Origin of the sequence: Nocardioides marinisabuli (genome assembly GCF_013466785.1) — a bacterium.
GTDB lineage: Bacteria > Actinomycetota > Actinomycetes > Propionibacteriales > Nocardioidaceae > Nocardioides > Nocardioides marinisabuli.
Window position 1 is genome coordinate 2090997 of the sequence record NZ_CP059163.1, and the last position, 53843, is coordinate 2144839.

The 53843-nt window shown below is 72.1% G+C and carries 60 protein-coding genes, 1 tRNA gene and 1 pseudogene (1 of these 62 only partly in view); 37 read left to right on the forward strand and 25 right to left on the reverse strand.

The window, feature by feature from the left end:
• From panC to H0S66_RS09980, 8 genes and pseudogenes are all read left to right on the forward strand, one after another.
• A protein-coding gene (gene panC / locus H0S66_RS09950) for a pantoate--beta-alanine ligase (RefSeq protein WP_258016852.1) crosses the window boundary here: on the forward strand, positions 1-75 show its 3' portion. It extends 747 nt beyond the left edge of the window; only the last 75 of its 822 coding nucleotides appear in the window; its start codon lies off the left edge, out of view; it ends in the stop codon at positions 73-75.
• A gap of 5 nt (positions 76-80) precedes the next feature.
• Positions 81-500, forward strand: coding sequence for an aspartate 1-decarboxylase (gene panD, locus H0S66_RS09955; protein ID WP_179615245.1), 420 nt, complete (start codon positions 81-83; stop codon positions 498-500).
• Positions 501-550: 50 nt separating this feature from the next.
• Positions 551-922: pseudogene (locus tag H0S66_RS20825) on the forward strand (FAD-dependent oxidoreductase); the annotation flags it as partial.
• Between the two features lie 109 nt (positions 923-1031).
• A complete protein-coding gene (locus H0S66_RS20830; RefSeq protein ID WP_338037251.1) occupies positions 1032-2273 on the forward strand; it encodes an FAD-binding protein in 1242 nt (413 codons plus the stop codon).
• Positions 2270-3175 carry a carboxylating nicotinate-nucleotide diphosphorylase gene (gene nadC, locus H0S66_RS09965; RefSeq protein WP_179615247.1) on the forward strand — a complete coding sequence of 302 codons (906 nt, stop codon included), beginning with the start codon at positions 2270-2272 and terminating at the stop codon, positions 3173-3175. Before H0S66_RS20830 ends, nadC begins: the two co-directional genes overlap by 4 nt.
• A 3-nt stretch (positions 3176-3178) precedes the next feature.
• Positions 3179-3970 (forward strand): type III pantothenate kinase, encoded by a 792-nt coding sequence (locus H0S66_RS09970; protein WP_338037200.1) that lies wholly within the window; start codon positions 3179-3181, stop codon positions 3968-3970.
• 329 nt (positions 3971-4299) lie between these two features.
• Positions 4300-4644 carry a histone-like nucleoid-structuring protein Lsr2 gene (locus H0S66_RS09975; protein WP_179615248.1) on the forward strand — a complete coding sequence of 115 codons (345 nt, stop codon included), beginning with the start codon at positions 4300-4302 and terminating at the stop codon, positions 4642-4644.
• 158 nt (positions 4645-4802) lie between these two features.
• Positions 4803-7370 (forward strand): ATP-dependent Clp protease ATP-binding subunit, encoded by a 2568-nt coding sequence (locus tag H0S66_RS09980; RefSeq protein WP_179615249.1) that lies wholly within the window; start codon positions 4803-4805, stop codon positions 7368-7370.
• 123 nt (positions 7371-7493) lie between these two features.
• Here H0S66_RS09980 and H0S66_RS09985 read toward each other — a convergent pair whose 3' ends face one another.
• A complete protein-coding gene (locus H0S66_RS09985; RefSeq protein ID WP_179615250.1) occupies positions 7494-8366 on the reverse strand; it encodes an A/G-specific adenine glycosylase in 873 nt (290 codons plus the stop codon).
• Between the two features lie 72 nt (positions 8367-8438).
• On the opposite strand from H0S66_RS09985, the gene H0S66_RS09990 reads away from it, so the two are divergent.
• Positions 8439-9230, forward strand: coding sequence for a hypothetical protein (locus tag H0S66_RS09990; RefSeq protein WP_179615251.1), 792 nt, complete (start codon positions 8439-8441; stop codon positions 9228-9230).
• Here the strand turns inward: H0S66_RS09990 and H0S66_RS09995 are convergent.
• The gene (locus H0S66_RS09995; protein ID WP_179615252.1) at positions 9227-9922 is read right to left on the reverse strand and encodes an HAD family hydrolase; all 696 of its coding nucleotides are present in this window, start codon (positions 9920-9922) and stop codon (positions 9227-9229) included. The genes H0S66_RS09990 and H0S66_RS09995 overlap by 4 nt on opposite strands.
• A 126-nt stretch (positions 9923-10048) precedes the next feature.
• Here H0S66_RS09995 and H0S66_RS10000 point away from each other — a divergent pair, with 126 nt between their 5' ends.
• Together H0S66_RS10000 and H0S66_RS10005 are read left to right on the forward strand one after the other, a co-directional pair.
• Complete coding sequence (locus H0S66_RS10000; protein WP_179615253.1) at positions 10049-10333, forward strand: DUF7218 family protein; 285 nt, start codon at positions 10049-10051, stop codon at positions 10331-10333.
• A 12-nt stretch (positions 10334-10345) separates the two neighbouring features.
• Positions 10346-10567, forward strand: a complete 222-nt coding sequence (locus tag H0S66_RS10005) for a hypothetical protein (RefSeq protein ID WP_179615254.1) — start codon at positions 10346-10348, stop codon at positions 10565-10567.
• Here H0S66_RS10005 and H0S66_RS10010 read toward each other — a convergent pair.
• Entirely contained in the window at positions 10564-11547 is a 984-nt protein-coding gene (locus H0S66_RS10010; RefSeq protein ID WP_179615255.1) for a TIGR03557 family F420-dependent LLM class oxidoreductase, read from the reverse strand. The genes H0S66_RS10005 and H0S66_RS10010 overlap by 4 nt on opposite strands.
• Positions 11548-12389: 842 nt before the next feature.
• On the opposite strand from H0S66_RS10010, the gene H0S66_RS10015 reads away from it, so the two are divergent.
• On the forward strand, positions 12390-12560 hold the full coding sequence (locus H0S66_RS10015; protein ID WP_258017217.1) for a response regulator transcription factor: 171 nt from the start codon (positions 12390-12392) through the stop codon (positions 12558-12560).
• Positions 12561-12815: 255 nt separating this feature from the next.
• Here the strand turns inward: H0S66_RS10015 and H0S66_RS10020 are convergent.
• Positions 12816-12888: transfer RNA gene (locus H0S66_RS10020), tRNA-Lys, on the reverse strand.
• A 189-nt stretch (positions 12889-13077) separates the two neighbouring features.
• Here H0S66_RS10020 and H0S66_RS10025 point away from each other — a divergent pair.
• Positions 13078-13878, forward strand: coding sequence for a hypothetical protein (locus H0S66_RS10025; RefSeq protein ID WP_180923556.1), 801 nt, complete (start codon positions 13078-13080; stop codon positions 13876-13878).
• Here the strand turns inward: H0S66_RS10025 and H0S66_RS10030 are convergent, their stop codons facing one another.
• On the reverse strand, positions 13879-15189 hold the full coding sequence (locus tag H0S66_RS10030; protein WP_179615258.1) for a DUF2254 domain-containing protein: 1311 nt from the start codon (positions 15187-15189) through the stop codon (positions 13879-13881). It abuts the gene before it with no gap.
• 140 nt (positions 15190-15329) lie between these two features.
• Here H0S66_RS10030 and H0S66_RS10035 point away from each other — a divergent pair, with 140 nt between their 5' ends.
• On the forward strand, positions 15330-16148 hold the full coding sequence (locus H0S66_RS10035) for a crotonase/enoyl-CoA hydratase family protein (RefSeq protein ID WP_179615259.1): 819 nt from the start codon (positions 15330-15332) through the stop codon (positions 16146-16148).
• Between the two features lie 10 nt (positions 16149-16158).
• On the opposite strand, the gene H0S66_RS10040 is transcribed toward H0S66_RS10035, so the two are convergent.
• Complete coding sequence (locus H0S66_RS10040) at positions 16159-16332, reverse strand: hypothetical protein (protein ID WP_180923558.1); 174 nt, start codon at positions 16330-16332, stop codon at positions 16159-16161.
• A gap of 239 nt (positions 16333-16571) precedes the next feature.
• Between H0S66_RS10040 and H0S66_RS10045 the strand changes: the two genes are divergently transcribed.
• The 6 genes from H0S66_RS10045 (at position 16572) to H0S66_RS10070 (ending at position 21510) form a co-directional block, all read left to right on the forward strand.
• On the forward strand, positions 16572-17828 hold the full coding sequence (locus H0S66_RS10045) for an alpha/beta hydrolase (protein ID WP_258017218.1): 1257 nt from the start codon (positions 16572-16574) through the stop codon (positions 17826-17828).
• A 234-nt stretch (positions 17829-18062) separates the two neighbouring features.
• Positions 18063-18266 carry a cold-shock protein gene (locus H0S66_RS10050; RefSeq protein WP_056863399.1) on the forward strand — a complete coding sequence of 68 codons (204 nt, stop codon included), beginning with the start codon at positions 18063-18065 and terminating at the stop codon, positions 18264-18266.
• Between the two features lie 190 nt (positions 18267-18456).
• Positions 18457-18648 (forward strand): hypothetical protein, encoded by a 192-nt coding sequence (locus H0S66_RS10055; RefSeq protein ID WP_179613740.1) that lies wholly within the window; start codon positions 18457-18459, stop codon positions 18646-18648.
• 78 nt (positions 18649-18726) lie between these two features.
• The gene (locus tag H0S66_RS10060) at positions 18727-19026 is read left to right on the forward strand and encodes a metal-sensitive transcriptional regulator (RefSeq protein ID WP_420846872.1); all 300 of its coding nucleotides are present in this window, start codon (positions 18727-18729) and stop codon (positions 19024-19026) included.
• 10 nt (positions 19027-19036) lie between these two features.
• Entirely contained in the window at positions 19037-19249 is a 213-nt protein-coding gene (locus H0S66_RS10065; protein WP_179615262.1) for a heavy-metal-associated domain-containing protein, read from the forward strand.
• Positions 19246-21510 carry a heavy metal translocating P-type ATPase gene (locus H0S66_RS10070; RefSeq protein WP_179615263.1) on the forward strand — a complete coding sequence of 755 codons (2265 nt, stop codon included), beginning with the start codon at positions 19246-19248 and terminating at the stop codon, positions 21508-21510. Before H0S66_RS10065 ends, H0S66_RS10070 begins: the two co-directional genes overlap by 4 nt.
• 596 nt (positions 21511-22106) lie before the next feature.
• Here H0S66_RS10070 and H0S66_RS10075 read toward each other — a convergent pair.
• Positions 22107-23270 carry a hypothetical protein gene (locus H0S66_RS10075; RefSeq protein ID WP_179615264.1) on the reverse strand — a complete coding sequence of 388 codons (1164 nt, stop codon included), beginning with the start codon at positions 23268-23270 and terminating at the stop codon, positions 22107-22109.
• A gap of 46 nt (positions 23271-23316) precedes the next feature.
• Here H0S66_RS10075 and H0S66_RS10080 point away from each other — a divergent pair, with 46 nt between their 5' ends.
• The 6 genes from H0S66_RS10080 (at position 23317) to H0S66_RS10105 (ending at position 29408) form a co-directional block, all read left to right on the forward strand.
• Positions 23317-24201: an NUDIX hydrolase gene (locus H0S66_RS10080; protein WP_179615265.1), complete on the forward strand. Its 885-nt coding sequence runs from the start codon at positions 23317-23319 to the stop codon at positions 24199-24201.
• 208 nt (positions 24202-24409) lie between these two features.
• Positions 24410-25372 (forward strand): PstS family phosphate ABC transporter substrate-binding protein, encoded by a 963-nt coding sequence (locus H0S66_RS10085; RefSeq protein ID WP_179615266.1) that lies wholly within the window; start codon positions 24410-24412, stop codon positions 25370-25372.
• An 81-nt stretch (positions 25373-25453) separates the two neighbouring features.
• Positions 25454-26389: a phosphate ABC transporter permease subunit PstC gene (gene pstC / locus H0S66_RS10090; RefSeq protein ID WP_179615267.1), complete on the forward strand. Its 936-nt coding sequence runs from the start codon at positions 25454-25456 to the stop codon at positions 26387-26389.
• A 29-nt stretch (positions 26390-26418) separates the two neighbouring features.
• The gene (gene pstA, locus H0S66_RS10095; protein ID WP_218876283.1) at positions 26419-27300 is read left to right on the forward strand and encodes a phosphate ABC transporter permease PstA; all 882 of its coding nucleotides are present in this window, start codon (positions 26419-26421) and stop codon (positions 27298-27300) included.
• Positions 27301-27352: 52 nt separating this feature from the next.
• On the forward strand, positions 27353-28213 hold the full coding sequence (gene pstB, locus H0S66_RS10100) for a phosphate ABC transporter ATP-binding protein PstB (RefSeq protein WP_370463655.1): 861 nt from the start codon (positions 27353-27355) through the stop codon (positions 28211-28213).
• 151 nt (positions 28214-28364) lie between these two features.
• The gene (locus H0S66_RS10105; protein WP_179615270.1) at positions 28365-29408 is read left to right on the forward strand and encodes a hypothetical protein; all 1044 of its coding nucleotides are present in this window, start codon (positions 28365-28367) and stop codon (positions 29406-29408) included.
• Between the two features lie 91 nt (positions 29409-29499).
• Here the strand turns inward: H0S66_RS10105 and H0S66_RS10110 are convergent, their stop codons facing one another.
• The 3 genes from H0S66_RS10110 to H0S66_RS10120 all read right to left on the reverse strand — a co-directional run bounded on the left by H0S66_RS10110 (position 29500) and on the right by H0S66_RS10120 (position 33413).
• On the reverse strand, positions 29500-30501 hold the full coding sequence (locus H0S66_RS10110) for an inorganic phosphate transporter (RefSeq protein ID WP_179615271.1): 1002 nt from the start codon (positions 30499-30501) through the stop codon (positions 29500-29502).
• A 1-nt stretch (position 30502) separates the two neighbouring features.
• Positions 30503-31120 (reverse strand): DUF47 domain-containing protein, encoded by a 618-nt coding sequence (locus H0S66_RS10115; protein WP_179615272.1) that lies wholly within the window; start codon positions 31118-31120, stop codon positions 30503-30505.
• Between the two features lie 70 nt (positions 31121-31190).
• On the reverse strand, positions 31191-33413 hold the full coding sequence (locus H0S66_RS10120) for an RNA degradosome polyphosphate kinase (RefSeq protein WP_179615273.1): 2223 nt from the start codon (positions 33411-33413) through the stop codon (positions 31191-31193).
• A gap of 54 nt (positions 33414-33467) precedes the next feature.
• Here H0S66_RS10120 and H0S66_RS10125 point away from each other — a divergent pair, with 54 nt between their 5' ends.
• Positions 33468-34520 carry an alpha/beta hydrolase gene (locus tag H0S66_RS10125; protein WP_179615274.1) on the forward strand — a complete coding sequence of 351 codons (1053 nt, stop codon included), beginning with the start codon at positions 33468-33470 and terminating at the stop codon, positions 34518-34520.
• Between the two features lie 24 nt (positions 34521-34544).
• On the opposite strand, the gene H0S66_RS10130 is transcribed toward H0S66_RS10125, so the two are convergent.
• Positions 34545-37016: a hypothetical protein gene (locus H0S66_RS10130; protein WP_179615275.1), complete on the reverse strand. Its 2472-nt coding sequence runs from the start codon at positions 37014-37016 to the stop codon at positions 34545-34547.
• Positions 37017-37021: 5 nt separating this feature from the next.
• Positions 37022-37381 carry a DsrE family protein gene (locus H0S66_RS10135; RefSeq protein WP_179615276.1) on the reverse strand — a complete coding sequence of 120 codons (360 nt, stop codon included), beginning with the start codon at positions 37379-37381 and terminating at the stop codon, positions 37022-37024.
• 51 nt (positions 37382-37432) lie between these two features.
• Here H0S66_RS10135 and H0S66_RS10140 point away from each other — a divergent pair, with 51 nt between their 5' ends.
• From H0S66_RS10140 to H0S66_RS10155, 4 genes are all read left to right on the forward strand, one after another.
• Entirely contained in the window at positions 37433-37927 is a 495-nt protein-coding gene (locus tag H0S66_RS10140) for a heme-binding beta-barrel domain-containing protein (protein WP_179615277.1), read from the forward strand.
• Positions 37928-37952: 25 nt separating this feature from the next.
• Positions 37953-38378, forward strand: coding sequence for a Fur family transcriptional regulator (locus tag H0S66_RS10145; protein WP_179615278.1), 426 nt, complete (start codon positions 37953-37955; stop codon positions 38376-38378).
• Complete coding sequence (gene ygfZ, locus H0S66_RS10150; RefSeq protein WP_179615279.1) at positions 38375-39337, forward strand: CAF17-like 4Fe-4S cluster assembly/insertion protein YgfZ; 963 nt, start codon at positions 38375-38377, stop codon at positions 39335-39337. The genes H0S66_RS10145 and ygfZ overlap by 4 nt, the downstream gene beginning before the upstream one ends.
• A gap of 405 nt (positions 39338-39742) precedes the next feature.
• Entirely contained in the window at positions 39743-40480 is a 738-nt protein-coding gene (locus H0S66_RS10155; protein WP_179615280.1) for an alpha/beta fold hydrolase, read from the forward strand.
• Here the strand turns inward: H0S66_RS10155 and mshD are convergent.
• Together mshD and H0S66_RS10165 are read right to left on the reverse strand one after the other, a co-directional pair.
• Positions 40411-41262, reverse strand: coding sequence for a mycothiol synthase (gene mshD / locus H0S66_RS10160; RefSeq protein ID WP_179615281.1), 852 nt, complete (start codon positions 41260-41262; stop codon positions 40411-40413). The genes H0S66_RS10155 and mshD overlap by 70 nt on opposite strands.
• A 10-nt stretch (positions 41263-41272) precedes the next feature.
• Positions 41273-42022, reverse strand: coding sequence for a winged helix-turn-helix transcriptional regulator (locus H0S66_RS10165; RefSeq protein ID WP_179615282.1), 750 nt, complete (start codon positions 42020-42022; stop codon positions 41273-41275).
• Positions 42023-42129: 107 nt separating this feature from the next.
• Between H0S66_RS10165 and H0S66_RS10170 the strand changes: the two genes are divergently transcribed.
• Entirely contained in the window at positions 42130-42405 is a 276-nt protein-coding gene (locus H0S66_RS10170; RefSeq protein WP_179615283.1) for a MoaD/ThiS family protein, read from the forward strand.
• Positions 42406-42412: 7 nt separating this feature from the next.
• On the opposite strand, the gene H0S66_RS10175 is transcribed toward H0S66_RS10170, so the two are convergent.
• From H0S66_RS10175 to H0S66_RS10185, 3 genes are all read right to left on the reverse strand, one after another.
• A complete protein-coding gene (locus tag H0S66_RS10175) occupies positions 42413-43861 on the reverse strand; it encodes an HNH endonuclease signature motif containing protein (RefSeq protein WP_179615284.1) in 1449 nt (482 codons plus the stop codon).
• A 75-nt stretch (positions 43862-43936) separates the two neighbouring features.
• Positions 43937-44656 (reverse strand): mechanosensitive ion channel family protein, encoded by a 720-nt coding sequence (locus tag H0S66_RS10180; protein ID WP_179615285.1) that lies wholly within the window; start codon positions 44654-44656, stop codon positions 43937-43939.
• A 145-nt stretch (positions 44657-44801) separates the two neighbouring features.
• On the reverse strand, positions 44802-45233 hold the full coding sequence (locus H0S66_RS10185; protein ID WP_179615286.1) for an Hsp20/alpha crystallin family protein: 432 nt from the start codon (positions 45231-45233) through the stop codon (positions 44802-44804).
• Between the two features lie 191 nt (positions 45234-45424).
• Here H0S66_RS10185 and H0S66_RS10190 point away from each other — a divergent pair, with 191 nt between their 5' ends.
• Together H0S66_RS10190 and H0S66_RS10195 are read left to right on the forward strand one after the other, a co-directional pair.
• Positions 45425-45679: a MerR family transcriptional regulator gene (locus H0S66_RS10190; protein ID WP_258016853.1), complete on the forward strand. Its 255-nt coding sequence runs from the start codon at positions 45425-45427 to the stop codon at positions 45677-45679.
• A 114-nt stretch (positions 45680-45793) separates the two neighbouring features.
• Complete coding sequence (locus H0S66_RS10195; protein ID WP_068114604.1) at positions 45794-46069, forward strand: HU family DNA-binding protein; 276 nt, start codon at positions 45794-45796, stop codon at positions 46067-46069.
• Between the two features lie 87 nt (positions 46070-46156).
• Here H0S66_RS10195 and H0S66_RS10200 read toward each other — a convergent pair whose 3' ends face one another.
• Entirely contained in the window at positions 46157-46321 is a 165-nt protein-coding gene (locus H0S66_RS10200; RefSeq protein WP_179615287.1) for a hypothetical protein, read from the reverse strand.
• 118 nt (positions 46322-46439) lie between these two features.
• Positions 46440-46640, reverse strand: coding sequence for a hypothetical protein (locus tag H0S66_RS10205; protein ID WP_179615288.1), 201 nt, complete (start codon positions 46638-46640; stop codon positions 46440-46442).
• A 294-nt stretch (positions 46641-46934) separates the two neighbouring features.
• Between H0S66_RS10205 and H0S66_RS10210 the strand changes: the two genes are divergently transcribed.
• Positions 46935-47315 (forward strand): TlpA family protein disulfide reductase, encoded by a 381-nt coding sequence (locus H0S66_RS10210; protein ID WP_258016854.1) that lies wholly within the window; start codon positions 46935-46937, stop codon positions 47313-47315.
• Between the two features lie 166 nt (positions 47316-47481).
• On the opposite strand, the gene H0S66_RS10215 is transcribed toward H0S66_RS10210, so the two are convergent.
• Together H0S66_RS10215 and H0S66_RS10220 are read right to left on the reverse strand one after the other, a co-directional pair.
• Positions 47482-47940, reverse strand: a complete 459-nt coding sequence (locus H0S66_RS10215) for a hypothetical protein (protein ID WP_179615290.1) — start codon at positions 47938-47940, stop codon at positions 47482-47484.
• A gap of 389 nt (positions 47941-48329) precedes the next feature.
• Positions 48330-48845 carry a DUF6318 family protein gene (locus H0S66_RS10220; RefSeq protein ID WP_179615291.1) on the reverse strand — a complete coding sequence of 172 codons (516 nt, stop codon included), beginning with the start codon at positions 48843-48845 and terminating at the stop codon, positions 48330-48332.
• 236 nt (positions 48846-49081) lie between these two features.
• Between H0S66_RS10220 and H0S66_RS10225 the strand changes: the two genes are divergently transcribed.
• A complete protein-coding gene (locus tag H0S66_RS10225) occupies positions 49082-50680 on the forward strand; it encodes a sulfatase family protein (RefSeq protein ID WP_179615292.1) in 1599 nt (532 codons plus the stop codon).
• A gap of 24 nt (positions 50681-50704) precedes the next feature.
• On the opposite strand, the gene H0S66_RS10230 is transcribed toward H0S66_RS10225, so the two are convergent.
• The 3 genes from H0S66_RS10230 to H0S66_RS10240 all read right to left on the reverse strand — a co-directional run bounded on the left by H0S66_RS10230 (position 50705) and on the right by H0S66_RS10240 (position 53268).
• Positions 50705-51550: a hypothetical protein gene (locus tag H0S66_RS10230; protein ID WP_179615293.1), complete on the reverse strand. Its 846-nt coding sequence runs from the start codon at positions 51548-51550 to the stop codon at positions 50705-50707.
• The gene (locus tag H0S66_RS10235) at positions 51547-52098 is read right to left on the reverse strand and encodes a DUF6318 family protein (RefSeq protein ID WP_179615294.1); all 552 of its coding nucleotides are present in this window, start codon (positions 52096-52098) and stop codon (positions 51547-51549) included. The genes H0S66_RS10230 and H0S66_RS10235 overlap by 4 nt, the downstream gene beginning before the upstream one ends.
• 117 nt (positions 52099-52215) lie before the next feature.
• Positions 52216-53268: a GDP-mannose 4,6-dehydratase gene (locus tag H0S66_RS10240; protein WP_179615295.1), complete on the reverse strand. Its 1053-nt coding sequence runs from the start codon at positions 53266-53268 to the stop codon at positions 52216-52218.
• A gap of 102 nt (positions 53269-53370) precedes the next feature.
• On the opposite strand from H0S66_RS10240, the gene H0S66_RS10245 reads away from it, so the two are divergent.
• Positions 53371-53652: a hypothetical protein gene (locus H0S66_RS10245; protein WP_179615296.1), complete on the forward strand. Its 282-nt coding sequence runs from the start codon at positions 53371-53373 to the stop codon at positions 53650-53652.
• A 4-nt stretch (positions 53653-53656) separates the two neighbouring features.
• Here the strand turns inward: H0S66_RS10245 and H0S66_RS10250 are convergent, their stop codons facing one another.
• On the reverse strand, positions 53657-53806 hold the full coding sequence (locus tag H0S66_RS10250) for a hypothetical protein (RefSeq protein WP_180923562.1): 150 nt from the start codon (positions 53804-53806) through the stop codon (positions 53657-53659).
• Positions 53807-53843 lie beyond the last annotated feature (37 nt).

Genomic DNA, 53843 nt, shown 5'->3' on the forward strand with positions numbered 1-53843 from the left:
CTGCCCCTCGTCCTCGGTCGCCCCCAGCCGTCCGCCGACCAGCCCTCCCCCGACCAGCCCCACCACCAGGAGTGATCCGCATGCTGCGCACGATGATGAAGAGCAAGATCCACCGCGCGACGGTGACCCAGGCCGACCTGCACTACGTCGGCTCGGTGACCGTCGACGAGGACCTGCTCGACGCCGCCGACCTTCTGGCCGGCGAGCTGGTGCACATCGTCGACATCACCAACGGCGCCCGGCTCGAGACGTACACGATCGCCGGCGAGCGCGGCTCGGGCGTGATCGGCATCAACGGGGCCGCCGCCCGCCTGGTGCACCCCGGCGACCTGGTCATCCTGATCGCCTACGCCCAGATGGAGACCGCGGAGGCCAAGGAGCTGCAGCCGCACGTGGTCTTCGTCGACGGCGACAACAAGATCATGGCCACCGGCTTCGACCCGGCCGAGACCTTCGACGGCCCCGGCCTGGTGCGCGGCGACGTCACCGCCGACCGCTGAGCCGCGGCGCCCGCCCCGGCCGACGACGCGCCTGCGACTAGCCTGACCCGATGCCCACCACCCGCCCCGTACGCCGCGTGCCCGGCCGCCTCACCGCGCCCGAGCCCGGCTGGACGACCTCGGCCGACGTCGTGGTCATCGGCTCCGGCATCGCCGGCCTGACCGCGGCCCTGCGCCTCAAGGACGCGCTGGCACCCGGCGAGAAGGTCCTGGTCGTCACCAAGGACGTGCTCTCGGCGGGCTCGACCCGCTGGGCGCAGGGCGGCATCGCGGCGGCCCTGGGCCCCGAGGACACCCCCGAGCAGCACGAGCACGACACCCTGGTGGCCGGGGCCGGCGGCTGCGACCTCGAGGCGGTGCGGGCGCTGGTGACCGAGGGCCCCGAGGCGGTGCACGAGCTGATCGCGCTCGGCGCGCAGTTCGACCTCGACCCCCACGGCGAGCTGTCGCTGACCCGCGAGGGCGGCCACCACCGCGACCGCATCGCCCACGCGCGGCGGCGACGCCACGGGCGCGGAGATCCAGCGCGCCCTGGTCGCGGCGGTCGAGCGGGCCCCCGAGATCGAGGTCGTCCAGCACGCGCTGGCCGTCGACCTGCTGCTGGCCGCCGACGGCGGCGTCGCCGGGCTGACCCTGCACGTGATGGGGGAGGGCCAGCGCGACGGCGTCGGCGCGGTGCTGTGCCGCTCGGTGGTGCTGGCCAGCGGCGGCCTGGGCCAGGTCTTCTCGCAGACCACCAACCCCGCGGTCTCGACCGGCGACGGCATGGCCCTGGGCCTGCGGGCCGGGGCGACCCTGCGCGACCTGGAGTTCGTGCAGTTCCACCCGACCGTGATGTACCTGGGCCCCGACTCCGTGGGCCAGCAGCCGCTGATCTCCGAGGCGGTGCGCGGCGAGGGCGCGGTGCTGGTGGGCCCCGACGGCGAGCGCTTCATGCAGGGCGTCCACCCGCTGGCCGACCTCGCGCCCCGCGACGTGGTCGCGAAGACGATCATGCGCCGGATGCTCGAGACCGGGCTGCCGCACATGTGGCTCGACGCGACCGGCATCGGCGGCGACGAGGGCGCGGCCGCGTTCTGGGAGCGCCGGTTCCCGACGATCCTCGCGGTCTGCCGCAGCCACGGCGTCGACCCGGTCACCGACCTGATCCCCGTCGCCCCCGCCTGCCACTACGCCTCGGGCGGGGTGCGCACCGACGTGTGGGGCCGCTCCGACGTGCCGGGTCTCTACGCGACCGGCGAGGCGGCCTGCTCGGGCGTGCACGGCGCCAACCGGCTGGCCTCCAACTCGCTGCTCGAGGGGCTGGTCTTCTCGCGCCGCATCGCCACGGTGCTGCCCGGCGAGCTGCGGCCCTGGGCCGACCCCGCGCCCGACGGTCGCACCGCGGGCCTCGTCGCCGCCGGCGTACGCCGTCGCGTGCAGGAGGTGATGAGCTCGCGGGTGGGCGTGCTGCGCACGGCCGCGGGTCTCGACGAGGCCACCGCCGAGCTGGACGCGCTGGCCGGCACCCCCGCCGACACCGTCGACGTCGCCGCCTGGGAGGCCACCAACCTGCTCACCATCAGCGCCGCGCTGGCCGACGCCGCGACCCGCCGCGAGGAGACCCGCGGCTCGCACTGGCGCGAGGACCACCCCGAGCGCGACGACGCCGACTGGGCCGGCCACCTCGACGTGGTGATGCGTGACGGCGTCGGCACCGTCGAGTTCGACCCCGCCCCCGCCAGCGACGCCCTCGTCGCGGCCGGCGCCGGCGCCACCGAGGAGACCGCATGATCGCCCGTACCGCCCTGCACGACCTGCCGCGCGGCCTGGTCGAGGAGCTCGCCGAGGCGGGCCTCGACCCCCGTGCCGTGCACGCCCACGTCGCCGACGCCTTCGAGGAGGACCTCCCCGGCGGCGCCGCCGACGTCACCAGCGCGGCGATGCCGCCGATGGGCCACGCGGTCGCCGACGTGGCCTCCCGCGAGGACGGCGTCGTGGCCGGGCTCGGCGTCGCCGAGCTGGCCTTCCGCTACGGCCTGGGCGACGACCTCGAGGTGCTGCACCGGGTGCCCGACGGCACCCGGGTCCGCCCCGGCGACGTGGTGATGACCGTCGCCGGACCGGTGGCGGCGGTGCTGACCGCCGAGCGCACCGCCCTGAACTTCGCCTCCCACCTCTCCGGCGTCGCGACCGCGACCGCCGCCTGGGTCGCCGCCCTCGAGGGCACCTCGGCCCGGGTGCTCGACACCCGCAAGACCCTGCCGGGCTGGCGCTCGCTGCAGAAGTACGCCGTGCGCTGCGGCGGCGGGCTCAACCACCGCATGAGCCTGGTCGACCGGGCGATGGTCAAGGACAACCACGTCGTCGCCGCCGGGGGCGTCGTCGAGGCCTACCGCGCGGTGCGCGCCGCCAGCCCCGAGGTCCGCGTCGAGGTCGAGGTCACCGACCTCGACCAGCTGCGCGCGGTGCTCGAGGCCGGCTGCACCGAGGTGCTGCTCGACAACATGGACGACGCCACCATGGCCGAGGCGGTGCGCCTGACCGCCGGCCGCGCCACCCTCGAGGCCTCCGGCGGGCTGACCCTCGAGCGCGCCGGCGCGGTCGCAGCCACCGGCGTCGACTACATCTCCGTGGGCGCGCTGACCCACTCCGTGCGCGTCTTCGACCTCGGCCTCGACTTCCGCGAGGGCTGAGCCGTGGTGCTGCTCGCCGCCGACATCGGCAACGCCCACACCGTCCTGGGGCTCCTCGAGCCGGCGGTCGACGGGCCCGGGCACGACGTGCTGGCGCACTGGCGGGTCGGCACCGACGAGCGGCGTACGGCCGACGAGTGGGCGGTCCTGCTGCGCGGCCTGCTGGGGCGCCACACCTCCGAGATCGAGGGGCTGGCGGTCTGCTCGACGGTCCCGTCGGTGCTGCACGAGTGGCGCGACATGCTCGCCTCGCACTTCGACGACGTACCGCGGGTGGTCGTCGAGCCGGGGGTGCGCACCGGCATCCCGGTGCTGATGGACAACCCCCGCGAGGTCGGCAGCGACCGCATCATCAACGCGCTGGCCGTCGCGACCCTGCACTCCGGCCCCGCGGTGGTCGTCGACTTCGGCGGCACCGCCACCACCTTCGACGTGGTCAGCGAGAAGGGCCAGTACGTCGGCGGCGCGATCGCCCCCGGCATCGAGATCAGCCTCGAGGCGCTGGGCCGTCGCGGCGCGCAGCTGCGCAAGGTCGAGCTGGCCCGCCCCCGCTCGGTGATCGCCAAGAACACCGTCGAGGCGCTGCAGTCGGGCATGGTCTTCGGCGCCGCCGCCCAGGTCGAGGGCCTCGTGCGCCGCATGGTCGGCGAGCTCGGGGTGGACGCCGCCGACGTCACCGTGGTCGCCACCGGCCACCTCGCCCCGCTGGTGCTGGAGGAGTGCTCGGTCTTCACCGTGCACGACCCCTGGCTGACCCTGCGCGGCCTCGGCCTGGTCTTCGACCGCAACCGCTGACCTCCCCGCGCAGCTCTCCCGGGTCGTGGTCCGGGTCGTGGGTCGTGGACGCGCCCTGGCGCGTCCGTGGGCACACGAATAGGGCCACGACCGAAACCACGACCCAAACCACGACCCGGTTTATCGGATAGCCGCGGAGGCTTTTTCCTCGGCAAGGAACATCGGATTCCGGGGCGATTCCCGCATTGCCGGTTAAGAAACTCACGACAATTGTTTGCGCGTTGACGGCAATGGCATGATGACGAGAGTTCCGGCGCTTTCCCGAGGTATTCCACCGGTGGGCGGTGCCGAATTGACATCCCGTTCCACCGACAGCAAGGAATGAACAAATGGCGCAGAAGGTCCAGATCATCCTCGAGGACGACCTCGACGGCACCGAGGCCTCCGAGACCGTCTCCTTCGCCCTCGACGGCACCTCCTACGAGATCGACCTGACCGAGGAGCACGCCGCCGAGATGCGCGACGCGTTCGCCCGCTACGTCGGCCACGCCCGCAAGGTCTCCTCCTCGCGCCGCGGCTCGGGGCGTCGTACGTCGTCGTCGGGCTCCCCGGCCAACGGTTCCGGCCCGAGCACCAAGGACATCCGCGACTGGGCGCGCGAGCAGGGCATGGAGGTCTCCGAGCGGGGCCGGGTGAGCAGCGAGGTGCGCGAGGCGTACGACGCCGCGCACTGACCGGCTCGACCCGCACCACCCGGAGGCCCGTTCGCTGTCAGCGGACGGGTCTTCGGTCGTGAGGGGGAACGCGTAGGCTGTTCGTGGGGTTGGAACAAGTGTCTCCACCGCTCGAGCATCGGGCGGGGAACCCCCACACAGCTTGAGGAGCGATGCCCATGTTCGAGCGGTTTACCGACCGAGCCCGCAGGGTGGTCGTGCTGGCCCAGGAAGAGGCCCGCATGCTCTCCCACAACTACATCGGCACCGAGCACATCCTGCTGGGCCTGATCCACGAGGGCGAGGGCGTGGCCGCGAAGGCGCTGGAGAGCCTCGACATCTCGCTCGAGGCCGTGCGCGCCCAGGTCGAGGAGATCATCGGCCAGGGCCAGCAGGCGCCCAGCGGCCACATCCCCTTCACCCCGCGCGCCAAGAAGGTGCTCGAGCTCTCGCTGCGCGAGGCGCTCCAGCTCGGCCACTCCTACATCGGCACCGAGCACATCCTGCTCGGGCTGATCCGCGAGGGCGAGGGCGTGGCCGCGCAGGTGCTGCAGAAGCTCGGCGCCGACCTCAACCGCGTGCGCCAGCAGGTCATCCAGCTGCTCTCCGGCTTCCAGGGCAAGGAGTCCACGGCCTCGGCCGCGGCCGCGACCTCCGGTGCCGGCGAGGCGCCGTCGTCGTCGCTGGTGCTCGACCAGTTCGGGCGCAACCTGACCCAGGACGCCCGCGAGGGCAAGCTCGACCCCGTCATCGGGCGCGACCAGGAGATCGAGCGGGTCATGCAGATCCTCTCGCGGCGCACGAAGAACAACCCGGTGCTGATCGGCGAGCCGGGCGTCGGCAAGACGACCGTCGTCGAGGGCCTGGCGGCCGACATCGTCAAGGGCAACGTGCCCGAGACGCTGAAGGACAAGCAGATCTACACCCTCGACCTCGGCGCCCTGGTCGCCGGTTCCCGCTACCGTGGTGACTTCGAGGAGCGCCTGAAGAAGGTGCTGAAAGAGATCCGCACCCGCGGCGACATCGTGCTGTTCATCGACGAGATCCACACCCTCGTCGGCGCCGGCGCGGCCGAGGGTGCGATCGACGCCGCCAGCATCCTCAAGCCGATGCTGGCCCGCGGCGAGCTGCAGACCATCGGTGCGACCACGCTCGACGAGTACCGCAAGCACCTCGAGAAGGACGCCGCGCTCGAGCGCCGCTTCCAGCCGATCCAGGTCGCCGAGCCGTCGATCGCGCACACCATCGAGATGCTCAAGGGCCTGCGCGACCGCTACGAGGCGCACCACCGGGTCACCATCACCGACGAGGCGCTGGTCTCGGCCGCCACCCTGGCCGACCGCTACATCTCCGACCGGTTCCTGCCCGACAAGGCCATCGACCTCATCGACGAGGCCGGCTCGCGCCTGCGCATCCGCCGGATGACCGCGCCCGCCGACCTGCGCGAGTACGACGACAAGATCGACGAGGTGCGCCAGCGCAAGGAGGGCGCGATCGACGGTCAGGACTTCGAGGCCGCCGCCCGCCTGCGCGACGAGGAGAAGCAGCTCATCCTCAAGAAGGCCGAGCGCGAGAAGCAGTGGCGCGCCGGTGACATGGACGAGGTCGCCGAGGTCGACGAGGAGCTGATCGCCGAGGTGCTCGCCGTGGCGACCGGCATCCCGATCGTGAAGCTCTCGGAGGAGGAGTCCTCGCGGCTGCTCAAGATGGAGGACGAGCTGCACAAGCGCGTCATCGGCCAGGACGAGGCCGTCAAGGCCCTCTCCCGCGCCATCCGACGCACCCGTGCCGGCCTCAAGGACCCCAAGCGTCCCGGTGGTTCCTTCATCTTCGCCGGCCCCTCGGGTGTCGGTAAGACCTGGCTGTCCAAGACGCTCGCGGAATTCCTCTTCGGTGACGAGGACTCGCTGATCCAGCTCGACATGAGCGAGTTCTCCGAGAAGCACACCGTGAGCCGTCTGTTCGGTTCTCCTCCGGGTTACGTCGGTTACGAAGAGGGTGGCCAGCTCACCGAGAAGGTGCGGCGCAAGCCGTTCTCGGTGGTGCTGTTCGACGAGGTCGAGAAGGCGCACCCCGATATCTTCAACAGCCTCCTGCAGATCCTCGAGGAAGGCCGTCTGACCGATTCCCAGGGTCGCGTGGTCGACTTCAAGAACACCGTCATCATCATGACCACGAACCTCGGTACCCGCGACATCGCCAAGTCGGTGCACCTGGGCTTCAACCAGGGCGGCGACGCGGCCGGCTCCTACGAGCTGATGAAGAACAAGGTCCGCGACGAGCTCAAGCAGCACTTCCGGCCCGAGTTCCTCAACCGTGTCGACGAGACCATCGTCTTCCCGCCGCTCTCGCGCGAGCAGATCATCCACATGGTCGACAACATGGTCGCCTCGGTGGAGCTGCGCCTGCGCGACCGCGACATGGGTCTCGAGCTGACCCAGGCCGCGAAGAACCTGCTCGCCGAGCGGGGCTTCGACCCGGTCCTGGGTGCGCGACCGCTGCGCCGCACGGTGCAGCGCGAGATCGAGGACACGATGGCCGAGAAGATGCTCTTCGGCGAGGTCGGCCCCGGTCAGATCGTGCTGGTCGACGTGGAGGGCGAGGGTGCTGCGGCGACCTTCACCTTCACCGGCCAGAAGGTCGCGGCGCTGCCCGACGTCCCGCCGCTCGAGGTGGCGGGTGCCGTCGAGGGCTCCGAGGACGAGGGCCCGACCGACGTGCCCAAGGGTGGCCCCGCTCCCGAGTGAGGCGCCTGAGCACAGGCTCGTGACGAGTGCCCCGGACCGGTCGGTCCGGGGCACTCGTGCGTCTCAGGGCCGCCCAGGGCTGCTCAGGGCTGCTCAGGGCTGCTCAGGGCGGGTCAGGGCCGCTCAGGGCAGTGCGTACACGTCGGCTGCGACCTGCGCGACGAGACCGTCGGCGACCAGCCCGGCCAGGCAGCGGGTGCGCTGCTCCTCGTCGGGCCACACGGCGTCGAGCGCCGAGCGGTGCACCGGGGCGTGGCTCTCGCGCAGCACGACCATCAGCCGCCCCCGGCACTGGCGGTCGGTGCCCTCCCAGGCCTGCGCGCGCCGCGGCGGACCGTCGTACGCCGGGTGGCCGGCCAGGCGCCAGGCGCACCGGTCGGCGACGGGGCAGGCCGCGCAGCGCGGGCCGGTGGCGGTGCAGACGAGCGCGCCGAGCTCCATCACCGCGACCGCCCAGGTCGCGGCCGTGGCGTCGTCGGCGGGCAGCAGCAGAGCGGCCGCGTCGCGCTCGGCACGGGTCACCGACCGCGCGGGCCACTCGACGCCGCCGACGGCGCGGGCCAGCACCCGGCGCACGTTGGTGTCGAGCACGACGTGGCGGCGCCCGAAGGCGAAGCTGGCCACGGCGGCGGCGGTGTAGTCGCCCACCCCGGGCAGCGCGATGAGGTCGTCGTAGTCGGCCGGCACCTCGCCGTCGTGGTCGGCGACGATCGCGGTCGCGGCGGCGTGCAGGCGCAGGGCGCGGCGGGGGTAGCCGAGGCGGCCCCAGGCCCGCACCGCCTCCCCGGTCGGTTCGGCCGCCAGGTCGGCCGGCGTGGGCCAGCGCTCGAGCCACGCCTCGTGCACCGGCAGCACCCGCTTGACGGGGGTCTGCTGCAGCATCAGCTCGGAGACCAGGACCGACCAGGGCGAGGCCTCCGGCCGACGCCAGGGCAGGTCGCGCTGGTGCTCGTCGTACCAGTCCAGGACCGGGGTGTGCAGCTCGCTGGTGGCCATCGGGGACATTCTCGCCGCCGCCGCGGAGCGCCTCGCCGAGACCCCCGTCGACGCTGGCTAGATTGACGCCCCATGAGCACCATGACCCGGGGACCCCTCGCGCCCGCGGTCTACTGGCGTCGCCGCCTGGTGGTGATGCTGGTGGCCCTGCTGATCCTCTTCGGTGGAGCCCGTCTCCTCGGCCTGGGTGGCGGCGACGAGGCCGCCGACGAGCAGCTCGTCCAGAGCTCCGCCGAGACCGAGGTCGGCGACGAGGGCGAGAGCCAACCCTCCTCGACGCTGCCGACCAGCGACGCGGCCGCGACCAGCGGCGACGGCGCCGGCACCACCGGGGGCAAGGGCGGCGCCAAGGCGAAGAAGGCGAAGAAGGCGAAGGCGACGGCGCTGCCGGAGCCGGTGGGCACCTGCCTGCCCAGCGACGTGAAGGTGCAGCCGGTGATCGACTCGGCCGTCGCCGGTCGCGAGGTCGCGATCACCCTCGAGCTGAGCACCCGCGATGCGGTGGCGTGCACCTGGGAGGTCTCCCCGGGCGACCTGACCATGAAGATCACCTCGGGCCCCGACGAGATCTGGACCAGCCGCCAGTGCCCGAAGGCGGTGCCGACCCAGGAGGTCGTGCTGCGCAGCTCGGGCACCACGACCGTCGAGGTCGCCTGGAGCTCGCGCCGCTCCGACGACTCCTGCAGCAAGCTGACCGACTGGGCGCTCCCGGGCTTCTACCACGTCACCGCCGCCGCGCTGGCCGGTGAGCCGCGCGACGTGCAGTTCGAGCTGGTGGCCCCGGTGGCGCCCACGATCACCGCCTCGCCCGAGCCCCAGCCCGACGCCGACGAGAAGAAGAAGGACAAGAAGGACCGGGACTAGCCCTGCGAGCGCCCCAGCAGCGTCTCGTCGAGGTGCTCGAGCAGGTCGCGCGGGGTGTCGTGGACGCTCGCGGCCCCGGCCTCGAGGAGCTCGGCGGTGCTGATGCCGCCGGTGTGCATCCCGAGGCAGGCCACCCCGGCGCGCCCCGCCGACTCCACGTCCCACACGGTGTCGCCGAGCATCACCGCGCGCTGCGGGTCGACGGAGCCCAGCGCCACCTCGACCAGGTCGGGGGCGGGCTTCGACTCGTCGGCGTCGCCGCCGGCGACCCGGTCGTGCAGCAGGGACGCGCCGCCCTCCACGAGGTCGAGCAGCCGCTCGCTGAGCTCCTTGTCGGCCGAGCTGGCCAGCACCAGCGTGAAGCCGCGGGTGCGCAGCTCCTCGAGCAGCTCGGCGGCGCCGTCGGTGGCCACGATCTCGTGGAAGCGCTCGTCGAGGCGCTCCTTGTGGCGCGCGCGCACCTCGTCGCCGACGGCGTTCTCGACGCTCTCCCCGGCCACGGCCGCGACCAGGCGGTCCCCGCCCATGCCGATGGAGCGGTGGATGCGGTGCGAGGCGACGTCGACGCCGACGTCGCGGAACGCGGCGCGCCAGGCGGTGGTGTGCTGGTAGACCGAGTCGACCAGGGTGCCGTCGAGGTCGAGCAGGACGGTGTCGATGCGGGAGTCGCTGCCGGCGTCATTCGAGGTCATGCGTGCCACCGTCGCACGCCGTCGGGGGAGTGCCTTCACCCCGAGGGGCGTGGGTGCGGCCGGTGGCGGCTCCTAGCGTCGTGGACGTCCACTACTGTCGAGCGACACCGCACCGAGGAGGACCCGATGCCCACCAACAGCAACGGCAACGACGAGCCCGGCCCGAGCGTCAAGGACGACGAGCTCTACGAGAAGCTGCGCGACGAGGGGAACAGCAAGGAGAAGTCGGCGCGGATCGCCAACGCCGCCGCCTCCTCCTCGCGCTCCGAGGTCGGCAGCCGCGGCGGGTCGTCGCCGGCGTACGAGGACTGGACCGTCGAGGAGCTGCGCGAGCGCGCCTCCGAGCTGGAGGTCGAGGGCCGGTCGTCGATGACCAAGGACGAGCTGATCGACGCCCTGCGAGAGCACTGAGGAGCCCCACCCGTGACGAACCGCTCTGCCGAGCCCTCCACCGACCTCGAGCCCGCCGACGTCCTCTGGTTCGTCGTCGCGGTCGGCTTCTACGCGCTGGCCGCGCTCCCCGCGGCGTGGGCCCTCAACGCCATCCTCGACGACGGGCGCGCCGACTACCTGCCGGTCCTGGTGCTCGTGGTCGTGACCGCGGTCGTGGCCCGGGTCAGCCCCTTCGCGCTGCGCGACCGCTAGCCGAGCCGGGCCCGGAGCTTCTCCAGCAGCGGCCCGGCGGCCTCGTCGAGGAAGCGCTGCTGGCCCTCGTCGCCGACCTGGACGAGCGCCACGTCGGTGAAGCCGGCGTCGGCGAAGGCCGAGACCGAGTCGACGATCTTGTCGAGGTCGGGGCCGCAGGGGATGTTCTCGGCGACGTCTTCGGGGCGCACGAACTGGGTGGCGCCGGCGAAGCCGGCCGTGGTGGGCAGGTCGGCGTTGACCTTCCAGCCGCCGGCGAACCAGCGGAACTGCGCGTGCGCCCGCTCACGGGCGGCCGCCTCGTCGGGGTCCCAGCAGATCGGGATCTGCCCGATGGCCCGGGCGCCGGCGCCGATGCGCGGGGCGCCCTCGACGCCGTTCCACGAGGAGACCAGGTCGGGGTCGGGCTCGACGGCGATCAGGTCGTCGGCCAGCGGCGCGAAGCGCTCGACACCCTTGTCGCCGGCCACCGCCAGCGCGAGGCGCACCGGCTCGTCGGGCAGGTCCCAGACCCGCGAGGAGTCGACGTCGAAGTGCTCGCCGCGGTAGGTCACCAGGTCGCCGGCGTGCAGGGCCCGGATGATCTCGACGGCCTCGACCAGCATCTCCTGGCGGGTGTCGACCGCCGGCCAGCCGTGCCCCACGGTGTGCTCGTTGAGGTTCTCGCCGCTGCCCAGGCCCAGGGTGAAGCGGCCCTCGCTCAGCAGCGCCATGGTCGCCGCCTTCTGGGCCACCACGGCCGGGTGGTACCTCATCGTCGGGCAGGTGATGTAGGTCATCAGCTCGACCCGCTCGGTCACCTGGCTGACCGCGCCCAGCACCGACCAGGCGTACGGCGCGTGGCCCTGCTCGGTGAGCCAGGGGCTGAAGTGGTCGCTGGAGACCTCGAAGTCGAAGCCGACCCGCTCCGCCGCGGCGGCGTACCGCACGAGGTCGCGGGGGCCGCTCTGCTCGGTCATCAAGGTGTACCCGAATCGCATGGCACCGACGCTAGGAAGCGCTGGCCCCGCCCCTGCTCACCCGGTCGGGTTCGTCCTGAGGGGTGGAACTGAGGGGTCGAGGGGGTGCATCTGCCCGTTTCACCCGCGAGGATGACCGCAGCGGCCCATCATGGCTGTTGTCTGAGCCCTGGGACACCGACCGGTGGTCCGCGGGGCGGGACTCACGCAGTCCGTGCGGGGGGCGCAGCAGCACCCGCGACCACCGGTCGTGGCACGACCGGCTCTCGCGAGTCTGCACAAGCATTGGACAGATCGACGCCGCGCGGGACAAACCTCACCTGCGGGGGTGAAAGTCGCGCTCCGGGCCTCGGGGTCGGGGCCGAACACGAGTACGTTCGAGGGGTGTCTACCTCTCGTCCCGTCCGTGTGGCCCTCATCGACAACTACGAGGTGTCCGTCGCGGGTCTGCGGGCGCTCCTGGCTCCCTTCTCCGGACGGGTGCACCTCCTGGAGCTCCGCTCGGCGATGAACAAGCCGTCCGCGGTCGACGTGATCCTCTACGAGCCCGTGCGGCAGTCCCCGACCACGCAGGGGATGCTGCGCGACCTGGTCCGCGCCTCGCAGAAGCAGGCGATCGTCTACTCCTGGCGCGACCAGGAGGGGCGAGCTGCGCGGGTCGTTCGCAGGTCACCTGTCCAAGGCCCTCCCGGTCGCCGAGCTGGTCTCGGCGCTCGAGGGGATGGCCGACGGCAGCGACATGACCGTGCGCCGCCGGATGCCGGCCGACCCGGGCCCGCTCAGCATCGTGGCCCGCTCCTCGGTGGCCGAACTACGAGCTGACCCCGCGCGAGGCCGAGATCCTCGCCCTGGTCACCCAGGGCCTGACGAACTCCGAGATCGGCGGGCAGCTCTACCTGAGCATCAACTCGGTCAAGACCTACATCCGCGCGGCCTACCGCAAGATAGAGGTGACCCGTCGCGCGCAGGCCGTGGCCTGGGGCATGGAGCACGGTCTGGCCCCGTTGAGCGAGCGCCAGCCGGTCGGCGTCTGAGACGATCTCCCTTTGGGCACCGAGAAAGCCCGAAAGGTTTGTTAGTCTCCTCCGCGAACGTACGAGGTTCACTCCTCGACCGGGTGAAGCATCACCAGCGCCGGGTGATTTCGATACGTCTGCGTGTGGCCTCGAGCCGCACCCCACACGGTGGGCCCCGACGCTAGCGGGGCCCACCGTCGTGGTTCTCAGGCACTCAGATGCCTTGTTCCCCCGCCCGGACGGTCCCAAACCTGGGAGACGTGGTCACGTCGGTGGGCCCCGTGGGACTCGAACCCACAACCAAGAGATTAAAAGTCTCCTGCTCTGCCAATTGAGCTAGAGGCCCGCGCACGCCGGATGCTACCGAGGTGTCGCGCGGGCCGAGAAGTCAGGCGCAGCCGGTGGGCGACGTGGTCGTACGGCCGCAGTCCGCACAACCCCGAACAGCCCGGAGACCGTGAACGTCTGCGCGGTGGGCCCGCGGTCGCGACGATGACGTCGTCGCACGAGCGGCCGGGACCCGAGGAGATCACCCATGCGCATGACGAGCACCCGAGGCGCCGTGGTGGCCCTGGCCGTGGCGCTGGCCGCCTCGCCCCTGGGCTCGGCCACGGCCACCGAGGAGCCTGCGACCGCTCCCGTCCACGGGAGCCTCCTGGGCGTGGCCACGGGCGTCGGTGGGCTCTGCGCGACCACGTGCACCCGCCCCAAGGACGTCGACCACAGGATCCGCGTCGACTTCGGGACCGGTCGTTTCGCGACCGACGACCCCGTGCCCCCGGGCAGCTACACGCTCTGGATGTCCGACGGCTGGGCCACCCACGAGAGCTGCACCGACATCGACTGCGGCAACCACCTGGCCAAGGGCTTCTACCTGCAGGAGCTGCCGAGCGGTCTCTACACGGGCACCGCGGTCGAGGAGGAGGCCACCCGCTTCGTCGTGCCGGTCCAGACCGAGACCGACGCGCAGCCGACCGACCTCGGCACGCTCGACACGTTCTCGGGGTCGGCGGGCCTGACGGGTCCGACCTACTACTACAGCTCCTCGGCCAAGGGCTCGCCCACGACCGGCATCAGGCGCTCGGTCGGCCACATCGACGTGCCCCGGGGGTCCAGGACGATCATCGAGACCACCGGGTGCGGCGGGAGGAAGTACCGCTGGAGCGACGTCTCGAGGGGACCGGGCGGCGGCACGTGGGAGTGGCGGGACGACGCAGCCTCGCAGCGCTACGGGAGGACCATGAGGGTCCAGGTGTTCCTTCGGGACGAGGGCGAGCCGAGACGGGCGATCTCCAGGGCCTACAAGGTCGGCCTGGCGTGGGACGAGACGTGCTGATCAGGCGTTGTGCCACGCCAGGTAGGCGTCGCGGACCCGTTGGCGGTCGCGCTCGGGCACGTCGGCGTCCTCGACCATGCTGCGCACCAGCTCGGCCTGCGTGCGCAGGGCGGCGACCGCCTCGGGGCGGTGCAGGTGGTCGATCGACTGCTCGACCTGGTGGATGACGTCGAGCAGGTAGATCAGCACGGCCGGGTCCTCGGCGGAGACGAGGCGAACCTCGTCGAAGGCCAGGCCCACGAGCATCGCGTACGTCGTGGCGTGCGGCACGAGCAGCACCTGGCCCCGCTCGCCCGCCAGGTGCTGGGCCGGGGGGACGCGGCACAGCAGGTCCGCCAGCACGGTGCCGGTGTGCGAGATCGCGTCGTGCGCCGTCGTGGGGTCGTTGACACCCGGTGACATCGCCTTGAGCGCCACGTCGGCCAGCTGGCGCACGCCGTAGGCGACGTCCTGCTGCATCGTGCGGGTCTCACCGACCATGACCGCGGCGCGGATCGAGTCGTGGACCGTCTCGTCGTCCACCGGCGGCCAGACCCGGCACACGGGGGTGTTCTGGATGGCGTAGCGCCCGGCGAACGTCTCCAGCCGCGCACGCGAGCCCGGAGGCAGCACCTGCAGCAACCGGTCGAAGTCGACGTTCTCCACCCAGCCGTACGAGGTGAAGCGCACCACCGTGGCGTCCTCGGGCAGGTCGCCGTCCCCGCCCCCCAGCTGGCGGTCCGAGTCGGGGTCCGGGTCGGGGTCCGGGTCGGGCCAGCCGCTGCTGGCCTGCTGCAGCGCCTCCTGGGTGACCCGGTGCAGGATCTTGGAGACGTCCATCGAGTGCGCACCGTGGTTGATGAACGCGATGATCGCGAGCACGGAGGCGATGCCCAGCAGCACCGCCAGCAGGATGGAGACGCTCGGGACGATCGGCTCCTCGGTGCCCTCCAGCGAGCTGCGCACGGCGCGCAGGACCACCAGGCAGTAGGTGAACGTCCCGATGACCAGGCCCATCACCCGCTTGTTGAACGGGTCGCGGAACATGCCGTGCACCACGCGCGGCGAGTACTGGCTCGAGGCCAGCGAGATCAGCAGCAGGCTCACCGAGAAGGCGATGCCGGCGAAGCTCAGGGTCGCGCCCGCGACGGTGGTCAGGACGGTCCGTGCGCTGTCGACCGTCGCGGTCAGGCGGGGGTCGATGCCGGTGACCTGGGCGTCGACCGCCAGCATCGCCTGGCCCAGCACCGCACCGCCCAGCACGCAGAGCATCGGCACGAAGAAGAGGCTGCTGCGGACGCGGGACCCCAGGGCTGTGATGCGGCTCACCATGCACGGCAGGCTAGCGAAGGGAGGCCTCACCCTGCCTGCGCGAAGGGGTGGCGCCGGTCCCGACGCTGCCCGCGCGCGGCGGCTTCCTGCCCGCCTGAGCACCGGTGCACGACGTCCGCCCCTCGCACTAGGGTGCGGCCATGACCAGTCCCGGACCCGAGGCCACCACCACCCACGACGGGCCGCTGCGCGTCGAGCGCGACGGCCACGTGGAGACGTGGACGATCGACCTGCCCGAGCAGCGCAACCCGATCTCGGGGCCCGACGTGGTCGCGGCCTTCGTCGAGCACACCGCGCGTGTCGACCGTGACCAGGAGGTGCGCGCGGTGATCCTGACCGGGGCCGGCTCCGCCTTCTCCGCCGGCGGCAACGTGCACGAGATGGCCGAGCGGCGCGGGATGTTCTCCGGGGCGCCGTACGAGCAGCGCAACGGCTACCGCCACGGCATCCAGCAGATCCCGCTCGCGCTGCGTCGCTGCGAGGTCCCGCTGATCGCCGCCGTCAACGGTCCCGCGGTCGGTGCGGGCTGCGACCTGGCGATGATGTGCGACCTGCGCATCGCCTCGACCAAGGCGTTCTTCGCCGAGTCCTTCGTGCAGCTCGGCATCATCCCCGGCGACGGCGGGGCCTGGTTCCTGACCCGGGCGATCGGCCCGGCCCGCGCCGCCGAGATGGCCCTGACCGGGGACCGGGTCGACGCCGCCACCGCGCTGGAGTGGGGTCTGGTCTCGCAGGTCGTCGAGCCGGAGGCGCTCCTCGACACCGCCCGCGACCTCGCCGCGCGGGTCGCCAAGAACCCGCCGCACGCCACCCGGATGGCCAAGAAGCTGATCCAGGAGTCGCAGCAGCGCGACCTCGAGGGCGTCCTCGAGCTGAGCGCGGCGATGCAGGCGATCTCGCACCACACCCAGGCCCACACCGACGCGGTGCAGGCGTTCGTGGAGCGCACGCGCCGCTAGTCACCCATACTCACCGGGTGAAGACGTTCGTTCCCCGCCGCGCCGCCTCCCTGGTGGCGGCGCTCGCGGTCTCGGTCCCCCTGCTCGCTGCGCTGACCACGGCGCCCACCTCGTCCGCGGCGGCCGTGCCTGCTGCGGCTCCCGCGGCGAGCACGTCGGCCGCGGCGAGGGAGGTGCCGACCATCCGGTGGCGCTCGTGCCGCGGCTTCGACTGCGGTCGCGTCGACGTGCCGCTCGACCACGACCGCCCCGACGGCGCCACCCTCACGCTCGCGCTGCGGCGGGTGCCGGCCCGCAAGCCGGCCCGGCGCCTGGGGGCCGTCTTCGTCAACCCGGGCGGCCCGGGCGGCTCGCCGCCGGTTCGCGCCCTGGGCGGCCGACCTGCTGGGACGCCGGGTCACCAACCGGCTCGACGTCATCGGCATCGACCCCCGCGGCGTCGGGGGGAGCAGCCACCTCACGTGCCGGGGGCGCAGCGACACGGCGTACCCGAGCGTCGGCTTCCCCGACACCCGGCGCCAGGTCCGCGACTGGCTGGCCTTCGACACCACCGTGCAGCGGCTGTGCGACCGGCGCATCGCCGACCACATGAGCACCGCCGACACCGCGCGCGACATGGACCTGGTGCGCCAGGCGCTCGGTGACGAGCAGGCCAGCTTCTTCGGGGCGTCGTACGGCTCGGTGCTGGGCGCGACCTGGGTGTCGATGTTCCCCGGCACGGTGCGCGCCGCGGTCGTCGACAGCGTGCTCGACCCGGTGGCCTGGACCACCGGTCGCGACCTGCCCGACGGCACCCCCGGCTCGAGCCTGCCGATCAGCGCCCGCCTCGGCAGCGAGGTCGGGTCGCGCGACGCCCTCGAGGCCGGGCTCGCCGAGTGCGACGAGGCCGGCCGTCGCGCCTGCCGGCTCGCCGGCGACGCCCTGGGCCGCTGGGACGCGGTCGCGGCGCGGCTGCGCTCCGACCGGGCCGCCGCCCGTCGGGTGGGGCTGTCCTACTCCGACTTCGTCGGCACCACGCTGGGCATGCTCTACGGCGGCGACCTCTGGTACATCGCCGAGTTCGCCTTCCAGGCCGAGAAGCAGCTCTCACGCCTGGCGGGCCGACCGACCTCCGACGAGCCGGCGGCCCCTGACGGGACGCTGGGACGCACCGTGCGCGAGGTGCGCGCGGAGCTGGCGCGCTCGCCGTACCCGGGCCCGTACGCCGCGGTGGCCGGTCGCAGCCGGCAGCAGCGGCTCTGGTTCGACGGCAGCACCCACGGGGTGATGTGCTCCGACTCGCTCAACCCGACCGGCACCGCGGCCTGGAGCGAGGCCGCGGAGCGCACCCGGGCCGCCGGCGGCGCCGACTTCGGCCCGTCCTGGACCTGGCTGTCCTCGGCCTGCTCGGCCTGGCCGGGGTCGGGCGAGGACGCCTACCGCGGGCCGTTCACGATGCCCGACGCCGAGCGGCTGCTGATCGTCAGCAACCGCCACGACCCGGCCACCCCGCTCAGCGGCGCGCTGGCCCTGCAGCAGCTGATGCCGGGCTCGCGGCTGGTGACGACCGGCGACACCGGGCACGTCGCGACCGGCGCCAACCGGTGCGCCACCGAGGTCGTGCGCGACGTGCTGCGCACCGCGGAGAGCCCCGCCGAGGACGTCGTCTGCACCCGCGAGCGGGAGCCGTTCACACGCTGATCCACAAAAAGACGCCCTCGATTGGTTTGCACACGGGGTGGGCGCGGTAGTGTTAGCCCCAGCAACAGATGCAAGTTCCAGCAGGTCGACGCCAGCGGAGTTTGTGATCCAACGGCGTTTCAGCTTGTACGGGTCCTGCCAAGGTCAAAGCAAGTCGGAGCGACGTGTCACCGCATCAAGTTTGCCGGGCCGTCGAAGTGACGGTCCTCGCTTTGACTAAGGAGTACCAAGCACATGGCACAGGGCACCGTTAAGTGGTTCAACGCCGAGAAGGGTTTCGGCTTCATTGCGCAGGAGGACGGCGGCGACGACGTCTTCGTGCACTACTCGGCGATCCAGACCCAGGGCTACAAGTCCCTGGACGAGAACCAGAAGGTCGAGTTCGACGTCACGCAGGGCCCCAAGGGCCCGCAGGCGGAGAACGTTCGCCCCGTCTGATTCAGGACGTCACCGGCAGCTAGCCGGTAGCACCACGACGAGGCCCCACCCGGCGACGGGTGGGGCCTTCGTCCATTTCGCGCCACCGCTCGTCACGGTTGGGTACGCCGGTGAGCGGGTTGCTGAGTTTTGGCCCAGAATCTGGCCGGTGGGGGTTTGCTTGGCACACCGGTCGGGCACTCTGGTCCCGATGGACATCCACGAGCTGAGCGGAGGAAGGGTGCACGACCAGTTCGACGTGTCGCTCGAGGACTCCGACCTGCTCGGGGAGGTCGAGCTGACCACCAACCTCATCATCGCCGCCTCGGAGTCCGAGGACCACCTGAGCCAGGTCGAGATCGACGAGATCCTCGGGGTCGCACTCCAGCGCGACGCCTCCTGAGCGTCGTACCGTCCGGCACCTGCTCCCATCGGGGAGCAGGTTCTTCGTGCTTGCATTCATACCGTAGGGGGGTACCCTATGAGCATGGTTGAGCACCAGCACGGGTACCTGCATCGCAAGGACGACTACCTCGCACGGCTGCGCCGCATCGAGGGGCAGGCCCGCGGCCTGCAGCGGATGGTCGAGGAGGAGCAGTACTGCATCGACATCCTGACCCAGGTCTCGGCCATGACGAAGGCGCTGCAGGCGGTCTCGCTGGGGCTGCTCGACGAGCACATGCACCACTGCGTGGCCGACGCCGCCCGCGCCGGCGAGGCCGAGGGGCGCGCCAAGATCGACGAGGCCGTCGCCGCCATCACCCGACTCGTGAAGTCCTGAAGGAGCACCGATGAGCACCCACACCAGCACCTGGACCGTGACCGGCATGACCTGCGGGCACTGCGTCGCCTCGGTCAGCGAGGAGATCGCCGAGATCGACGGCGTCGAGAGCGTCGACGTCACCCTCGAGAGCGGCGAGGTCGTCGTCACCAGCACCACCCCGCTCGAGCGGGTCAGCGTCGAGGCCGCCGTGCGCGAGGCGGGTTACGAGCTCACGTCATGACCGCCGGGGCGTCCACCGATGTGACGACCGGGGTGACCACTGGGGCGACCACCGACGTGGAGCTGGCGATCACCGGCATGACCTGCGCCTCGTGCGCCAACCGCATCGAGCGCAAGCTCAACAAGCTCGAGGGCGTCAGCGCCAGCGTCAACTACGCCACCGAGAAGGCGCACGTCGTCGCCTCCGGCCCGGTCAGCACCGACCTGCTGCTCGAGACCGTCGCCCAGGCCGGGTACGCCGCCAGCGTGCCGGACCCCGGCGCCGACGACGACCACGCCGAGGTCGAGCTGGCGGCCCTGCGCCGCCGCCTGGTCGTCTCCGCGGTGCTGGCGGTGCCCGTGGTCGCGGTGGCGATGGTGCCGGCGTGGCAGTTCGACCGCTGGGCCTGGGTCTCGCTGGTCCTCGCCACCCCGGTGGTGCTGTGGGGCGCGTGGCCCTTCCACCGCGCCGCCGCCACCAACCTGCGCCACGGCACCACCACCATGGACACGCTGGTCTCGGTCGGCGTGGGCGCGGCGTACACCTGGTCGCTGGTGGCGCTGGTCCTCGGCGACGCCGGCATGCCCGGGATGACCCACGGCTTCTCCCTGAGCCTGCAGCGCGGCGACGGGCTCGACGAGGTCTACCTCGAGGTCGCCGCCGGGGTCACGACGTTCCTGCTGGCCGGTCGCTGGTTCGAGAAGCGCTCCAAGCGCCGGGCCGGCGCCGCGCTCGAGGCGCTGCTGCGGATGGGCGCCAAGGAGGTCACGCTGCTGCGCGACGGGGTCGAGACCCAGGTCGCCGCCGAGCAGCTCCGGGTCGACGACGTCTTCGTGGTGCGCCCCGGCGAGAAGGTGGCCACCGACGGCGAGGTCGTCGAGGGCGCCTCGGCGATCGACGTCTCGATGCTCACCGGCGAGCCGGTGCCGGTCGACGTGGGCCCCGGGGACGTCGTCACCGGCGCCACCGTCAACGCCGGCGGGCGCCTGGTCGTGCGGGCCACCCGGGTCGGCGCCGACACCCAGCTGGCGCAGATGGCCCGCCTGGTCGAGCAGGCCCAGCAGGGCAAGGCGCAGGTGCAGCGCCTCGCCGACCGGGTCTCCGGGGTGTTCGTGCCGGTCGTCATCGCGCTCTCGCTGCTGACCCTCGCCGCCTGGCTGCTCAGCGGCGCCGGGGCCACCACCGCCTTCGCCGCGGCCGTCGCGGTGCTGATCATCGCCTGCCCCTGTGCCCTGGGGCTGGCCACGCCGACCGCCCTGATGGTCGGCACCGGCCGCGGCGCCCAGCTCGGCATCCTGATCCGCGGCCCCGAGATCCTCGAGTCCACCCGCCGCGTCGACACGATCGTCCTCGACAAGACCGGCACCGTCACCACGGGCCGGATGAGCCTGGTCGACGTGGTCGTCCACCCCGACACCCCGGCCGACGAGGCGGAGGTGCGTCGGGTCGCGGCCGCGCTCGAGCACGGCTCGGAGCACCCGATCGCCCGCGCGGTGGCTACCGCGGCCGCGCGCCCCGAGCACCCCGAGGTCGTGGGCTTCGCCAACCGCGAGGGCCTCGGCGTCGTCGGCGACGTCTCCGGGCGGCGTACGGCGGTCGGACGCCCGGCGCTGCTCGAGGCCGAGGGCATGGCGCTGCCGGCGCCGCTCGCCGAGGCGCTCGAGGCGGCCCGGGCCCTGGGTCGCACCCCCGTGCTGGTCGGCTGGGAGGGCGTCGCCCGGGGCGTGCTGGTGGTGGCCGACACCGTCAAGGACACCTCGGCCGCGGCCGTCGCCCGGCTGCGCGACCTCGGGCTCGACCCGGTGCTGCTGACCGGCGACCACGAGCGGGCCGCCCGTGCGGTGGCCGCGGAGGTCGGCATCGACACGGTGGTCGCCGACGTGCTGCCCGCCGAGAAGGTGGCGCAGGTGCGCCGGCTCCAGGAGGCCGGTCGGGTCGTGGCGATGGTCGGCGACGGTGTCAACGACGCCGCCGCCCTGGCCCAGGCCGACCTCGGCATCGCGATGGGCACCGGCACCGACGTGGCCATCGAGGCCGCCGACCTGACCCTGGTCAGCGGCGACCTGCGGGTCGCCGGCGACGCTGTCGCACTCGCCCGCCGCACCCTGGCCACGATCCGCGGCAACCTCTTCTGGGCCTTCGCCTACAACGTCGCCGCCCTGCCCCTGGCCGCCCTGGGCCTGCTCAGCCCGATGATCGCCGGCCTCGCGATGGCCCTCTCCTCGGTCTTCGTCGTCTCCAACAGCCTGCGCCTGCGACGCTTCCGCTCCTCCATCGCCTGACCAGCGCCAGCCCCCACCGCCGGTTGAGAAGCGAGGGCCCCGCCGTTGGTTGAGCAGCGAGGGCCGAAGGCTCGAGCGTCGCCGAAACCGGGTGAGTCCATGGCGTACGTCGTGCGCGGTGGTTGCGGGGTCTCGACGACGCGCGTCGCTGGCGCGGTGCGTCGTACGCCGACCCGGCTGGTTCGAACCGGCCGACTGGGCGTACGGCGGGAAGTGGCGCCGGCTCGGCGTGGGTCGTTGGTTGAGCAGCGAGGGCCGAAGGCTCGAGCGTCGCCGAAACCGGGTGAGTCCATGGCGTACGGCGAGGTTGGCGCGGTTCTTGCGGGGTCTCGACGACGCGCGTCGCTGGCGCTCCTTGCTGCTCGACCAGCGGTGCGTCGTACGCCGACCCGGCTGGTTCGAACCGGCCGGCTCGGCGTACGGCGGGAAGTGGCGCCGGCTCGGCGTGGGTCGTTGGTTGAGCAGCGAGGGCCGGAGGCTCGAGCGTCGCCGAAACCGGGTGAGTCCATGGCGTACGTCGTGCGCGGTTCTCGCGGGGTCTCGACGACGCGCGTCGCTGGCGCTCCTTGCTGCTCGACCAGCGGTGACCCCGCGGCTCAGCAGGTGGCGAAGAGGACCGGGCCGTCGGAGAGGTCGCTGAGGGGGTAGGCGCCGGGGGCCGGGGTGAGGTCGAGGGTGACGGTGGTGCCGTCGGCGGTGACCTCGTCGACGCTGAAGCGGTCGGAGAAGGCGCCGCCCTGGCCGGGGGCGGGGCCGGCGGCGAGCGCCGCGCGGGTGTCGGCGTTCGTGCGGGCCTGCTCCTCGGACTCGAAGCCGAGGCCCACCCGCAGGTCGAGCGGGGCCTGGGCGCCACCGTCGTCCCCGGGCGGCAGCAGCGCCAGGACGAACCCGGTCAGCGGGTTGACCGGGCCGGCCTGCGCCAGCAGCTCGTCGGCCGCGGCCTGGTCGGACTCACCGGCCTGGCCCATCGACAGCGCGCCGCAGGCCTGCTCCCCGGTCAGCACCACCGCGCTGAGCGGCTGCGCGGGCAGGGTGTCGAGCACGTCGGTGACGCCGGCCGCGTCGGGCTCGTGGTCGTCGGCGGCCTCCTCGAGGGCCCGTTCGAGGTAGGAGCGCTGGTCGCTGGTGAGCACCAGCGAGCGGTCCTCGTCGAAGGCCATGAACTGCAGGGTGGGGGTGCCTGCGGCGCCGTTCGCGGCGTTGAGCCGCGCCAGGACCTCCTCCCCGCCCTCCCAGATGCCCTCGGAGGACTCGGGACGGGTGTAGCCGAGCGACTCCAGGCGATCACCCAGCTCGCCGGTGTCGGCGTCCTCGCCGAGCCCGACCACCTCGAGCGCCCCGTCGGGCGACTGGGCCAGCAGCTCCCAGTCGATGCTCGCCGGCGACCAGCCGAAGGACCGCGCCAGCAGCGGCGCCGACTCCACCAGGCCCGAGGCCGAGGTCAGGTCGGCGTCGAAGCCCTCGTCGAGCAGGCGGCGTACGGCGTCGTCGTCGGTGCCCTCGACCTGGAGCCGCTCGCGCACCCCGGCCCAGTCGGTCCAGGTCCAGCGCTGCGTCTCGGCGGGGGCAAGCGCGACCGCGCGCTCGAGGTCGCTGCCGGGCCCGCGCCACCAGTGCACGCCCACGCCCAGGGCGGCGATGAGCAGCAGGGTCAGGGTCACCACGCCGGCCACCACCAGGGCGCGGCGCGGGCCGCGGCGACCCTCGGCGGGGCCGCTGCTGCTCGGGTCGGTCGCGGGGGCGGCCAGGGGCTCAGGCACGGGGTCGGGCTCCTCATCGTGGCGACGGTGGTGTGAGACTACGGCCATGGCAGCCGTCCCGAGCCGGTCCCGTGACGTCATCGCCGCCGGGGCCGTGGTGTTCCGCCCCGGCCGCGAGGTCCTCCTGGTCCACCGCCAGCAGTACGACGACTGGTCCTTCCCCAAGGGCAAGCTCGACCCGGGCGAGCACGCGACCACCGCGGCGGTGCGCGAGGTCGAGGAGGAGACCGGGCTGCACGTGCGCCTGGGCCCGCCGCTGCCGCTGCAGCACTACGCGACCGCCAAGGCGATGAAGACCGTCCACTACTGGGTGGGGCGCGTGGTCTCCGGCGACGACGTGGAGTCCTACGAGCGCAACGCCGAGATCAGCGACGTGCGCTGGGTGCCGGTCGACGAGGCCGCGGACTTGCTCTCCTACGAGCGCGACCGCGAGCTGCTGCAGGTCGCGCTGGGCCGCCGCAAGCGCACCCACGCCCTGGTCGTGCAGCGCCACGCGCGGGCCCGGGCCCGCTCGACCTGGCGCGGCGACGACCGGGCGCGCACGCTCCAGCAGGTCGGGCGCACCCAGGCCTTCGACCTGGTGCCGGTGCTGGCGGCGTACGACGTGCGGCGGCTGGTGACCTCGCCCGCGGTGCGCTGCCTGGAGACCCTCACGCCGTACGCCGAGACGATCGACGCCGACCTCGAGCACGTGGAGGAGCTGACCGAGGACGCCGCGACCCCCGACTCGGTCGCCGAGGTGCTCGCCAAGCTGGTCCACGACGTGCACGCGAGCCGCCGCGGCGCCGTGCTGTGCACGCACCGGCCGGTGCTGCCGCACGTCTTCGCGGCGCTGGGCATCGACGACCCGGCGCTGGCACCGGGGGAGATGGTGGTGGTCCACCTGCGCAAGGGGCGCGTGGTGGCCACCGAGCAGCACCTGCCGCACTGACGTCCCTACCCACTGGTCCAGACCGGCGTCAACGCCCCAGGGGGCATGCCCGGGGCGTGTTCATGTGACCGCCGTCTCGTGCTTTGCCTGATGTCGCCGACATGGTGCTGTGGGTTCACCGTTCGTTCACCGACGCCCACGAAGCCCGTCATCTGGGCTGCTTAGGTTCCCTGTCGTCAACAGTCATCAGACTTCAGGAGAAGCCGAAGTGAAGAGCACCTCCATCCGTCGGGCGTTCGTGCCCGGCGTCGCCGTCCTCGCCCTCGCCCTCACCGCCTGCGGCGGCGCCGACGCCGGCAGCGACTCCGGTGCCGAGGCCGACACCAGCGCCAGCGGCTCGGTCACGATCGACGGCTCGTCGACCGTGTTCCCGATGAGCGACGCGGCGGCCGAGCTCCTCAACGAGGAGAACCCCAACGTGCAGGTCTCGGTCAGCGAGTCCGGCACCGGCGGTGGCTTCGAGCGCTTCTGCAACGGTGAGACCGACATCTCCGACGCCTCGCGCCCGATCGCCGAGGACGAGGTCGCGGTCTGCGAGGAGAACGGCATCGAGTACACCGAGCTCCAGGTCGCCACCGACGCCCTGACCGTGGTCGTGCACCCCGACCTCGACGTCGACTGCCTGACCGTCGACCAGCTCAAGGAGCTGTGGGGCCCCGACTCGACCGTCTCCAACTGGAACGAGCTCGACCCGAGCTTCCCCGACCAGGAGATCGCGCTGTTCGGTCCCGGCACCGACTCGGGCACCTACGACTACATGGCCAACGACGTCATCGAGTCGGAGACCGAGAACACCCGCTCCGACTACGAGGGCTCCGAGGACGACAACGTCCTGGTCCAGGGCGTCGCCGGCACCGAGGGCGGCACGGGCTACTTCGGCTACACCTACTACGAGCAGAACGCCGACGCGCTGAAGGCCGTCGAGATCGACGGTGGCGACGGCTGCGTGGCCCCCTCGGCCGAGACCGCCCAGGCCGGGGAGTACACCCCGCTGGCCCGCCCGCTGTTCATCTACGTCAAGAACGAGGCGTACGCCGACAACGAGGCCGTCACCGCCTACGTCGACTACTACATCGGCAACCTCGCCGACATCGCGGAGATCGGCCAGTTCATCCCGCTGAGCGAGGAGCTCTACTCCGAGACCCAGTCGAACCTCGAGAGCATCGCCTGATCGGCAGCGCCACCTGAGGCAGGAGCACCCCGACCGGGTGCTCCTGCCACACTGGTTCCACCGCCTCACCCGAAGGACTCCATGAGCACCTCCAGCGCCACTGTCGCGGGCTCGCCCCCACCCGGGGCCGGCTCGTCCGGCGACATCAACCTGTCCAAGAAGCCCCGACCCGCCGAGTCGGCGATCAAGGTGCTGCTCGCGACCTGTGCGCTGCTCTCGGCGTTGATCTCGGTCGGCATCGTCGCGGCCCTGATCGACCCCGTCATCGACTTCTTCGGCCAGGTGCCGTTCGGCGACTACTTCGCCCTCGAGGGCGAGTACGGCGTGCTGCCGCTCATCAACGCCACGATGATCACCACGATCATCGCGCTGCTGGTGGCGGTCCCGCTCGGGCTGGGCGCGGCCATGTACCTCTCGGAGTACGCCTCGCCGCGCGCCAGGCGCATCCTCAAGCCGACCGTCGAGCTGCTGGCCGGCGTGCCGTCGGTGGTCTACGGCTTCTTCGCGCTGGCCTTCGTGACCCCGACCCTGCTGCAGGACATCCTCAGCCTCGACGTCGGCTTCACCAACATGCTCGCCGCCGGCCTGATCCTGGGCGTGATGGTGATCCCGACCATCGCCTCGCTCGCCGAGGACTCGCTCTCGGCGGTGCCGATGGCGATGCGCCAGGGGTCGCTGGCGATGGGCGCCAACCGGATGCAGACCACCGTGCGCGTGGTCTTCCCCGCCGCGCTGTCGGGCATCGCCGCCGCGATCGTGCTGGGCATGTCCCGCGCGATCGGCGAGACGATGATCGTCACGCTGGCGGCCGGCAACATCAAGAACTTCACCCTCGACCCGCGCGACGGCGCCCAGACGATGACCGGGTTCATCGCCAACACCGCGGGCGGTGAGAACCCCGTCGGCTCGGTCGACTACAACATGCTCTTCGCCGTGGGCATGACGCTGTTCCTGATCACCCTGGTCATCAACATGGTCAGCATCTTCATCGTCCGTCGCTACAGGCAGGCCTACTGATGAGTGTCGCCACCGCTACCGCCCGCCGGGTGACCGAGGCGACCGCGCTGACGGGTCGCTCCAAGGACCGCAACGTCCGCTCGATCCTCTTCCTCGTCGCCCTGTGGTTCTCGCTGTTCTTCGGCGTCATGGTCCTGGCCGTGCTGATCATCGACACCGCCATCGAGGGCAGCTCGCGCTTCGACGCGGCCCTGTTGACCGAGTACGCCTCCCGGGTGCGGCCCGAGTCGACCGGCTTCCGCGCCGGCATCCTGGGCACCGTCTGGCTGATGGGCGTGACCGCGGTCCTCGCGGTGCCGCTGGGCATCGCGGCGGCCGTGTACTTCGAGGAGTTCGCCGACAACCGGCGCTGGTACAACCGGGTCCTCGAGGTCAACCTGCAGAACCTGGCCGCCGTGCCCGCGATCGTCTACGGCCTGCTGGCCGTCGCGGTGATGGCGGTGCTCGGCTTCAGCGAGACCGGCACCGCCCTGGGCGGCGGCCTGGCGCTCGCGCTGCTGATCCTGCCGGTCATCGTGATCACCACCCGCGAGGCGCTGCGCGCCGTGCCCGACGACATCCGCCAGGGCTCGCTCGCGCTGGGGGCCACGGTGTGGCAGACCACCTGGCGCCAGACGCTGCCGTCCTCGGTGCCCGGCATCGCGACCGGCACCATCCTGGGTCTCTCGCGCGCCATCGGTGAGGCCGCCCCGCTGATCGTGGTGGGCCTGGCCGGCTCGCTGCGCTTCGACCCCACCGGCGTGATGAGCCCGATCACCGCGCTGCCGATGCAGATCTACTCGCTCACCTCGCAGTCCCAGGAGGACCTGCGGGTGGCTGCCTCGGCGGGCATCATCGTCCTTCTCGTCATGGTCCTGAGCCTCAACGCGCTCGCGATCGTGATCCGCAACAAGTTCCAGAGGTCCTGGTGAGAGCATGAGCAAGCAACCGCACAGCGTCACGATCCGAAAGGGACCCGAGACAGTGGACCCCGCATCCCCCGAGCCCCAGACCGGCTCCCTGGCCGACGTGGGGCGCGACCGCGCCGTCGCGTCGGTCCCGGCCAAGTCGGTCATCGAGACCCGCGACCTCAACGTCTTCTACGGCGACTTCCACGCCGTGCACGACGTCGACCTGGCCTTCGGCCAGAACGAGATCACCGCCCTGATCGGCCCCTCGGGGTGCGGCAAGTCGACGGTGCTGCGCTGCCTGAACCGGATGAACGACCTGGTCGCCAACGCCCGGGTCACCGGCGAGGTCAGCTACCACGGCCAGAACATCTACGGCCCCGGCGTCGACCCGATCGCGGTCCGCACCCACATCGGGATGGTCTTCCAGAAGCCCAACCCGTTCCCCAAGTCGATCTACGACAACATCGCCTACGGCCCCCGGGTCACCGGCATGAAGGTCGAGTCCATGGACGACCTGGTCGAGGAGGCGCTGCGCGGCGCCGCGCTGTGGGACGAGGTCAAGGACAAGCTCAAGCAGTCGGCGTACGGGCTCTCGGGCGGGCAGCAGCAGCGCCTGTGCATCGCGCGCACCATCGCCACCAAGCCCGACCTGATCCTGATGGACGAGCCGTGCTCGGCGCTCGACCCGATCGCGACCTCGCGCATCGAGGACCTGATGATGGAGCTGCGCCAGACCTTCACCATCATCGTGGTCACCCACAACATGCAGCAGGCCGCGCGCGTCTCCGACCGCACCGCCTTCTTCACCGCGCGCCCCGACGAGACCACCGGCAACCGCACCGGCCTGCTGGTGGAGTTCGACGACACCAACCGGATCTTCACCAACCCCGCCGACAAGCGCACCGAGGACTACATCTCCGGTCGCTTCGGCTGAGGGCTGCTCCGGATAGTCCCTGACCTTCCTCACCCCGACACGCCGCTGGGGTGTCCGGAAGGTCAGGGACTTTCTCGCGCTCCGGGGGCCTGCGAGCGGTCCCTGTGGAGGACGAGCCCGCTCCGGCCCGCGGTGCGCCACCCTGCGGGGCATGGCGACGCAAGGGCTGGGCTCGGGGCACGGGGTGGTCGTGCCGGTGCCCGTCGACCCGCGCGGCATCGACGGCCCCACGGCTCGCGAGGCGGCGGGCCCGTGGTGGCGGCGTACGTCGCGGGGCCGCTACGTGCCCGCGCACGTCGAGCCGAGCGCTGCGCAGCGCATCGCCGAGGCCGCCTGCCTGCTCCCGGCGCGTCACGTCTCGGTGACCGGGTGGGCGGCGCTGTCGTGGCGCGGGGCGCCGTACGCCGACGGGCTCACCGCGGCCGGTGAGCCGAGGCCGGTGCCGGTCTCGACGTCCCGTCGGCGGCTCCGTCCGCAACCGCTGTTCGCCCTGTGCGAGGAGCGCTGCGACCCCCGCGAGGTCGAGCTGGTGGACGGGGTGCCGATGAGCTCGGCGGTGCGGGCGACCTGCTTCGAGGTCAGGTACGCGGCCGGTCTCGATGCGGCCGTGGTGGTCCTCGACATGGCCTACCTCAGCGACCTGGTCGCCCCTGGCGAGGTCGCGGCCTGGGTGGGGTCGCACGCCAGCTACACCGGCATCGAGCAGGCCCGTCGGGCCCTGCCGCTGGCTGCGGAGAACGTGTGGTCGCCGATGGAGACCCGGCTGCGACTGCTGTGGCAGGAGCGGATGCCCGAGGTGTGCCTCCTGGCCAACGCCCCGGTCTTCGACACCCGCGGGAGCCACGTCGCGACCCCCGACCTCCTCGACCCGGCCAGCGGGGTGGCCGGCGAGTACGACGGCGAGCTGCACCTCGAGGGTGTCCGGCGGGCGCGTGACCTGCGCCGCGAGGGCGACCTGCGCCGCCACGGGCTGGAGCCGGTGGTGATGGTCGGCGCCGACCTCGCCTCGCCCGGCGACTTCCTCGACCGGCTGCGCGACGCCTACCGGCGGGCCGCCCAGCAGCCGGTCGCCGCGCGCGGCTGGACCCTGCAGCAGCCGCACTGGTGGCGCGACACCAGCACCGTGGCTCGGCGCCGCGCCCTGGTCGGCGTCGAGCGAGACCTGTGGCTGGCGCGCGGTCGTCGTACCGGCTGAGGCCGCGGGTCGGGACAGTCCCTGACCTTCCACACCGCGACACGCCGATCCGGTGTGTGGAACGTCAGGGACTATCCGCGCCCCCGCAGCCTCAGGGCAGCTGGAAGACGTAGTGCGAGACCCAGTAGAACGAGGCGGCGACCAGGCCGGCGGCGGGGAAGGTCAGCACCCAGGCGGTGACGATGGAGCGGGCCACGCCCCACCGCACGGCCGAGAAGCGCTTGGTGGCGCCGGCGCCCATCACCGCGGAGGTGATGGTGTGGGTGGTGGAGATGGGGGCCTCGAAGACGAACGCGGTCGTGTAGAGGACACCGGCGGCGACTGTCTCGGAGGCGAAGCCGCGGGCGGGGTCGAGGGCGATGATGCGTCGGCCCAGGGTGCGCATGATCCGCCAGCCGCCGGCCCAGGTGCCGGCCGAGATGGCGGCGGCCGCGGCGAGGATGACCCAGATCGGCAGCGGGTCGTCGGCGGTGGCGTACCCGCCGGTGACGAGGGCCAGGAAGATGACGCCCATCGTCTTCTGGGCGTCCTGCAGGCCGTGGCCGAGCGCCATCGCGGCGGCCGAGAGGGTCTGGGCGATCCGGAAGCCGCGCTGGGTGCGGTGCGGGTTGCGGCGCCGGAAGATCCACATGATCGCGACCATCAGCACGAACGCGGCGGCGAAGCCGAAGAGCGGCGAGGCGATCATCGGGAGCAGGATCTTGTCGACGATGACGTCCCACTTCACCAGCGACCCCGACGCGACGGCCGCGCCGACCAGGCCGCCGATGAGGGCGTGGGAGGAGGAGGAGGGCAGGCCGAAGTACCAGGTCAGCAGGTTCCAGGCGATCGCGCCGAGCAGGCCCGACATCACGATCACCAGCCCGGCGGTGCCGGCCTCGGGGGTGATCACCGACCCGACGGTGTTGGCGACCTCCTGGCCGAGGAAGGCGCCGATGAAGTTCATCACCGCGGCCATGGCGAGCGCGACCCGAGGGGTCAGCGCCCGGGTGGAGACCGAGGTGGCGATGGCGTTGGCGGCGTCGTGGAAGCCGTTGGTGTAGTCGAAGACCAGAGCGACGACGACGACCGCGATGACGATCGCGAGGGTCAACTCAGGACTCCTTGACCGCGATCTGCTCGATCCGGTTGGCGACGGTCTCGAACGCGTCGATCGACCCCTCGAGCGCCTCGGCGATGTCCTTGAGCTTGAGCACCTCCATCGCCTTGAACTCCCCGGAGAACAGGTTGGCGATGATGCGGCGGTGGTTGCGGTCGCCGGCGTTCTCGAGCCGGTTGATCTCGATCCAGTACTCGCCCAGCGACTGCATCGAGCGCAGGTTCGGCATCGTGGTCGCGGTCAGGTCGGCGCAGCGCTGCAGCAGCTCGACCTGGTCGAGCAGCTCGGGCGGCAGCACCTTGGGCTCGTAGAGCAGGACCATGTCGACGACCTCGTCCATCATGTCCATCACGTCGTCCAGGCCCGAGGCCAGCGCGTAGATGTCCTCGCGGTCGAAGGGCGTCACGAAGGTGGAGTTCACCTGCTTGACGATGGCGTGGGTGGTCTCGTCGGCGGCGTGCTCGGCCTCGCGCATCCGCAGGGCGACGGCCTCGCGGTCGGCCTCGTCGGAGAGCATCTCGGCGAGCAGCCCGGCACCGGTGACGAGGTGCTGGGCGGAGTCGGAGAAGTGGTCGTAGAACGAGCTCTCGACCGGACGGAAACGCAGTCGCACGGGTGTCTCTCCTGGGGGCGACGAGATGGCGCGCCCAAGACTAGGGCTCGTAGAGCCGGGTGACTAACCTTCAGCCGCCGGCGCTGGTGTGGCGTCGCCCGCGCTGGCGCTCGATCAGCGCCTCCTGCAGGTGTACGCCGCCGCCGTTGCTCGCCCACGACCCGTCGCTGCTCAGCTCCCACGCACTGGTGTCGGGGTCGAAGGCCAGGTCGAGCAGCTCGCCGACGGCCTCGATGCTGGCGGCGTCGGGCAGGCGCACCAGCACCTCGACGCGGCGGTCGAGGTTGCGGTGCATCAGGTCGGCCGAGCCGATCCACGCGACCGGGTCGCCGCCGTTCTCGAAGCGGAAGATCCGGCTGTGCTCGAGGAAGCGCCCCAGCACCGAGCGCACGGTGATGTTGTCGCTGAGCCCGGGCACGCCGGGGCGCAGCCCGCAGATGCCGCGCACCAGCAGCTCGACCGGCACCCCGGCCCGGCTGGCCAGGTAGAGCGCGTCGATGACGCTCTCGTCGACGACCGAGTTGGCCTTGATGCGGATCCGCGCGGGGCGGCCGGCGAGGTGGTGCCCGATCTCGCGGTGCACCTGCTCGATCAGCCCCGGGCGCACCGAGTCGGGGGCCACCAGCAGCTCGTCGTACGAGGCGTTGCGCGACCAGCCCGAGAGGTTGTTGAACAGGTGGGCGACGTCCTCGCCGATCCGCTCGTCGGTGGTGATCAGGCCCAGGTCCTCGTAGAGCCGCGAGGTCTTGGGGTTGTAGTTGCCGGTGCCGATGTGGGTGTAGCGGCGGATCCCGCCCTGGCCCTCGCCCTCGTCGCGCACGACCATCGAGAGCTTGCAGTGGGTCTTGAGCCCGACCAGCCCGTAGACGACGTGGCAGCCGGCCTGCTCGAGCTTGCGGGCCCAGCGGATGTTGGCCTGCTCGTCGAAGCGGGCCTTGATCTCGACGATCACCAGCACCTGCTTGCCGGCCTCCGCGGCGTCGATGAGGGCGTCGATGATGGGGGAGTCGCCGGAGGTGCGGTAGAGCGTCTGCTTGATCGCCAGCACGTGCGGGTCGGCCGCGGCCTGCTCGATGAAGCGCTGCACCGAGGTGGCGAACGAGTCGTAGGGGTGGTGCAGGAGCACGTCGTGGCGCCGTGCGGCCTTGAAGACGTCGACGGGGGCGGCGGACTCGACCTCGGCGAGCAGCCGGTGGGTGGTCGGCACGAACGCGGGGTAGCGCAGCTCCTCGCGGCCGATGTCGGCGATGTCGTGGAGCCCGCGCAGGTCGAGCGGGCCGGGCAGGTGGAAGACCTCGGCGCGACTGACCCCGAGCTCCTCCATCAGCAGGTCGAGCACGTGCGGGGCGATGGACGCCTCGACCTCGAGGCGCACCGCCGGGCCGAAGCGGCGGCGCAGCAGCTCCTTCTCGAGCGCGGCCAGGAGGTTCTCGGCGTCGTCCTCCTCGACCTCGACGTCCTCGTTGCGGGTGACCCGGAAGGTGTGGGCCTCCAGCACCTCCATGCCGGGGAAGAGCCGCTTGAGGTGCTCGCGGATGACGTCCTCGAGCGGCACGAAGCGGTGGTTGCCCAGGGAGACGAACCGGCTGAAGCTCGGCGGGACCTTGACCCGCGCGAAGTGCTCCTTGCCGGTCTTGGGGTTGCGGATCATCACCGCGAGGTTGAGCGAGAGCCCCGAGATGTAGGGGAAGGGGTGGGCCGGGTCGACGGCCAGCGGGGTCAGCACCGGGAAGATCCGGTCCTTGAACATCCGCTTGCACTGCTTCTGCTCGTCGCGGTCGAGGTCGTCCCAGCGCACCAGCTCGATGTCGTGCTCGACCAGCGCCGGCACGATCTCGTCGCGGAACAGGGAGGCCTGGCGCTCGCTCAGCTCGCGGGTGGTGGTCCAGATCCGCTCGAGCACGTCGAGCGGCATCAGCCCCGACGCGGCGCGCACGGCCAGCCCGGTGGCGATGCGCCGCTTGAGGCCGGCGACGCGGACCATGAAGAACTCGTCGAGGTTGCTGGTGAAGATCGCCAGGAAGCGCACCCGCTCCAGCAGCGGCAGCCCGGGGTCCTCGGCGAGCTCGAGGACGCGCTGGTTGAAGTGCAGCCACGACAGCTCGCGGTCCAGGAAGCGGTCGTCGTGCTCGGCGACGGCGGCCAGCTCGGCCTCGTAGGGCGCGTACGGCGCCTCCTCGGTGTCCGCTGTGTCCGCGGCCTCCGCAGCGCCCCCGTCGGCCCCGGCGGTCTGGTCCTCGACCAGGGTCAGGTCGGCGGCGGCGGGAGCGGTCTCGAGCGGAGCGTCGGGCATGGCGTCAGTGTGTCACCGCGAGTTGAACGGGAGGTGACGCTAGGTTCGGGAGCCGTGACCACCTCCCGAGCCAAGCAGGCCGTCGAGCGGTTCGCGCTGCGCGGGCTGACCGGTCTGCCCGAGGTCGTGCAGCGCCGGATCGGTCGCCCCGTCGTGCGCGACACCCAGACCCTGGCCGACGACGTGCGGCTGATGCTGGCGCTGCAGCGGGTCGCCCGCGAGCCGGCCGTCGAGACGATGCCGATCCCCGAGGGGCGCGTGGCGCTGGCCCGCCAGACCGCGCTGATCGCCGGCGACGACCCGGTGGCCGAGGTCCGCGACCTGCAGGTGGCGGGGATGGCGGCGCGGCTCTACGTGCCGAGCCAGCGCCGCGGCGCCGGGAGCCACCCCACGCTGCTGTTCTTCCACGGCGGCGGCTTCGTCTACGGCGACCTCGAGAGCCACGACGCACCGTGCCGGCTGCTGGCCTCCGAGGCCGGGGTGCGGGTGCTGGCCGTCGACTACCGGCTTGCGCCCGAGCACCGCTTCCCGGCCGCCCACGACGACGCGCTGGCGGCGTACCGCTGGCTGCTCGACCACGCCGCCGAGGTCGGCGCCGACACTTCGCGCCTCGCGGTGGGCGGCGACTCCGCGGGCGGCAACCTGGCCGCCGCGACCGCGCTCACGGCCGCCCAGGAGGGCCTGCCGCTGGCGCTGCAGCTGCTCATCTACCCCGGCACCGACGCGCTGCGCGACACCGAGAGCCTGCGGCTGTTCGGCGACGGCTTCTACCTGACCCAGGGCTTCATCGACCTGGCCGCCGAGTGCTACTACCCCCAGCTCTCCGACGACGAGCGGCGCGACCCGCGGCTCTCGCCGGCGTACGCCGACCTGGGCGCCGAGGTCGCGGGCCGGCTGGCCCCGGTCTTCCTGTGCACCGCCGGGTTCGACCCGCTGCGCGACGAGGGCGAGGCCTACGCGCGCCGGCTCGAGGAGGCCGGTGTCGCGGTCGAGCTGCGCCGCTTCGAGGACCAGATCCACGGCTTCCTCAACATGACCGGCGCCGGTCGCAGCCCGCGCGCCGCGGTGGTCGAGATCGCCCACCGTCTCGAGGCGGGGCTCGCCTAGGAGCTGCCGGCCGGTCCAGTCGGTTCAGAGCTCGGGGCGCCAGGCGCGCAGCGCCTCGACGAACTCCTCGGGCTCGACCATGGTCGCGTCGACCGCCACCGGCGGCAGCGTCCTGCGGTGGAAGAGCACCCGCCAGTCGCGGTCGCCGGGCTCGCCGACCGCCTCGATGACGGTGGCGGGGTTGGCGGCGCTGAAGCGGTGGTGACCGTCGCTGTTGAGGATGTCGACCACGCCGTCGTCGCCGATGCTCGCGCTGCCGGAGGCCCGCAGCGAGCGGACCGCGACCACGCCGAGCAGCACCGCGAGCAGCAGCGCGGCCAGCGGCATGGGGGTGGCGAACCCGTCGGCCAGGCCGACGCCGACGCCCACGATGGCGGCGAGCAGGGCGAGCGCCCCGGCCACGGCACCTACCACGCGGCCCGTGGTGCGCGGGTGCGAGCTGGGCGGGTGAGGGTCGCGGGCGACCGGGCGGGTGCCCTCGGGAGGTCCGTCGGGGCTGCCCAGCAGCCCCTGCAGCCCCCGCTCCTGCTGCGCGGCCGGCCGGCCGCGGGGTCGGGTCCGGGCGAGCTCGTCGGCCAGCGCGGTGGCGCGCTCCTCGGCGGCCAGGCGCTCGGCCATCGCGATCTCGACGAGCTCGGCGTGGTGGCGCACGGAGGCCTCGACGGCCTGCCGGTCCACGGCCCGGTCGGCGGCGGCCTGCTCGGCCTCGGCGCGGGCGGTGACGGCCTCGGCGGCCGCCTGCTCGGCCTCCTGGCGGGCGACCTGCGCGGCGCGCAGCGCCTCGTCGTGCTCGCGGGCGGCGGCGGCCATCTGCTCGAGGACCTCGATGGTGCGCTGCTCGGCGGCCTCCCGCTCGCGGGCGGCCTCGGCGGCGAGCTCGGCGTGGCGCTGGGCGTCGGCCTCGGCGCTGGCGCGGGCCTCGACGGCCTCGGCGGCGGCCTGCTCGGCGGCGAGGCGGGCCTCGTGGGCCTCGGCGGCCAGGCGCGCGTGCTCGGTGGCGGCGGCGTCGGCGAGGGTCTGGGCCTCGTGGGCCTCCTGGGCGCTGCGAGCCTCGGCGGCGGCGTCGGCACGGGCCGCCTCGAGGGCGGTGCCGGCGGCCTCCGCGTCGCGTCCGCGGGCGGCCGCGGCCTGGTGGGCGGCGTCGGCCAGGGCGACGGTCTCGCCGAGGCGGACCGCCGCGTCGGCAGCGGCCTGCTCGGCGTCCGCTCGGGCGGCGTGGGCCTCCTCGGCCAGCCGGGCGTGCTCGGCGGCGGCCCCGTCGGCGGCCTGCCGCGCGGCCGCTGCCTCCTCGGCGGCGGCGTCGGCCGCGGCACGGGCCTCGTGGGCGGCCGCGGCCGCCTCGCCCTGCTCCTGGGCGCGTACGTCGGCCGCCTGGCGGGCCCGGTGCGCGGCCTCGGCCTCCTCGTTGGCCGCGCGGGTGGCCTCCTCGGCCCGCTCGCGGGCGGCCTGGGCCTCGTCGGCGAGGCCGGCCTGCACCCGCCCGGCCTCCTCGGCCTCGAGGCGCGCGGCGTGCGCCTGCTCCGCCTCCTGGGCGCGCTCCTGGGCCGCCTGATCGGCGGCGGTGCGGGCCTCGTGGGCCTGCTCGGCCAGGTGGGCCTGCTCGGCGGCGGCCTCCTCGGCGCTGCTGCGCGCCCGGGCGTGCTCGGCGGCGACCCGGTCGGCCTCCTCGCGGGCGGCGGCCTGGGCGGCGGCGGCCTCCTCGGCCGCGGTGCGAGCCTCGGCGGCGGCCTGGGCGCGGGCCTCGGCCTCCCGGGCGGCGTGCTCGGCGTTCTCGCGGTCGGAGTGGGCGTGGGTGGCGGCCTCGCCGTGGGCGGTGGCGACCTCCTCGGCGCTGCGCCGCGCGACCAGCGCCTCCTCGGCGGCGGTGGCAGCCGCGGCGGCGGCCTGCTGGGCCTCGGTCTGGGCGGTGTGCGCAGCGGCGGCGGCCTCGGCCTGCGCCCGCGCGCTCTCCTCGGCCTCGGCGCGGGCCTCGGCCGCCGCCTGGGCGGCCTGCTCGGCGGCGGCGCGCAGCTCAGCCTGCTCCTCGGCGCGACGGGTCGCCTCGGTCGCGGCCTCCTCGGCCGCCTCGCGGGCCCGGGCCGACTCCTCGGCCCGCTCCCGGATCGACTCCTCGGCGGCGGCGCGGGCCTGCTCCGCCGCGGCCCGCGACTCCTCGGCGACGCGAGCGGCCTCCTCGGCGGCCGCGCGGGCGTCGTACGCCTCCTGCGCGGCGGCGGCGTGCTCGGCCGCGGCGCGGTCGGCCTCGGCGCGGGCCTGGGCGGCCTGCTGGGCCAGCTCCTCGGCGGCGATCCGCTCGGCGGCCTGCTCGGCGGCCGCCAGCTCGGCGGAGTGGCGCAGCGAGGCGGCGCGCTCGGCGGCCGCGGTCTGGGTGGCGATCCGCTCGGTGAGCTCCTCGACCGACGGCGCGGGGGCGGCGTCGGCGTCGGCGGTGGTGGTCGTGGCGGAGCGGCGCAGCCAGCGGCGCGGCTCGGTGGGGGGAGGACCGGGAGTGCTCATCGGGATCAGTACACCAGCGCCTGCACGTGCTCGCCGAGCACTTCCTCGGCAAAGAGCGCCGCGCCGGCCATCCGCAGCCCCGGCGCGAGGTCGTCCTCGGTGATCCCGCGGCGTGCCGCGCACTGGGTGCACACCGTCACGCGGCCGGTCGCGAGCACCACCTCGAGCAGCTGGGCGACCGGGGTGGCGTGCTCGAGCCCGAGGTCGGGCCCGCCGCCCGCGACGGCGTACGACGCGGCGTCGCCGGTGAGCCACAGCGAGACGTCCGCCCCGGCCGCGGCCGCCGCGGCGGCGACGGTGAAGGCCTGGTTGGAGCGCTCGGGGTCGTCGGCGGCGCAGGTGACCTTGATGACGAGGGGACGCATGGGCGAAGCCTAGGCGCCGCCCCGGGCCGGGTCGGCGCCTATGGTGGAGGGGTGCCGATCGAACTCCCTCCCAACCTGCATCCCCACTGTGGCCCCCTCGTCTGGCTGCTCGGCACCTGGTCCGGCAGCGGCAAGGGCGACTACCCGGGGATCGAGCCCTACGACTACCAGCAGGAGCTGGTCTTCCAGCAGGACGGCCGCCCGTTCCTGCACTACTTCTCGCGCTCGTGGATCATCGACGAGAACGGTGAGAAGGTGCGCGAGGCCGCCCAGGAGACCGGGTTCCTGCGCTGCCCCGAGCGCGGCAAGGTCGAGATGGTGCTGGCGCACAACACCGGCATCTCCGAGATCTGGTACGGCAACGCCGAGGACGGCAAGATCGAGCTGCGCACCGCCGGCGTGGCCTTCACCGAGACCGCCCGCGAGGTCACCGGCGGGCACCGGCTCTACGGCAACGTCGAGGGCGACCTGCTCTACGCCTACGACATGGAGGCCGAGGGCAAGGAGCTCCAGCCGCACCTGTGGGCGCGGCTGAAGCGGTCCTGAGGCGCGGGGCGGGGTGGGCTGCGCGATGACCGACGACCTGCGGCGGCGCCTGGCCGGCAGCGGCTACCGGCTCACGCCGCAGCGCGAGCTGGTGCTGCGGGCGGTCGAGTCGCTGGGCCACGCCACGCCCGACGAGGTCCTGGCCGAGGTGCGCCAGCACTCCTCGGCGGTCAACGTCTCGACGGTCTACCGCAACCTCGAGGTGCTCGAGGAGCTCGGGCTGGTGCGCCACGCGCACCTCTCCGACCGGGCGCCGACCTACCACTCCGTCACCGACCACGAGCACTTCCACCTGGTGTGCCGCACCTGCCGCCGGGTCGTCTCCGTCGGCGCCGAGGTCGCCTCGGTGCTGACCGGGCGCCTGGCCGACGAGCACGGCTTCACCGCCGACATCGGTCACCTGACCGTCTTCGGCACCTGCGCCGAGTGCGCACGAGAGGAGAACCCATGACCAGCCAGACCCACCCCCGCACCAGCCCCCTGCTCGACCTACCCGGCGCGGTCGCCGGCAACGGCGTCGACGCCCCGGTGGCCGCGCACTACGGCTCCTTCAACGCCGAGCAGCGCACCCTGGAGTCCGGGGAGGGCTTCGTCGACCTCTCCCACCGCGACGTGCTGCGCATCGAGGGCCCCGACCGGCTGACCTGGTTGCACGCGCTGACCACGCAGTACTTCCTCGACCTCGCGCCCAAGGTCTGGACCGACGCGCTGGTGCTCTCCCCGCAGGGCCACGTCGAGCACGCCTTCAGCGGGTACGACGACGGCGAGGCGTTCGTGGCGCACACCGAGCCCGGCGCGGCCGCGGCGCTGCTGGAGTTCCTCGAGCGGATGAAGTTCATGACCCGCGTCGAGCTCTCCGAGGTCACCGACGACCTCGCGGTGACCTGGCGCGCCTCCTCGACGGGCACGACCTACGAGCTGGTGCCCCGCGAGCAGCTGGCGGCGTACGCCGCCGCGGCCGGCCCGGCGTGCGGGATGTGGGCCTTCGAGGCGCTGCGCATCGCCCGCGGCGAGCCGCGGCTGCTGATCGACACCGACACCCGCACCATCCCCAACGAGGTCGGCTGGGTCGGCCCGGCGGTGCACCTCGACAAGGGCTGCTACCGGGGCCAGGAGACGGTCGCGCGGGTGCACACCCTGGGCCGTCCGCCGCGCCGGCTGGTGCTGCTGCACCTCGACGGCACCGAGAACCGGCTGCCCGAGCAGGGCGCCGAGCTGAGGAACGGCGAGAAGGTCGTCGGGTTCGTCGGCTCCTCGGCCCGCCACCACGAGCTGGGCCCGATCGCGCTGGCGATGGTCAAGCGCAACGTGCCGGTCGACGCGACGCTCGAGGTCGACTCGATGCCGGCCGCCCAGGAGGTCGTGGTCGACCCCGAGGTGGGGCTGCACGTGCGTCCGAAGCTGCGCTGAGGCCTCAGGTCGAGCGGCGCCTGGAGTGCCGCTCGATGTGGGGGCAGCGGTCGCCGTACTTGCGGCGGCAGCGCACGGTGCGTCGCAGCTTCTTGAACACGTGGCGCCTCTCTCGGTCGTCCGAGACGGTGGGAGGGCGACGGTGACGGCGCCCGCAGCGTTATTGAAGCGCCGGTCGGCGTCGCGTGGGTGGCCGACAGGTGACGGGTCTGGACCACCCGGGCCGTCATAGGTCACCCACTGGTCTAGACCGCTGTGTTACAAACAGCGTCCGAACGTAAAGCGAATGGGTCGTGGCAAGACCCTGACTTAGGCTTGAACCTGCCGCTGCACGACCTGTCTGCCCGCGAGTCGTGCTGTCTCGCCTGCTTGAAAGCTGATGTTGTGCATCCTTCCGCCGACGACATGTCGTCGACCGCCTCGAGCGGCGCGGGCGAGCCCACGCCCGGACAGCAGGCCGCCGACCCGTGGACCGCGCCCCCGGCGTTCCGGCGCTACCTGGGCGACCCGGGCGCGCAGGTGCACCTGCACGAGGCCGGCACGAGCGAAGGCGCACCCGTGGTGCTGCTGCACCGCGACGGCGGCACGGGCGAGGCCTGGGCCGACCTGATGGGCCTCGGCTCGTGGAGCGCGCGCCTGCTGGCCCCCGACCTGCCCGGCTGCGGCCTCTCCGACCCCGTCGAGGGCGGCGTCGAGGAGCGGGCGAGCCACCTGCTCGACGCGCTGCGGCGCTCCGAGCCCCGGGGCCTGCTGCTGGTCGCCGAGGGCGACGCCGCGTGCCTGGCCGTGGAGATGGCGCTGACCGAGCCCGGGGCCGTGGCCGGCCTGGTGCTGCTGAGCCCCGTCGAGCGGACGGCCTGCGACGTGCTGGAGCGGCTGCGGCAGGTCACCGTGCCGGTGTGGGCCGCCGTGGGCGAGCGGCCCGACCACTCGGTCGAGCTGCCGGGCGCGCGCTGGCTGGTGCTGCCCGGGGTCGGCGACGAGCCGGTGACCGAGCACGCCGACCTGGTGCTCGACCTGGTGCACGGCGCGCTCGCCGAGCTCGTCCACCCGGTGCCCGAGCAGGCGGAGCCTCAGGCGGGTCGGCGGTACATCACGTGGGTGTCCTCCGAGGCGTGGGTGAACCCCAGCTTGTCGCGGTAGACGCGGATCGCGGCCGCGTTGTCGGACTCCACGTAGAGCAGCACCTCGTTGACCTGCAGGTCGGCGAGGTGGTGCAGGCCGGCGAGGGTGACCAGCCGTCCGAGGCCGGCGCCCTGGGCCTCGGGGTCGACCCCGACGACGTACACCTCGCCGAGCTCGCGCGAGTGCTGCTTGGTCCAGTGGAAGGCCAGCAGTCGGCCCTCGGCGCCCTCGGAGGTGTCGACGGCCAGGATCAGCCCGGCGGGGTCGAACCAGTGCTCGGCCATCCGCTCGGCGAGGTTGTCGGCGTCCATCGCCCCCTGCTCGGGGTGGGCGGCGAAGGCCGCGGCGTTGAGCCTCAGGACGGCCTCGGCGTCGTCGTCGGTGTAGGTGCGCAACCGGACGCCCGGCGGCGGGTCGAGGCGAGGCAGCGGGATCGACGTACGACGGCGCATCACCCACAGCTCGCGCACCCGCTCGAAGCCGGTGCGCCCGGCCAGGTGTCGGGCGGCGGGGTGGTCGGCGTGCGACCAGGCCTCGAGCCGGGTGCCGGGCCCGACGTCGCCGAGCAGCTGGTCGAGGAGCTTGGAGCCGAGCCCGCGGCCGCGGGCCTCGGGGGCCACGACGAGGGAGACCTGGTCGTCGACCAGGACCGCGACCGCCTCGCCCTCGACCCAGGAGCGGAACCGCTCGGGGTGGCGCAGCGCCATCAGGGTCGCCTCGTCGAGCGGGGCGGTGCCGTCGGCGGCCTCGGAGAGGGCCGCGACCCGTTCGATCTGCCGTGCGTGGTGCAGGGAGTCCATTCCCCTGACCTTAGCCCGAGGCGGGTTCGCTGACCCCGGCCTCGGTGATGGTGCGGGCGTCGGCCTCGGCGCGCGCGTCCTTGGCGGGCACCACGAAGCGGTAGCCGACGTTGCGCACGGTGCCGATCAGCGTCTCGTGCTCGACGCCGAGCTTGGCGCGCAGGCGCCGGACGTGGACGTCGACGGTGCGGGTGCCGCCGAAGTAGTCGTAGCCCCACACCTCCTGGAGTAGCTGCTGGCGGTTGAAGACGCGGCCGGGGTGCTGGGCCAGGTGCTTGAGGAGCTCGAACTCCTTGAAGGTCAGGTCGAGCGGGCGCTTGCCGATGCGCGCGGTGTACGTCGCCTCGTCGACGGTGACCTCGCCGGAGCGGATCAGGTGCGACTCGGGGTCGTCGGCCTCGATGCGCGCGGCGAAGCGGCCGATGGCGATCTTGATGCGGGCCTCGAGCTCGGCGGGGCCGCAGGTGTGCAGCACGACGTCGTCCATGCCCCAGTCATGGCTGACCACGGCGAGGCCGCCCTCGGTGGCGACCAGCAGCACGGGCTGCTCGCTGCCGGTGGTGCGGATGAGGCGGCACAGGTCGCGGGCGTGGGCGAGGTCCTGGCGGCCGTCGACCAGGAGCAGGTCGACGTCGGGCGCCTCGAGCAGTGCGCTGCCCTCGGGTGGCAGCACCCGGACCTGGTGACCGAGCAGGGCCAGCCCGGGCAGCACCTCGGCAGAGGGCTGCAGGGCGCTGGTCAGGAGGAGAATCGTGCTCACGGTGGGTCCCTCCGGTGTGCGGGGGACCAGAACGCATCGTTGGGCTCCGGTCGGTGATCCGGGTTGAATACTACCGAAGCCCCGACCCGGCAGCAGGAGGAAGTCACGTGGTTGAGACGCAGGTGGTGCACGTGCACTACTGGGCCGGCGCCAAGCACGCCGCCGGCACCGGTGCCGACGAGCTCGAGGTCGACGGCGCCGTCAGCCTCGCCGAGGTCGTACGTCGCGCGGTCGCGCTGCACCCCGGCACCGACCTCGAGCGGGTGCTCGCGGTCTGCTCCGCGCTGGTCGGCGAGCAGCCGGTCGGCAGCCAGGACCCCGGGTCGGTGCAGGTCGAGCCGGGCGCCACGGTGGAGTTCCTGCCGCCCTTCGCCGGCGGCTGAGCAGGGCTCAGCCGCGGGCGCTGCGGCGTGCCTTGAGCTCCCAGCCTCGGAGTGGGTGCTGGGTGAGGTGCCATCGGGGGTCGTGGGCTCGGTGGTGGTGCCAGGAGCAGAGGGGGATGCCGTTGTCGAGGTCGGTGTCGCCGTGGTGGGACCAGGGGAGGAGATGGTGGATCTCGGTCCAGGCGAAGGGTCTCTCGCAGGTGCCGATGGCGCAGGTGTCGTGGACGAGTGCCAGGGCTTTTCGTTGATGGTGGGTGTGCAGCCGTTTGGTCCTGCCGAGGTCGAGGGGCACGGACTGGGAGTTGAGGACGGCAGGGACGAGTCCGGCCTCGCAGGCCAGCCGTCGGAGGTCACCGGCGGCGACCCGGGTGCCGGCGTCGAGCTTGGCGGTGCCGGTCTCGTCGGGTCCCCGCCAGTCGGGCCAGGTGGTGGGGTCGAGATCACCGGTGGCGGCGAGGTCGCGGGTGAGGTCTTCAGCCGTCATGGTGACCAGGAGTGTGAGGGCGTTGGCGCCGTTCCAGCCGTCGGTGGGCAGGTGCTCGATGAGCTCGCACAGGGCGTTGCCGTGTACTTCCCAGCCGGACAGGCCGTGGTCGGGGCCGGTGGGGGCGGACTCGTCGTACCCAGAGACAGGCTCGCCGTCGGGCCCGGTGGTGGCTTTGTTGAGGCGCCGGGGTGCCGACAGGGTCTCGATGGCGGTGCGGAGCAGGGAGCCGTGGAGCTCGGGAATGGAGAACTTGCCGGAGTAGGTGCCGTCGCCGTTGTCGTGCAGCGCCAGGTAGGTCTCGTGCTTCGCGCGTCGGGACTCGCGCCCGAGCATGATCGCCTCGTGCTGGTCGGCGAGGTCGCGGTCGACAACGTCGAGCATCCGCCGAGCGGCCTGCCGGAGCCGTTTGGGGTTCATCGGGCGCCCGGTGCGGTTGCCGATGCCGGTGGCCTTGTTGACCAGCACCTCCTCGGCGGCGGCGAGCTGCTCGGGGGTGGTCTCCAGTGGTGCCTGCTCGGCGGCGGCGACGATGACGCGGACCTGGCGGGTGGTGATCGCCCCGGTCGCGTACGCCGCACGGGCGTGGTGGTACTTCGAGCGGAGCAGCTCCGCGACCCGCGCACCACCGGCGAGGACCTCACGCGACTGGCCGGTCAGCGCGGCCGCCCACGCATCGGTACCGGTGGCGGCCTCGGCATCGGCGACCTGGCGTCGTTCGGCCTCCCCGAGCACCTCGCCCAGCAGCGCGGACGCTTCTGCCTCCAGGCCCGAGAGGGCTTGGACCAGCACGGCGAGGTCCTCGACCGGCTGCTTCCTCAGGTCGCCGTCGCGGGCCGCGGTCATCGCCGCACGAGCGGCCGCGACCGCCGCCGCGACAGGGCCTTGCTCAGGCGCCGGAGCGAGACTCGCAGGCACCTCGGCACCCGGGCCGGGGGCCCGGTCGCTGGTGGGGTGCTGGAGCAGCCTCATGCCCACTATTCTCCCACGCCGAAGCCCATTTGTCGAATACTTGTTCGATCATGTGGAAGGGCGGGTGAGAGGAGATCAGCCGTCGAGAAGGTCGGTGGCTGCGGTGCTGGTGCCGGTGTGGGCGCCGGTGCCCGTCCCCGGGCCGGAGGAGGTCTTGGCGTAGGCGTCCTCGAGCAGGCGGCGGGCCACGTCGCGGCCGCCCAGGCCGAAGGCGAGGGCCAGGCCGAGCGCCAGTGCGCCCATGGTGGCGGCGAAGGCGATGGTGACGATGGCCTCCGCGATCTGGAGCTGGTCGAGGATCATGAAGAGCGCGATGACCATCACCAGTGCCGGCACGACGGTGGCCGCGATCCGGGCGCTCGGGGTCTCGCCCATCACCTTGCTGACAGCGCTGCCGGCGGCGCCGGCGAGCAGGGCGGCGATGACGAAGATGACGATGGCCACGATGACGTTGGGCAGGTAGGCCAGGACCTGGTTCATGAAGGTGGTGGCCGTCGGGATCTTCAGGGCGCCGATCGCGCTGGTCAGGAAGAGGATGAAGATCAGCCAGAAGACGACCGAGGCCAGGACCTTGCTGACGCTGGTCCCGGGTGCCATCCGTTCCACGTGGCCGTGGATGGCGGTGCGGCGCAGGTGCTCGTCCACCTTGATCCCGTCGAGGAGCTTGCGCACCACGGCGGCGACCACCCTGGCCACGATGTAGCCGATCAGCAGCAGCAGCAGGAAGCCGACGAGGTTCGGCAGGAAGTCGAAGAACCCGTCGAGGGCGGTCTGGAGGCTCTGCTCGATTTCCATGGCGATCTCCTCTGGTCACCCTGCCGGTCAGGGAGTGCTTCCATCCTGCGCCGGTGGCCACCGGTCCGGGGTGGGGCGTACCCAGAACCGGGCATGGCGAGGCGGCCGCCCCGACCCTCGGGGCGGCCGCCTGTGAGCGGGGTGGTCAGCTCTCGATCGCGGTGGTCTCGCGGTCGGACGAGCTCGAGCCGATCTCGATCTTGCGCGGCTTCGCCTTCTCGGCCACGGGCACGACCAGCCGCAGCACGCCGTCGTCGTACGTCGCCTCGATGCGATCGAGGTCGAGGTTGTCGCCGAGGACCAGCTGGCGGCTGAACATGCCGGTCGGGCGCTCGGAGGCGAGTCGCTCCCAGTCGCCGTTGCGGGCGACGCGCTCGGCGCGCACGGTCAGGACGTTGCGCTCGACGTCGAGGTCGATGCTCTCGCGGCTGACGCCGGGCAGGTCCATCTCGATGACGAACTCCTCGCCCTGGCGCCAGGCGTCCATCGGCATGGCGGCCGGCCGGTTCGTCGTCCCCAGCAGCTGCTGGGTGATGCGGTCGAAGTCGCGGAACGGGTCGGTGGTGCGCAGCAACATGGGGTCCTCCTTGAGCTCATGTGGATGTGGATGTTGGGTCCAGACGGTCTGCGTAAGCCCGCCGTACCTGTATCAGTGGTTACAGTTTTGTTGTAATCCATCCAGTAGGTCAGACTCAAGTCCCAGGGCTGAGAAATTTCTGAGAGTTCGGCGGAAGGAGGGTGGTGGCGTTGGCGACGAATGCACGGGGGGTGTTCGCGATCTCGGTGGCGGCGCAGATGGTGCGCATGGAGGTGCAGAACCTGCGCGTCTACGAGCGGCGCGGCCTGCTGAGCCCGGACCGCACCGAGGGCGGCACGCGGCTCTACAGCCAGGCCGACATCGAGGTGCTCCACCGCATCCGCGACCTGCTCGCCGAGGGGCTCAACCTGGCGGGCGTGGCCCGGGTGCTGGAGCTCGAGGAGGAGGTGCGCCGACTGCGCGCCAGGCTGGCCGCGAGGCGCTGATCGGCAAGAAAAACCGGGCGGAGGGGCCGCCAGGTCGCGGTTTTGCGGGGTTTGCTGGTTAGGGTGCGGTGAACGACGGACCCCAAGACGAGCAACATGATGAAGGAGAACTGCATGAACAAGGGAGAGCTTCGCGAGACCGTGGCCAAGGAGACCGGCCTGACCGGTGCCGACGCCGAGCGTGCCGTCGACGCCGCGCTGTCGGCGATCGTCTCGGCCGTGGCCAAGGGTGAGCGCGTGAGCATCGCCGGTTTCGGCACCTTCGAGCCCCGTGAGCGTTCGGCTCGCGAGGGTCGCAACCCGCAGACCGGCGAGACCATGCAGATCGCCGCGACGACCGTCCCCGGCTTCAAGGCCGCGGCCGCGTTCAAGAAGGCTGTCGCCGGCTGATCGAGCCACTGACGCCACGAGGGCCGGGTTCCGCTGCTGCGGAGCCCGGCCCTCGTGTCTGTGCGCCGGCAGGCGGGGGGAGCCTGCTCAGGCGGCTGGTTGCACCAGTCGCGGACGCACCGGGGCGCGGCGTACGACGGGGGTGGATCGTTCGCCGCGACGCAGCAGCTGGCCGACGAGGATGCCGGCGAGCAGCGAGAAGGCCGCCCACACGAGGGCAGCGAGGATGACGAGGGCAGCGGTGGTCAGCACGGGTCTCCCTGGGGGGTGGGGAACGGCTCCTGTGTCCACTGTGCGCGCGGTGCGCCGTCGTGTCTGGGGGGTCGGCGGATCGCCAGCGGTGGACTAGACCAATGATGCCCTATCGGGCTCAGAGGTGGAAGTGCGTCCTGTCAGACTCCGGGCCGCCGGCGCAGTCGCGCAGGTTGTCGTGAGCCAGGGTGGTGAGGGCCTGCTCGGCATGAGCGGGGGTGTGGCCATGGCTGAAGGCGCGACCGATGGCCACGGCGAGCGGGAGCGGCGCCAGGCACCAGACGGTGGCGGCGAGCGCGGCGACGACAAGCTCCTGCATGTGAATCCCTCCCAGGGCTCCTGACACTTCTTATGCCCACTGTTCGAGACGCCAATCACATTCGGATGGTGAAGAAATCAGGTCGTCTGGACCTGTGGGGGGTGCGTGGGCGGGGCGGACTGGAATGTGCGGCTCTGATCGGCTGTTGTGGTCCGCGTGCCTACCGGACTGTGGATCGCCCTCGCTGCCGTCGCGATCGCCCTTGCCTTCGGCGCCTACCGTGCCGCGACCGACGGTCGTTTCCGCGGGACGCACCAGGTGAGGGGAGCTGCCGGCGGCGGGTCCGCTGCGTCGGTGGGCGCTGAGGTGGGCGCTGGCTCCGATGCTCCTGCGGCGGCCGAGTCGCCCGTGCGCACCGCCTGGGACGAGGTCCTGGCGGCCCTGCCGGACGCCGAGCTGGGGGAGCGAGCCACCTTCGTGCAGTTCTCCTCCGCCTTCTGCGCCCCGTGCCGGGTCACCCGGCGCACGCTGGGCGAGGTGGTCGAGGTCGTGCCCGGCGTCGCCCACCTCGAGATCGACGCCGAGCACCACCTCGAGCTCGTACGCCGCCTCGACGTCCTGCGCACCCCCACCACCCTCATCCTCGACAGCACCGGCCACGAGGCCACCCGCGCCGCCGGCGCCCCCCGCAAGGAGACCGTGCTCGCCACCCTCGCGTCGGTCGTCGGCGACTGACCGCTGGCTGGAGCGGTGAGCTGGCAACCGTTCTGGCGTACGGGTCGGTTGCTGAGCCACCGCCGTTGAGGCCGGACGGGCATGGGCGGTGAGCTGACAACCGACCGGGCCTGACGTTCGGTTGTCAGGTCACCGCTGACGCGCATGTCGGGCAGGCCGTGGAAGCTCAGTCGTAGGAGACGAGCTGGGGTTGTGCGGTGCGGACCTGGAGGTCGTGGGCGGGGCTGGTCATGGTGACGGTGCCGTTGACGTCGCGCCAGGGGCCGGTGCCGAGGCGCCAGCGGGCGGTCCAGGTGGTGGTGAGCTGGAGGGTGACGGGGCCGGCTTGGGTGTAGCGGTGGGAGACGTAGGCGTCCGTGGGGGTGTCGGGTGTCCAGGGTTGGCCGGGGTCGGTGGTGGTCATGGTCTCGCCGTTGCCGAGGGTCCAGGTGAAGGTGGCGGGGGTGATGTCGAAGGTGATCTGGCGGCCCAGGAGCTGCACGGTCTCCTGGAACGGCTCGGCCTGGGTGTGGAGGATGGTGTCGAAGTTGACCAGGGTCTCCCCGCCGGGTGGCTGGATCTCCAGGGGTGCGTCGGGTAGCGGGATGCGGCGGAAGGCTTCGAGGATGCGACCGGGGGTCAGCACGGGGGCCGTCGCTGCGGCTGGGTCGTTAGGTTCGACGCAATACGCCCCAAGTCCGGTGTGAGTCCCACTTGCATCGATGGCTGTCACATCGTGAAGAACGCCATCGTCGCCGCACTGGAACTGGCCGGCGCAGCCGTAGGCGGTGTCCTGGACGATGCCATCGTTTGCCTGGCATAGGGCGTCGTAGACGTAGGTCGTAGTCGATGCGTTCGAGCCTGTCACGGTGGGCGCCGTGTCAGCAGTTCCGCCCGCGGGTTCGCTGCAGGTCACGGCACTGTTCCAGCTGTTCAGGCCGGCTGAGGCGGACCCGGCGCAGGAGCCTGCCGCTGAAGCGCTGCTCATCAAGGTCAGCGCTCCGCAGATGAGGGCAGACGCGAGGAGCAGGACCTTCATCCGGGGAACTCCCAAGAGTCCATGCGCCAGCCATCGTTCGTCCACACGACCGTCGCAAGAAACGTGACCGTCCCGCCTGGGAACGACTCGGGCTCGGCGGTGGCCGTCTCGAAAACCTTCTGCGGCATTTGGCGCACGCTGAGGGCCAGCTGATGTCCATCTGGCACGTCAAGGGAGGTCGGCGACGCGGATTTCAGGCGCCATCCGTCGGACTGAATGCGTCCGCCACCGGAGTACGTTTCATCCGCCAACGACACGAAGTTGGCACAGGTCTCGCACTCAGTAGTTGCAAGTTCGCGGAAGGCGACCGTCTCGCCGGTGGACTGCATCTCGTTGAAGGTGCTCAGCCAGTGCTCGACGAACGCCACGGCGCCGTCGTCAGTCTTCTCCTCCCACGGTTCCTTCTCGGCCGCGGCGCTCTCGCTCGGCGACGGGGAGGAGGTGGGAGTCGCGGTCGGGTCGGCGACCTGCGGTTCGGGGTCGTCGCCGCAGCTGGTGAGGGCGAGGACCACCGCTCCTGCGGCGGCGTACGCGAGGTGTCGTCTCATGTGTCTGCTTTCCCGAGAGAGCGCCCTCCGGGACGGGGGAGGGCGCGATGTCACGGTAAAGACCTACCCACTTCGACGCCAGGTCTCACCCACAGGCTGTGGATGGTCGAACGGCAGTCGACGAGAGGTGACGCACCACACGTCGCGACATCCTGGAAAAAATCGGCTGGAGGTAAAGGGGCTCGGCAGGGTTCTCCCTCGTGCTCCCCACCTCTACCGCCCGGCGTTTGCCGGTGCTGGCACTTGCCGCCGTGCCCGTTCTCGCCCTCCTCGTCGGGGCGTCACCGGCCTCGTCCTACGACCAAGAACGGCAGGATGGCGCCGTCGTCCAGAACCGGATCGGCGTCGTCGAGTCCGGTGAGGACTACGAGCCGCCGCTGCCGCCGGTGAGGCAGCAGGCTGCTGCGAACGCGCCCAACATCATCCTCATCACCACCGATGACCAGACGGCGTCCGACATGAAGTACTTGCCGAAGACTCGCAAGCTGCTGGGTAAGCAGGGCGCAGAGTTCACGGACGCCATCAGCCCGCACCCCTTGTGCTGCCCCGCGCGAGCCGAGATCGTGTCGGGCCAGTTCGCCCAGAACAACGGCGTGCACTCCAACGGCGGCGCCTATGGCGGCTACCGGCGACTGAAGAACCCGCACGACACGTTGCCGAAGTGGCTCTACGAGTACGGCTACCACACCGGCATGGTCGGGAAGTTCATCACGCACTGGAAGCCCAAGCGCGATGGGGTGCCCACGGGGTGGGAGTGGTTCGACGTGCCGCGCACCTCCGCGTTCGGCTACTACGACTTCAATATGTTCACCCAGGGCGTGAAGCGTCGCTACAACGACGGCGTGGCCTACTCGACGACCTACGCCACGGAGCGGACCGTCGACCTCATCCACGACTGGGCGCCCGGGGAGTCGACGAGCGCCGACGACAAGCCGTTCTTCATCTGGACCTCGTACTTCGCCCCGCACGGCGAGTGCGGGGAGAGCACCTGCAAGGTCGGGCCGACTCCCGAGAAGAAGTACCGGAGTGCGCTGAGCCGGGAGAAGGCGCCCAGCCTGTCCAAGAAGTCCTACGACGCGCCGCTGCACAGGCCCAACCGCCTGATCGCCGGCAGTGACGTCGTCCCCCGGGGGAAGACCCAGAAGTTCTTCCTGGAGCGGATCCGGTCGTTGCAGAGCGTCGACGACGGTGTCGCCGAGATCGTGGCGGCGCTGCAGGCGACGGATGAGCTGGACAAAACCTACATCGTCTTCACGTCCGACAACGGCTACCAGCTGGGGGAGCACCGCTACTCCGGGAAGATCCTCCCGTACGAGGAGTCGCTGCGCGTGCCGCTGCTGGTCCGCGGGCCGGGTGTGAAGCAGTCGCGGCCTGACGTGACCGCGACGACGGTGGACCTGGCGCCGACGATCATCGACGCGGCCGGCGCCAAGGCGGGCCGGGTCCAGGACGGACGCAGCCTGCTGCCGCTCCTGACCCGCGGGAAGAGGCCGGTCGGGGACACCGCCCTGATCCAGGCGGGAGCGAGGTCGGCGAAGGACGGCACCGGAGCCTGGATGTACCGAGGCGTGCGCACCTCGCGCTACACCTACACCAACTGGAAGGTCGCCTCGGGGCCCGGGTTCTGGGAGCTCTTCGACCGCAAGGCGGACCCGTTCCAGCTGCGCAACCTCGACGGCGATGCCCGTTACCGGAACGTGCAGCGCGAGCTGGCACGGCGGCTCAGCGTGCTGAACGGCTGCAAGGGCACCAAGGCCTGCTTCCGCGACTTCGGGCGGATGCCTGCACCTCGGGGGTGATCCAGGCCGTGGCCGCGTGGATGCTCAGTCGTAGGAGACGAGCTGGGGTTGTGCGGTGCGGACCTGGAGGTCTTGGGCGGGGCTGGTCATGGTGACGGTGCCGTTGACGTCGCGCCAGGGTCCGGTGCCGAGGCGCCAGCGTGCGGTCCAGGTGGTGGTGAGCTGGAGGGTGACGGGGCCGGCTTGGGTGTAGCGGTGGGAGACGTAGGTGTCCATGGGGGTGCCGGGTGTCCAGGGTTGGCCGGGGTCGGTGGTGGTCATGGTCTGGCCGTTGCCGAGGGTCCAGGTGAAGGTGGCGGGGGTGATGTCGAAGGTGATCTGGCGGCCCAGGAGCTGCACGGTTTCCTGGAACGGTTCGGCTTGGGTGTGGAGGATGGTGTCGAAGTTGACCAGGGTCTCTCCGCCGGGTGGCTGGATCTGCAGGGGTGCGTCGGGTAGCGGGATGCGGCGGAAGGCTTCGAGGATGCGACCGGGGGTCAGGACGGGGGCCGTTGCCGCGGCGATCGGGTCGCCAGGCTCGATGCACGTGGTCCCGACGTGCCTGATGCCTTGTGCTTCATGAGCCAGAACCTCATGGAGCAAGCCATCAGCTCCGCAGGTGAATGCGTCGCCGCAGCCGTACGCGGTCGGCTGGACTACGCCATCGTTGCGCTGGCAAAGCGGTTCGTAGGAGTAGACGAGTGGACTGGAGGTTCCGCTTCCTGATGTGGGGGCGACTGGTGATGAAGAAATGTCCGGCGTGGCCGCTTCGAACTGGGCAAGAAAAGAGTGAGTCCCGGCGTCGACCTCCGGGTTCCCCGGTTCGGCCGCCGCGGGGCTGAAGGCAGTGGTGGACAGCAGCGTCGCGACTACGAGAGCTGGAACTTTCACTGGACCAGCTCGACTTCGCTCATCGCCCAGGCGCTACCCGTCCAACGAACGTAGGCAGTGAGCGTCACTTCACTGGCCTCGTTGACACGAACCGGACTGGTTGAGCTTTCCTTCAGCTTCTGATCGGACGTCAGCACATTGACGGCGATCAACGTAGAACGCTCGGGTCCCTTCCGAGGCTCGCTGACGGATTGCACGCTCCAGGCTTGGGACTTCGAGTAGCCGCCAGATTCGTACAGCTGGTCCGTGTAGCTGGCGATGCGGTCACACGTTTGGCACTGATCGGTCGCGAGCTCTCGGAAGGCCACCGTGTCACCTGAGTTCTCGGCCTCGTTCATGACCTCGAGCCAGTGCGCGACGAACGCCACGGCACCGTCGTCAGTCTTCTCCTCCCACGGCTCCTTCTCGGCCGCAGCACTCTCGCTCGGCGACGAGGAGGAGCTAGGCGTCGAGGTCGGGTCGGCGACCTGCGGTTCGGGGTCGTCGCCGCAGCTGGTGAGGGCGAGGACCACCGCTCCGGCGGCGGCGTACGCGAGGTGTCGTCTCATGTGTCTGCTTTCCCGAGAGAGCGCCCTCCGGGACGGGGGAGGGCGCGGTGTCACGGTAAAGACCTACCCACTTCGACGCCAGGTCTCACTTGGCGCCTGTGGACGACGCCGTACGGCTCAGAGCGTGACGCTCGGCTCCAGGTAGGAGACCGCGTCCTCGACGCCGCTCTCGAGGCGGGTGATGTCGACGCGCACCATGTGCTCGATGACCTGCTCGAAGGTGACGCTGGGGGTCCAGCCGAGCTGCTCGCGCGCCTTGGTGGGGTCGCCGACGAGGTCGGCGACGTCGGCGGGCCGCATCAGCGCCGGGTCCTGGCGCAGGTGCCCCTGCCCCGACCCCAGACCCGCGGCGGCGAAGGCGACCTCGACCACCTCGGCCAGCGGGCGGGAGGTGCCGGTGGCGACGATGAAGTCCTGCGGGTCGTCGAGCTGGAGCATCCGGTGCATCGCGACGGCGTAGTCGCCCGCGAAGCCCCAGTCGCGGCGTACGTCGAGGTTGCCCAGGACCACCTCGTCGCGACGCCCCAGCGCGATCTCGGCGACCGAGCGGGTGATCTTGCGCGTCACGAACTGCTCCCCGCGCAGCGGGCTCTCGTGGTTGTACAGCGTGCCGGTGGCGGTGAAGAGGCCGTAGGACTCGCGGTAGTTGACCACGAGGTGGTGCGCGAACGACTTCGAGGTCGCGTACGGCGACCGCGGGTGGTGGGGGGTGCCCTCGGTCTGGGGCTGCTGGTCGGAGGTGCCGAACATCTCCGAGCTCGACGGCTGGAAGAATCGCGGCGCCCAGCCGTGCCGGTTGCGGAAGGCCACCAGCTCCTCGAGCATCCGCAGCACCGCCAGCCCGTTGGTCTCGGCGACCACTTCGGCGTGCCCCCACGACGCACCCACCGAGGAGAAGCCGGCCAGGTTGTAGACCTCGTCGGGCCGCAGGCCCTCGAGCACCGCCGCCCAGCCCTCGTGGTCGCGCTGGTCGAGGTCGACCAGCTGCACGCCGTCGAGGTAGGCGTAGGCCCGCCCCAGCGTCAGTGGCGCCCAGCGGCTGCCGGGGCGCAGGGTGCCGACCACGTGGTAGCCGAGCGAGCGCAGGTGCCGCGCGAGGTAGACGCCGTCCTGGCCTGCGACGCCGGTGACGAGAGCGGTGCGCGGACGACCGGCGGGAGGGGTGCTCATGGTGCGACGACCCTAGCGGCGGGCCCGGGACGGCGTCCCCGATCCTGGTGACGTACGCCGCCACCTCGGCCGACCGCCGCCCTGCGGGTGTCTCCTGGGCAGATGAGCCTGCTGCACCGAGCACCCGCGCAGACCTGTCCCCAGTGCGGCCACCCGCGGCTGGGCCCGGTGCAACGGGCGCTCGAGCCGCTGGTCTGGTCGCAGCACTGCTGCCACGTGCTGGTCGACGACCCGTGGTCCTACTACGGCGACGACGAGTGCGGCTGCTCCGGGGAGCTGCACCAACCCCGGCTGCTGGCGCACTTCAGTGCCCTGACCCACCTCGGACACCTCGGGCACCTGGGCCAACTGGGCCACTTCGGGCACCAGCGCCGCGAGGGCTGAGTGGTTACGCCTCAGCCAGTCCCTCGTGCGAGGCGCGTTCGGCGAGGTCGATGACCTCGGCGTCCTCGCGCCCGGGCATCTCGGCGTACACGCGCAGGTCGTCCTCGGGCGAGGCCTGGATCCAGATCCGGGTCGCCCCGGCGTCGGAGAGCACCTGCTCGACAGGAGAGCAGCTCGTCCTGCAGTCGCAG

What these genes read in the sequence shown, in the direction of transcription:
- H0S66_RS10070 (WP_179615263.1), top strand. Translation starts at nt 19,246, where the DNA reads ATGACCGCCGGGGCGTCCACCGATGTGACGACCGGGGTGACCACTGGG.
- H0S66_RS10240 (WP_179615295.1), bottom strand. Translation starts at nt 53,268, where the DNA reads ATGAGCACCCCTCCCGCCGGTCGTCCGCGCACCGCTCTCGTCACCGGC.
- H0S66_RS10245 (WP_179615296.1), top strand. Translation starts at nt 53,371, where the DNA reads ATGAGCCTGCTGCACCGAGCACCCGCGCAGACCTGTCCCCAGTGCGGC.
- ygfZ (WP_179615279.1), top strand. Translation starts at nt 38,375, where the DNA reads ATGACCAGCCAGACCCACCCCCGCACCAGCCCCCTGCTCGACCTACCC.
- H0S66_RS09975 (WP_179615248.1), top strand. Translation starts at nt 4,300, where the DNA reads ATGGCGCAGAAGGTCCAGATCATCCTCGAGGACGACCTCGACGGCACC.
- H0S66_RS10175 (WP_179615284.1), bottom strand. Translation starts at nt 43,861, where the DNA reads ATGAGGCTGCTCCAGCACCCCACCAGCGACCGGGCCCCCGGCCCGGGT.
- H0S66_RS10155 (WP_179615280.1), top strand. Translation starts at nt 39,743, where the DNA reads ATGTCGTCGACCGCCTCGAGCGGCGCGGGCGAGCCCACGCCCGGACAG.
- H0S66_RS10235 (WP_179615294.1), bottom strand. Translation starts at nt 52,098, where the DNA reads ATGAGACGACACCTCGCGTACGCCGCCGCCGGAGCGGTGGTCCTCGCC.
- H0S66_RS09985 (WP_179615250.1), bottom strand. Translation starts at nt 8,366, where the DNA reads ATGGCCACCAGCGAGCTGCACACCCCGGTCCTGGACTGGTACGACGAG.
- H0S66_RS09990 (WP_179615251.1), top strand. Translation starts at nt 8,439, where the DNA reads ATGAGCACCATGACCCGGGGACCCCTCGCGCCCGCGGTCTACTGGCGT.
- H0S66_RS10060 (WP_420846872.1), top strand. Translation starts at nt 18,727, where the DNA reads ATGAGCATGGTTGAGCACCAGCACGGGTACCTGCATCGCAAGGACGAC.
- H0S66_RS10105 (WP_179615270.1), top strand. Translation starts at nt 28,365, where the DNA reads ATGGCGACGCAAGGGCTGGGCTCGGGGCACGGGGTGGTCGTGCCGGTG.
- H0S66_RS10025 (WP_180923556.1), top strand. Translation starts at nt 13,078, where the DNA reads ATGCGCATGACGAGCACCCGAGGCGCCGTGGTGGCCCTGGCCGTGGCG.
- H0S66_RS10130 (WP_179615275.1), bottom strand. Translation starts at nt 37,016, where the DNA reads ATGAGCACTCCCGGTCCTCCCCCCACCGAGCCGCGCCGCTGGCTGCGC.
- H0S66_RS10030 (WP_179615258.1), bottom strand. Translation starts at nt 15,189, where the DNA reads ATGGTGAGCCGCATCACAGCCCTGGGGTCCCGCGTCCGCAGCAGCCTC.
- H0S66_RS10055 (WP_179613740.1), top strand. Translation starts at nt 18,457, where the DNA reads ATGGACATCCACGAGCTGAGCGGAGGAAGGGTGCACGACCAGTTCGAC.
- H0S66_RS10035 (WP_179615259.1), top strand. Translation starts at nt 15,330, where the DNA reads ATGACCAGTCCCGGACCCGAGGCCACCACCACCCACGACGGGCCGCTG.
- H0S66_RS10040 (WP_180923558.1), bottom strand. Translation starts at nt 16,332, where the DNA reads ATGGTCGGCACCTCCCTCGCCGCGGCCGACGTGCTCGCCGCGGGAGCC.
- H0S66_RS09980 (WP_179615249.1), top strand. Translation starts at nt 4,803, where the DNA reads ATGTTCGAGCGGTTTACCGACCGAGCCCGCAGGGTGGTCGTGCTGGCC.
- H0S66_RS10080 (WP_179615265.1), top strand. Translation starts at nt 23,317, where the DNA reads ATGGCAGCCGTCCCGAGCCGGTCCCGTGACGTCATCGCCGCCGGGGCC.
- panD (WP_179615245.1), top strand. Translation starts at nt 81, where the DNA reads ATGCTGCGCACGATGATGAAGAGCAAGATCCACCGCGCGACGGTGACC.
- H0S66_RS10065 (WP_179615262.1), top strand. Translation starts at nt 19,037, where the DNA reads ATGAGCACCCACACCAGCACCTGGACCGTGACCGGCATGACCTGCGGG.
- H0S66_RS10205 (WP_179615288.1), bottom strand. Translation starts at nt 46,640, where the DNA reads ATGCAGGAGCTTGTCGTCGCCGCGCTCGCCGCCACCGTCTGGTGCCTG.
- H0S66_RS10135 (WP_179615276.1), bottom strand. Translation starts at nt 37,381, where the DNA reads ATGCGTCCCCTCGTCATCAAGGTCACCTGCGCCGCCGACGACCCCGAG.
- nadC (WP_179615247.1), top strand. Translation starts at nt 2,270, where the DNA reads ATGATCGCCCGTACCGCCCTGCACGACCTGCCGCGCGGCCTGGTCGAG.
- H0S66_RS10000 (WP_179615253.1), top strand. Translation starts at nt 10,049, where the DNA reads ATGCCCACCAACAGCAACGGCAACGACGAGCCCGGCCCGAGCGTCAAG.
- H0S66_RS10180 (WP_179615285.1), bottom strand. Translation starts at nt 44,656, where the DNA reads ATGGAAATCGAGCAGAGCCTCCAGACCGCCCTCGACGGGTTCTTCGAC.
- H0S66_RS10145 (WP_179615278.1), top strand. Translation starts at nt 37,953, where the DNA reads ATGACCGACGACCTGCGGCGGCGCCTGGCCGGCAGCGGCTACCGGCTC.
- H0S66_RS10195 (WP_068114604.1), top strand. Translation starts at nt 45,794, where the DNA reads ATGAACAAGGGAGAGCTTCGCGAGACCGTGGCCAAGGAGACCGGCCTG.
- H0S66_RS10050 (WP_056863399.1), top strand. Translation starts at nt 18,063, where the DNA reads ATGGCACAGGGCACCGTTAAGTGGTTCAACGCCGAGAAGGGTTTCGGC.
- H0S66_RS09995 (WP_179615252.1), bottom strand. Translation starts at nt 9,922, where the DNA reads ATGACCTCGAATGACGCCGGCAGCGACTCCCGCATCGACACCGTCCTG.
- H0S66_RS10185 (WP_179615286.1), bottom strand. Translation starts at nt 45,233, where the DNA reads ATGTTGCTGCGCACCACCGACCCGTTCCGCGACTTCGACCGCATCACC.
- pstC (WP_179615267.1), top strand. Translation starts at nt 25,454, where the DNA reads ATGAGCACCTCCAGCGCCACTGTCGCGGGCTCGCCCCCACCCGGGGCC.
- H0S66_RS10120 (WP_179615273.1), bottom strand. Translation starts at nt 33,413, where the DNA reads ATGCCCGACGCTCCGCTCGAGACCGCTCCCGCCGCCGCCGACCTGACC.
- mshD (WP_179615281.1), bottom strand. Translation starts at nt 41,262, where the DNA reads ATGGACTCCCTGCACCACGCACGGCAGATCGAACGGGTCGCGGCCCTC.
- H0S66_RS10010 (WP_179615255.1), bottom strand. Translation starts at nt 11,547, where the DNA reads ATGCGATTCGGGTACACCTTGATGACCGAGCAGAGCGGCCCCCGCGAC.